This window comes from Vibrio sp. 10N.286.51.B11, from assembly GCF_041469245.1.
GTDB lineage: Bacteria > Pseudomonadota > Gammaproteobacteria > Enterobacterales > Vibrionaceae > Vibrio > Vibrio crassostreae_C.
Window position 1 is genome coordinate 173015 of record NZ_JBFRKI010000007.1, and the last position, 57671, is coordinate 230685.

51 protein-coding genes, 1 tRNA gene and 2 pseudogenes (2 of these 54 running past the window's edge) are annotated in these 57671 nt (G+C 42.9%); 10 read left to right on the top strand and 44 right to left on the bottom strand.

The window, feature by feature from the left end:
- From AB4154_RS03495 to AB4154_RS03550, 12 genes and pseudogenes are all read right to left on the bottom strand, one after another.
- Nucleotides 1-94: the 5' portion of a VOC family protein gene (locus tag AB4154_RS03495; protein WP_102333299.1), read on the bottom strand. It extends 314 nt beyond the left edge of the window; 94 of the gene's 408 nt are visible here — the first part of the coding sequence; the start codon lies at nucleotides 92-94; its stop codon lies beyond the left edge, outside the window.
- An 87-nt stretch (nucleotides 95-181) separates the two neighbouring features.
- Nucleotides 182-619, bottom strand: coding sequence for an NUDIX pyrophosphatase (locus AB4154_RS03500; RefSeq protein WP_102333298.1), 438 nt, complete (start codon nucleotides 617-619; stop codon nucleotides 182-184).
- Nucleotides 620-644: 25 nt separating this feature from the next.
- Nucleotides 645-1061, bottom strand: a complete 417-nt coding sequence (locus AB4154_RS03505; RefSeq protein WP_102333297.1) for an NUDIX hydrolase — start codon at nucleotides 1059-1061, stop codon at nucleotides 645-647.
- A gap of 139 nt (nucleotides 1062-1200) precedes the next feature.
- The gene (locus AB4154_RS03510; RefSeq protein WP_102333296.1) at nucleotides 1201-1758 is read right to left on the bottom strand and encodes a nucleotidyltransferase family protein; all 558 of its coding nucleotides are present in this window, start codon (nucleotides 1756-1758) and stop codon (nucleotides 1201-1203) included.
- An 18-nt stretch (nucleotides 1759-1776) separates the two neighbouring features.
- Nucleotides 1777-1926, bottom strand: a pseudogene (locus tag AB4154_RS03515) (GNAT family N-acetyltransferase); the annotation flags it as partial.
- 30 nt (nucleotides 1927-1956) lie between these two features.
- The gene (locus AB4154_RS03520; protein ID WP_372122194.1) at nucleotides 1957-2589 is read right to left on the bottom strand and encodes an RraA family protein; all 633 of its coding nucleotides are present in this window, start codon (nucleotides 2587-2589) and stop codon (nucleotides 1957-1959) included.
- Nucleotides 2590-2591: 2 nt separating this feature from the next.
- Nucleotides 2592-3005 carry a GFA family protein gene (locus AB4154_RS03525; RefSeq protein ID WP_050645193.1) on the bottom strand — a complete coding sequence of 138 codons (414 nt, stop codon included), beginning with the start codon at nucleotides 3003-3005 and terminating at the stop codon, nucleotides 2592-2594.
- A 434-nt stretch (nucleotides 3006-3439) separates the two neighbouring features.
- Nucleotides 3440-3778, bottom strand: coding sequence for a hypothetical protein (locus AB4154_RS03530; RefSeq protein WP_372122196.1), 339 nt, complete (start codon nucleotides 3776-3778; stop codon nucleotides 3440-3442).
- Nucleotides 3779-3938: 160 nt separating this feature from the next.
- A complete protein-coding gene (locus tag AB4154_RS03535; protein WP_372122198.1) occupies nucleotides 3939-4547 on the bottom strand; it encodes a sugar O-acetyltransferase in 609 nt (202 codons plus the stop codon).
- Nucleotides 4548-4643: 96 nt separating this feature from the next.
- Nucleotides 4644-5018 (bottom strand): VOC family protein, encoded by a 375-nt coding sequence (locus AB4154_RS03540; RefSeq protein ID WP_017083580.1) that lies wholly within the window; start codon nucleotides 5016-5018, stop codon nucleotides 4644-4646.
- Between the two features lie 65 nt (nucleotides 5019-5083).
- The gene (locus AB4154_RS03545) at nucleotides 5084-5782 is read right to left on the bottom strand and encodes a pseudouridine synthase (RefSeq protein ID WP_102333290.1); all 699 of its coding nucleotides are present in this window, start codon (nucleotides 5780-5782) and stop codon (nucleotides 5084-5086) included.
- Nucleotides 5782-5943, bottom strand: a complete 162-nt coding sequence (locus tag AB4154_RS03550) for a hypothetical protein (RefSeq protein WP_017059212.1) — start codon at nucleotides 5941-5943, stop codon at nucleotides 5782-5784. The genes AB4154_RS03545 and AB4154_RS03550 overlap by 1 nt, the downstream gene beginning before the upstream one ends.
- 209 nt (nucleotides 5944-6152) lie before the next feature.
- Between AB4154_RS03550 and AB4154_RS03555 the strand changes: the two genes are divergently transcribed.
- Nucleotides 6153-6554 (top strand): YkgJ family cysteine cluster protein, encoded by a 402-nt coding sequence (locus tag AB4154_RS03555; protein WP_017065706.1) that lies wholly within the window; start codon nucleotides 6153-6155, stop codon nucleotides 6552-6554.
- Nucleotides 6555-6607: 53 nt separating this feature from the next.
- On the opposite strand, the gene AB4154_RS03560 is transcribed toward AB4154_RS03555, so the two are convergent.
- From AB4154_RS03560 to AB4154_RS03605, 10 genes are all read right to left on the bottom strand, one after another.
- Nucleotides 6608-7009, bottom strand: a complete 402-nt coding sequence (locus AB4154_RS03560; RefSeq protein ID WP_017059210.1) for an NUDIX domain-containing protein — start codon at nucleotides 7007-7009, stop codon at nucleotides 6608-6610.
- A gap of 228 nt (nucleotides 7010-7237) precedes the next feature.
- Nucleotides 7238-7618 carry an STAS/SEC14 domain-containing protein gene (locus AB4154_RS03565; protein ID WP_102428721.1) on the bottom strand — a complete coding sequence of 127 codons (381 nt, stop codon included), beginning with the start codon at nucleotides 7616-7618 and terminating at the stop codon, nucleotides 7238-7240.
- A gap of 121 nt (nucleotides 7619-7739) precedes the next feature.
- Nucleotides 7740-8234 carry an HAD family hydrolase gene (locus AB4154_RS03570; protein ID WP_372122200.1) on the bottom strand — a complete coding sequence of 165 codons (495 nt, stop codon included), beginning with the start codon at nucleotides 8232-8234 and terminating at the stop codon, nucleotides 7740-7742.
- Between the two features lie 130 nt (nucleotides 8235-8364).
- Nucleotides 8365-8829 carry an ASCH domain-containing protein gene (locus AB4154_RS03575; protein ID WP_372122202.1) on the bottom strand — a complete coding sequence of 155 codons (465 nt, stop codon included), beginning with the start codon at nucleotides 8827-8829 and terminating at the stop codon, nucleotides 8365-8367.
- Nucleotides 8830-9091: 262 nt separating this feature from the next.
- Entirely contained in the window at nucleotides 9092-10147 is a 1056-nt protein-coding gene (gene glpQ / locus AB4154_RS03580) for a glycerophosphodiester phosphodiesterase (protein ID WP_372122204.1), read from the bottom strand.
- A gap of 77 nt (nucleotides 10148-10224) precedes the next feature.
- Nucleotides 10225-11598: a glycerol-3-phosphate transporter gene (glpT, locus tag AB4154_RS03585; RefSeq protein WP_029235174.1), complete on the bottom strand. Its 1374-nt coding sequence runs from the start codon at nucleotides 11596-11598 to the stop codon at nucleotides 10225-10227.
- A 506-nt stretch (nucleotides 11599-12104) separates the two neighbouring features.
- A complete protein-coding gene (locus AB4154_RS03590) occupies nucleotides 12105-12359 on the bottom strand; it encodes a DUF3297 family protein (RefSeq protein ID WP_017059204.1) in 255 nt (84 codons plus the stop codon).
- A gap of 242 nt (nucleotides 12360-12601) precedes the next feature.
- Nucleotides 12602-13036 (bottom strand): GNAT family N-acetyltransferase, encoded by a 435-nt coding sequence (locus AB4154_RS03595; RefSeq protein WP_017059203.1) that lies wholly within the window; start codon nucleotides 13034-13036, stop codon nucleotides 12602-12604.
- A gap of 66 nt (nucleotides 13037-13102) precedes the next feature.
- On the bottom strand, nucleotides 13103-13237 hold the full coding sequence (locus tag AB4154_RS03600; protein ID WP_017059202.1) for a hypothetical protein: 135 nt from the start codon (nucleotides 13235-13237) through the stop codon (nucleotides 13103-13105).
- A 23-nt stretch (nucleotides 13238-13260) separates the two neighbouring features.
- Nucleotides 13261-14391 (bottom strand): PcfJ domain-containing protein, encoded by a 1131-nt coding sequence (locus AB4154_RS03605; RefSeq protein ID WP_017059201.1) that lies wholly within the window; start codon nucleotides 14389-14391, stop codon nucleotides 13261-13263.
- Between the two features lie 235 nt (nucleotides 14392-14626).
- Between AB4154_RS03605 and AB4154_RS03610 the strand changes: the two genes are divergently transcribed.
- The 3 genes from AB4154_RS03610 to AB4154_RS03620 all read left to right on the top strand — a co-directional run bounded on the left by AB4154_RS03610 (nucleotide 14627) and on the right by AB4154_RS03620 (nucleotide 17654).
- A complete protein-coding gene (locus tag AB4154_RS03610) occupies nucleotides 14627-15049 on the top strand; it encodes a universal stress protein (protein WP_372122206.1) in 423 nt (140 codons plus the stop codon).
- Nucleotides 15050-15342: 293 nt separating this feature from the next.
- Nucleotides 15343-16914, top strand: a complete 1572-nt coding sequence (locus tag AB4154_RS03615; protein ID WP_372122207.1) for a cryptochrome/photolyase family protein — start codon at nucleotides 15343-15345, stop codon at nucleotides 16912-16914.
- Nucleotides 16914-17654, top strand: a complete 741-nt coding sequence (locus AB4154_RS03620) for an SDR family oxidoreductase (RefSeq protein WP_017070716.1) — start codon at nucleotides 16914-16916, stop codon at nucleotides 17652-17654. The genes AB4154_RS03615 and AB4154_RS03620 overlap by 1 nt, the downstream gene beginning before the upstream one ends.
- A 147-nt stretch (nucleotides 17655-17801) precedes the next feature.
- Here AB4154_RS03620 and AB4154_RS03625 read toward each other — a convergent pair whose 3' ends face one another.
- The 7 genes and pseudogenes from AB4154_RS03625 to AB4154_RS03655 all read right to left on the bottom strand — a co-directional run bounded on the left by AB4154_RS03625 (nucleotide 17802) and on the right by AB4154_RS03655 (nucleotide 25802).
- Nucleotides 17802-18686: a PA4780 family RIO1-like protein kinase gene (locus AB4154_RS03625; protein ID WP_029235559.1), complete on the bottom strand. Its 885-nt coding sequence runs from the start codon at nucleotides 18684-18686 to the stop codon at nucleotides 17802-17804.
- Nucleotides 18687-18846: 160 nt separating this feature from the next.
- Complete coding sequence (locus AB4154_RS03630; RefSeq protein WP_081324519.1) at nucleotides 18847-18981, bottom strand: DUF2256 domain-containing protein; 135 nt, start codon at nucleotides 18979-18981, stop codon at nucleotides 18847-18849.
- 325 nt (nucleotides 18982-19306) lie between these two features.
- A complete protein-coding gene (locus tag AB4154_RS03635; RefSeq protein WP_372122209.1) occupies nucleotides 19307-23023 on the bottom strand; it encodes an AAA family ATPase in 3717 nt (1238 codons plus the stop codon).
- 5 nt (nucleotides 23024-23028) lie between these two features.
- Complete coding sequence (gene sbcD / locus AB4154_RS03640; protein ID WP_372122211.1) at nucleotides 23029-24282, bottom strand: exonuclease subunit SbcD; 1254 nt, start codon at nucleotides 24280-24282, stop codon at nucleotides 23029-23031.
- 213 nt (nucleotides 24283-24495) lie between these two features.
- Nucleotides 24496-24653, bottom strand: a pseudogene (locus AB4154_RS03645) (porin family protein); the annotation flags it as partial.
- A 13-nt stretch (nucleotides 24654-24666) separates the two neighbouring features.
- A complete protein-coding gene (locus AB4154_RS03650) occupies nucleotides 24667-25263 on the bottom strand; it encodes a LysE/ArgO family amino acid transporter (protein ID WP_017059193.1) in 597 nt (198 codons plus the stop codon).
- Nucleotides 25264-25277: 14 nt separating this feature from the next.
- Nucleotides 25278-25802, bottom strand: a complete 525-nt coding sequence (locus AB4154_RS03655) for a GNAT family N-acetyltransferase (protein WP_017059192.1) — start codon at nucleotides 25800-25802, stop codon at nucleotides 25278-25280.
- Nucleotides 25803-26261: 459 nt separating this feature from the next.
- Here AB4154_RS03655 and AB4154_RS03660 point away from each other — a divergent pair, with 459 nt between their 5' ends.
- The gene (locus AB4154_RS03660; protein WP_372122213.1) at nucleotides 26262-27005 is read left to right on the top strand and encodes a class I SAM-dependent methyltransferase; all 744 of its coding nucleotides are present in this window, start codon (nucleotides 26262-26264) and stop codon (nucleotides 27003-27005) included.
- 129 nt (nucleotides 27006-27134) lie between these two features.
- Here the strand turns inward: AB4154_RS03660 and AB4154_RS03665 are convergent, their stop codons facing one another.
- The 4 genes from AB4154_RS03665 to AB4154_RS03680 form a co-directional block, all read right to left on the bottom strand.
- Complete coding sequence (locus AB4154_RS03665) at nucleotides 27135-29180, bottom strand: TonB-dependent receptor domain-containing protein (RefSeq protein ID WP_372122215.1); 2046 nt, start codon at nucleotides 29178-29180, stop codon at nucleotides 27135-27137.
- Nucleotides 29181-29361: 181 nt separating this feature from the next.
- Nucleotides 29362-30282 carry a LysR family transcriptional regulator gene (locus tag AB4154_RS03670; protein ID WP_372122217.1) on the bottom strand — a complete coding sequence of 307 codons (921 nt, stop codon included), beginning with the start codon at nucleotides 30280-30282 and terminating at the stop codon, nucleotides 29362-29364.
- A gap of 229 nt (nucleotides 30283-30511) precedes the next feature.
- Nucleotides 30512-32701: an immunoglobulin-like domain-containing protein gene (locus tag AB4154_RS03675; RefSeq protein WP_372122219.1), complete on the bottom strand. Its 2190-nt coding sequence runs from the start codon at nucleotides 32699-32701 to the stop codon at nucleotides 30512-30514.
- 487 nt (nucleotides 32702-33188) lie between these two features.
- The gene (locus AB4154_RS03680; RefSeq protein WP_017063978.1) at nucleotides 33189-34187 is read right to left on the bottom strand and encodes a hypothetical protein; all 999 of its coding nucleotides are present in this window, start codon (nucleotides 34185-34187) and stop codon (nucleotides 33189-33191) included.
- 239 nt (nucleotides 34188-34426) lie between these two features.
- Between AB4154_RS03680 and AB4154_RS03685 the strand changes: the two genes are divergently transcribed.
- Complete coding sequence (locus AB4154_RS03685) at nucleotides 34427-34666, top strand: PAS factor family protein (protein ID WP_004733935.1); 240 nt, start codon at nucleotides 34427-34429, stop codon at nucleotides 34664-34666.
- A 145-nt stretch (nucleotides 34667-34811) separates the two neighbouring features.
- On the opposite strand, the gene AB4154_RS03690 is transcribed toward AB4154_RS03685, so the two are convergent.
- The 4 genes from AB4154_RS03690 to AB4154_RS03705 form a co-directional block, all read right to left on the bottom strand.
- The gene (locus AB4154_RS03690; protein WP_372122376.1) at nucleotides 34812-36536 is read right to left on the bottom strand and encodes a methyl-accepting chemotaxis protein; all 1725 of its coding nucleotides are present in this window, start codon (nucleotides 36534-36536) and stop codon (nucleotides 34812-34814) included.
- Nucleotides 36537-37154: 618 nt separating this feature from the next.
- Nucleotides 37155-37571, bottom strand: coding sequence for a MarR family winged helix-turn-helix transcriptional regulator (locus tag AB4154_RS03695; RefSeq protein WP_017059185.1), 417 nt, complete (start codon nucleotides 37569-37571; stop codon nucleotides 37155-37157).
- On the bottom strand, nucleotides 37549-38544 hold the full coding sequence (dmeF, locus tag AB4154_RS03700) for a CDF family Co(II)/Ni(II) efflux transporter DmeF (RefSeq protein ID WP_372122221.1): 996 nt from the start codon (nucleotides 38542-38544) through the stop codon (nucleotides 37549-37551). Before dmeF ends, AB4154_RS03695 begins: the two co-directional genes overlap by 23 nt.
- Nucleotides 38545-38820: 276 nt before the next feature.
- Nucleotides 38821-39693, bottom strand: a complete 873-nt coding sequence (locus AB4154_RS03705) for a LysR family transcriptional regulator (protein ID WP_017059183.1) — start codon at nucleotides 39691-39693, stop codon at nucleotides 38821-38823.
- 214 nt (nucleotides 39694-39907) lie between these two features.
- Here AB4154_RS03705 and AB4154_RS03710 point away from each other — a divergent pair, with 214 nt between their 5' ends.
- Entirely contained in the window at nucleotides 39908-41167 is a 1260-nt protein-coding gene (locus tag AB4154_RS03710) for an adenylosuccinate synthase (RefSeq protein ID WP_017059182.1), read from the top strand.
- Nucleotides 41168-41312: 145 nt separating this feature from the next.
- Here AB4154_RS03710 and AB4154_RS03715 read toward each other — a convergent pair.
- A tRNA-Val gene (locus tag AB4154_RS03715) sits at nucleotides 41313-41388 on the bottom strand.
- Nucleotides 41389-41719: 331 nt separating this feature from the next.
- Here AB4154_RS03715 and AB4154_RS03720 point away from each other — a divergent pair.
- The 3 genes from AB4154_RS03720 to AB4154_RS03730 are packed head-to-tail and all read left to right on the top strand — an operon-like array spanning nucleotide 41720 to nucleotide 48057.
- Entirely contained in the window at nucleotides 41720-42295 is a 576-nt protein-coding gene (locus tag AB4154_RS03720; protein ID WP_102321030.1) for a hypothetical protein, read from the top strand.
- A 2-nt stretch (nucleotides 42296-42297) separates the two neighbouring features.
- Nucleotides 42298-44763 (top strand): hypothetical protein, encoded by a 2466-nt coding sequence (locus tag AB4154_RS03725; RefSeq protein ID WP_372122223.1) that lies wholly within the window; start codon nucleotides 42298-42300, stop codon nucleotides 44761-44763.
- A 9-nt stretch (nucleotides 44764-44772) separates the two neighbouring features.
- Nucleotides 44773-48057: a tyrosine-type recombinase/integrase gene (locus AB4154_RS03730; protein ID WP_372122225.1), complete on the top strand. Its 3285-nt coding sequence runs from the start codon at nucleotides 44773-44775 to the stop codon at nucleotides 48055-48057.
- A 6-nt stretch (nucleotides 48058-48063) separates the two neighbouring features.
- Here the strand turns inward: AB4154_RS03730 and AB4154_RS03735 are convergent, their stop codons facing one another.
- The 6 genes from AB4154_RS03735 to AB4154_RS03760 all read right to left on the bottom strand — a co-directional run.
- Entirely contained in the window at nucleotides 48064-48240 is a 177-nt protein-coding gene (locus AB4154_RS03735; protein ID WP_017071512.1) for an AlpA family transcriptional regulator, read from the bottom strand.
- 75 nt (nucleotides 48241-48315) lie between these two features.
- Entirely contained in the window at nucleotides 48316-50214 is a 1899-nt protein-coding gene (locus AB4154_RS03740; protein WP_372122227.1) for an NERD domain-containing protein, read from the bottom strand.
- Nucleotides 50211-51740, bottom strand: a complete 1530-nt coding sequence (locus AB4154_RS03745) for a hypothetical protein (RefSeq protein WP_108020475.1) — start codon at nucleotides 51738-51740, stop codon at nucleotides 50211-50213. Before AB4154_RS03745 ends, AB4154_RS03740 begins: the two co-directional genes overlap by 4 nt.
- On the bottom strand, nucleotides 51740-52903 hold the full coding sequence (locus AB4154_RS03750; protein WP_181360046.1) for an AAA family ATPase: 1164 nt from the start codon (nucleotides 52901-52903) through the stop codon (nucleotides 51740-51742). The genes AB4154_RS03745 and AB4154_RS03750 overlap by 1 nt, the downstream gene beginning before the upstream one ends.
- A complete protein-coding gene (drmB, locus tag AB4154_RS03755; RefSeq protein WP_372122229.1) occupies nucleotides 52896-54818 on the bottom strand; it encodes a DrmB family protein in 1923 nt (640 codons plus the stop codon). The genes AB4154_RS03750 and drmB overlap by 8 nt, the downstream gene beginning before the upstream one ends.
- On the bottom strand, nucleotides 54815-57671 hold the 3' portion of the coding sequence (locus tag AB4154_RS03760) for a helicase-related protein (RefSeq protein ID WP_108020472.1). It continues 278 nt past the right edge of the window; the window shows 2857 of its 3135 coding nt (coding positions 279-3135); its start codon lies off the right edge, out of view; it ends in the stop codon at nucleotides 54815-54817. Before AB4154_RS03760 ends, drmB begins: the two co-directional genes overlap by 4 nt.

The following is a 57671-nucleotide window of genomic DNA, read 5'->3' on the forward strand; positions in this document are numbered from 1 at the left end:
CGTATTTCACTTCAAACCCCAACACATCGACAAAGAAGGATTTGCTCACATTAATATCGAAACAATAAAGCTCTGGAACTACTCGTAATGTCATGATTTACCTATTCACTAAATAGCGAGAGATTAGTAAGAATCTAATCAGGATTTCCACTCTAATATAGAGTTAATTAATCTGTGTACTTTAGCTAGCTTTATAAAGCCTTTCGTTAATCTCCCAAAGCGCGTTTCTGTTTGAGTCATATGTTAGAAGTTCAATAGCTTCTTGGTAGTCGCACCAACGGTAATCTGTGTGTTCACTTGATAGTTCAGGATCTTCTGTGACTTTAACTGAGAAGGAATGCTCAGGAATGACGAATGGATGCTCAGTCCAATTGTAATTCCCTGCATAAAAGACTTTTGGAAGCATGCACATTGAATCAAGCTGCTGCCAGTTATCACCGACTAACTGAGTTTCTTCAGAAAGCTCTCGTTTTGCTGCTTCAAGAATTGATTCATCATTTTCGCCACCACCGGATATTGCCTGCCATACACTATTGTCACTTCTGCGTACGATTAAAAACCGAGGTTTGGTGTCGACTATTTGATAGGGAAAGACTAAAACTTGAAAAGGTGCTCTCATTGATATGCCCTCCAATCGTTCACGTTTACGGCGCTAACTTCCCAAGGATGACCGGGTCGCTCAACAGATTCGTCAGAGGAAGAAACAATGGCTCAGGTAACTCATCTAGCTTAAACCATTTCCATTGCTTACATTTATCAGGCTCTGTCACCTGTGGTTTGCCGCTAGCATCAGAAGCCACAACAAACAGCGTTATATAGTGCTTGTTCTCTTTCTCAAAAATATCATTGGTAAAAGAGAGCTTTTCAAATCCACTAACAACGAGGCCAGTCTCTTCGAGTGTTTCGCGTTTGGCACACTCTTCAATGCTCTCACCCCATTCAAGGTGTCCGCCCGGCGTTGCCCACGTATGAGCTCCGTGAGAACCAATTCGCTCTCCAAGTAACACTCGCCCTTCACGTAGAATAACCGCAGCGATACCTACTCTTACTTCCTGACTCACTTAAAACTCCTTAATTCTTACCAAAAGACAAACGAACAGCTAAGTGACTAACAATGCCGAGATTACGCTCAAACTTACCACTAGCGCCAAGCCGAGTTAAATACCAAATGTTGAGAATGATCTCGTAAAGCTCTGTCGATCACACCCAAGGAAACACTTTTACTTGCTGCCATCTAGCCTTATAACCAGCGGTCATTTTGTTGTAGTTCGCTTCTGTCATTGCTCGCTTATTCGGTTTAATCAGCATATCAAACGCGTCCTCTACACCGTATGGTGCAAACAACTTGATATCGCCTGAATCATCCAGAGTAAACCCGATAGCAAGCGCAGAAAGCCAAGACTTGATACCTTGTTCAACACGATCGTATGGTTGAATCAAGCAACCGAACTTCTTAGCGTAACGCTCATGGATGGTCGCTTGGTTCTTTACATCCACGTCGACACGATGACTTAACCGCGAACGAATGCGGTTTTTGAATTCGTCCTCAGTGAGGGCTGATGCATTATTGAAATAGACAATATCTAAGTCTTTAACTTGGTCTAGAAGCGGTTTGTTTTCGATATCATTCCAGATTATTTGAGTGATGGCGCCGCCTGCAATATAGAAGTTTGGCAAACCCACCTCACGACATACGTTGGCTGTTTCGATTAGCTCAGGAACTTGTTGAATGAGGTTCTTGAGTTTTTGTTTATTCATCATTCCCTTTTTATCTAATCACGAATCGTACATTGCCCAACGGAAATAAGGTCTTTGACCATCCATTCGCTCAACCTTTGCACCCAACCTTTTGTAGAAATCATGCGCTTTCTTATTGTGCGGACTTGCCGTCCATGAGATGTGAGAGGCGGATGATGACTTCGCTTGTTAACAGACAAGAATGCCGCGCATTGCGAATCAGCTTACAGTGCTCTCAGGTTTTTGTTTCGCAGACGTTATTGCTTGAGCTATTTTGGCCCTGTGGTTTATTTCCCACTCAGCGAGTGTTAATGACGCCTCTTTACTCGCTTTCTGTGAAGCCATTAAAAACACTTCGTCTTTTCTGGGTTTAGGAATAACGACAATACCCTCTACATCGGCAACAATGATATCTCCCGTAGAGACCTTTGCTCCGCCGCAAGTGATTGGAGCGCCCAATTCAGAATAGACCTCTTTCTTTCCCGGAACTGGATGAACACCTTTCGCAAAAACTGGAAACTTCATATCTGAAATTTCAGTCAAATCTCGAATGACACCATCAATAATAAAGCCTTTGATACCTCGACTCTTCGCGACTGCGCATACATTACCGCCGGCTACAGCATATTCGCTATCAACGCCATCTACTACAATGATCGAACCTTCTGGTGCTTCGTATATGGCTGAATGAAGCATTAAATTATCACCAGACGTTAACTGGACAGTAAACGCTTCTCCACAAATTCGCGGCATTCCCTGCCAAAGAGGACCAATACTAAAGTCAATAAAGTGATCGTTACTTAGTATATTTCCGTACTCGGTTGTCGCTAATTTAGAAAAATCTGTCTTCATATTTACTCTCCACTTTCAAAGTGGGCAAATACTTCTGCGCCAGTCATATTTTGTGTTTCATTTTTAAATTCGTAGTATTCGGGCTTTTCATCGATGAATATCTGATGAGTTAACTTGTAGTCATCCCCAGACATCAATAAACCGACAGGAAGATGATACTGATTATTTGGCACCAAAAAGTAAAACAAGTGAGTACCACATTTACCGCAGAACCCTCTCTCAGCCCAATCGGATGACTTATATCTCACTACATTTGATTCACCTGATATTTTGACGGAATCAGAGCAATCAATGACTAACATCGGACCGCCAGACCAATTTCTACACATACTACAATGACAAGCCCCCAATTCATTACTGGCGTACTCTACTTCCAACTCAACCGAGCCACATAGGCACTTTCCTTTACCTTTCATGAATCCTCCAATCTTTGCAATGTGTGTAAAATGAATAGCAGATAACGCTTTTTATACCGATGACTTAATAAGAAAGGCTATTTTTTGTTTCCCTTCTTCGACAGATACGCGGCATACTTTTTAGAGATCCATTTATGAATATGAAGCCCTGTTTTACGAAAAAGATACAAATCTATAGCAGCTAGAATCACCAAACCGATTACAGTTCCCATTATAAAACCTCCATGCACACTGAAATGCCACTCTACCAAATAGTTAAGAAAGGCACCGTGAACCTAAACAAACTATTAAGACTAGATATGAAAGTTGCTTTAACTCGGGGAAAATGACGAGGCATAACGCTTAGCTACGCTGTAAGTGGATGTATGCCATGTCTGAGCGAAGCGAGTTCGGCACGCGTTTACGAATCAGATTTAGGCGCCTCGTTATATGTTTTACTTACTAATATGCCAAGCCATTACGCCACTAGCAATAAGTAAAAATATTCCTATCAATCCGACATTAACTGCAAAACTTACTTTATTAGTTTCGTCTTGAAAGTCATTGGTTCGGGACACAAGTTCACGATGAATCATTAACGACAAAAAGTCTTGATCAGCTAGATTGTTACCATCAAATGTAATGCCTGCCAATACAACAAGTAAAACCCCGCTATATGCAATGTAGTCAACCAAGTCTATTGTGGATAGGTAATCAAAAAAATTGCGAGAAATTAGCAGAGCTACCGAGATCACAACAAGATAAGATAAAATCCCTTTGAGAAAACCCTTCATTGAAACTCCCTGTACATATAACAGCTATCAGACAGCAAAATTCTGCACTTAACTCCAGAATAATTTTGTCTAGTTTCTAAGATAGATAAGTAATATACAACCAAGCCATTGCATAGCAATGACTTATGTCACAGCTAATTTCAGGCGTGTGAAAAACCGCCTACTTTAGTTCATCTGGAATGCGGCGATCTTTGTGGTAATACTCTCGGTCGCGTTCGTTGATTTCGCGTACCACTTTGCATGGGTTGCCGACTGCGACGACATTGGCTGGGATGTCTTTGGTGACGATGCTGCCTGCGCCTATTACTGAGTTTTCACCAATGGTGACACCGGGAACTACGACTGTGTGCGCGCCAAGCCATACGTTGTTACCAATACGAACGGGAACATTGAACTGCGCTGCTTTTAGCCTGAGTTCTGGGCTGATGGGATGTGTGCCAGTGGCAATGGTCACGTTAGGCGCTATCATCACGTTGTCGCCGATGAATACGTCTGTGTCGTCGACCAGAGTCAGATTAAAGTTCACGTATACGTTGTTGCCTAGGTGCGTGTGACGCCCCCAGTTCGCATGTAATGGTGGTTCAATGTAGCAGCCCTCACCGACTTCGGCGAACAACTGCTTCATGATTTGTTGTCGTTTATCACCTTCGCTCGGGCGAGTATGGTTGAAATCGTATAGCACTTCTAAGCATTGAGTTTGCTCAGCAACCAAATCAACGTCGTCACAGTAGTAAACGTCTTGGCTGTGCATTTTAGCCTTTATATCCATGTTTGAACCTATTTGATCATTGCCTTATGTCGGCATAAATAAAGAAACAGATGGATAATTTGAAGTTTTCACTGGCCTTAATGCAAGTTGGATGAATTAACGCGGCCTGATGTTTTCAGCCACACGCCACAGCACACCACTTGGGTCAGTGATACAAAACTCAAGCATTCCCCAAGGCTGTTCAACAACCTCGGAAACGTTGACTTCAAATTCCGACACTACATTAGAGTTTTGAATGTGTTGATACCAACTTTTTACGTCTTCAACCAGCAAGTGCATCATGTAATTGTGACAGTGCGCAGGTTCATAAAAATTTTGCAGAAGGAACGCACAACTGCCGTGTCGTAGATAGGCGATATCGTGAAATTCAGACATCACTTCGAAGCCGATTGACTGGTAAAAACGCTTAGATAAATCGAAGTCTTTCGCGGGCACGAAAGACTTAATTTCTGAGACTTTGAGGTTTTCCATCCTAGATCCTTATAGTGCTGATATTCTGGTCCTGACACGCTTAACGCTTTAAGTGGTTACAGCGTTTATTCAGAGTCTTGCTGAAATGAGTCGACTTCGGCTTTAGTTAGATAACGCCACTGTCCTGCTTCAACATCCAAACGAACGTCACCAATCTGTTCACGGTGTAGGCCAACAACTCGATTCCCGACCGCAGCAAACATTCGTTTTACTTGATGAAACTTGCCTTCTGTAATGGTCAACAGCACTTCTTTACTGGTAATCACCTCGAGCTCTGCCGGACGCGTCGGCTTTTGTTCGCCCTGCAATTGAATGCCCGCTTTAAACTTATCAGCGACATCGTCTTTGATGTCTCGTGACAATGTCACGCGATACACCTTCTTACAAGACTTGGTTGGCAGCGTAATATTGAATGACCAGCGCCCATCATCGGTAATTAAGACTAAACCTGTGGTGTCGGCATCTAAGCGCCCTGCGATGTGCAGTTCTGATGCTTTGTCTATCTCGATGTAGTTAAACAATGAAGGATAAACTTCATCGACATTAGAACAGATAGTACCCGCAGGCTTGTGCATTAAGAGGTATCGAAATTCACGCAATTTAAGCGGCATGCCATTAAACAAGATGGCGTTGGTTTCATGAACCTGAGTCGATTCATCGGTGACTGTTTCACTGTTTACGTTCACCTCGCCATTATGGATGCGTTCAATCGCTTCAGGCTTGGTTAGGTCAGTGCTTTTACATAGGTATTTATCAAGGCGCATTAATCGTCGGCACCACATTTAGCACAAGGCTTGTAAGTTCGTTCACCTTGCTCGATAACCACATAGTCACCAACGCACTTGTCACATAAAGCGAGCTTTGGGTAAGCCTCTTTTTGTTTCTTTGCGTTAATGTTGCCTTCGGTGGTGTATACGGTTCTCATCCCGATGCCTTTGTTTGAATAACGTGAGAGGCGCAAATTGTATCACTGTTTACAGCTTTGATTGGAGTGGCGGTTCATAGATAAATTGATTTTAAGTACCGCTATTCCAAGATCCCTCCCCGTAACGGCTTAACCATGAACAACAAAATCAACGTGCCACGCCTATCAGTGGTAAAATGATAAAAGCTCACCAACTTATGAAGTCGATAATGAAAGATTGTAATCAATGCGGAAAATGCTGTATCAAATACGGAGATGGCGACCTTGCCGCGACTCAAGAAGAGATCGATTTGTGGGAGTTGTTCAACCCAGACATCTTTGAATATGTTCGAGGAAGCGAGATCTGGTTCGACCCTGAATCTGGTGAACGTTTAACTCGCTGCCCTTTTCTGGAGCTGGTTCCGACGAAAGACACCAAGGCTCAAGCCAAGTACACATGTAGCATTTACTTAGACCGACCAGAAGATTGCCGACACTACCCAAGCCTAATTAATGAGATGGTACGAGATGAGTGTGAAATGATTGAGGTGGTGGATTTACAAGACACGAAGAAAGCTCAAAGGAAACTCGACCTGTTGATGAAAGACAGCCGCCCTTCAAGCTATTCGTAAGCGATGATCTTTTGAAGATCAATCTTCAGTATTAGCTAGTAGCCGCTAAAACCTTAAGCCAAATACTGGTTCGCTTCTAACCAATCAAGCGCAACCAGTGCCGCCAATGAGCATACCGCTCTGTCGTTGCCATCCACAAACTTAAGCTCTTCAATTTCGGCATCCGGAGACAGTTCGCCAGTATAATCAGCAAGATAGCAAGTCAATTGCACCGATACGCCTTCCGCTTTGCCATCAGCTTGGCCTGTAAACGTCTCGACGTATTTGATGGAGTCAGGCACTAAATCAACTGAGATCTCTTCTTTGATTTCGCGAACCAGTGCTTGCTCATCACTTTCGCCAGCTTCACGCTTACCACCTGGTAGATAGAACAGTTCTTTGCCTTTTGATCTGACCATCAACAGCTTGCCGTCTTTGATGAATATCCAAGCCAGCTTATCAATTACCTTATGCATGTCGTTAGACCTTATTTCTGTTTTAGTTCTCGTTCTTACTGAATCAAGCCACACCATTAGTCGCGACCAAACAAAGCCTGGGTATGTTACACGCTGGAAGGAATATACTCTATTGAATCGAATAGGAAATATCATCGCCAAAACGAAAAATGACAGCGTTCGAGACAATTCTCGTCAACTGTCATCGGCGTTGTTTACGGATTGCTTTCTAGTTGTTCGTAGATAGAATCAATCGACTAGCCACTTAAGCGCAGAGTCATGGTCTTCGAATGACTTAATCTCACCGGACACAAACCAACTGCCGACTTTTGATGCCATTTCTTGCCAGCTTTTATCACCATAAATCGCGATTTTGTCTATCTTCGAATTGAGCTCTAATCCCAATTTGAAATCATCCCAAGCTGCACGTAACTCCCATCCTGTTAAGGTTGAGATATCGACCAGCATCTTGAGTTTAGATGAATCGAGTTCTTCTAGCGTGGTATTTAGAATTGGCATCATTGCCTGATAGTCATCGTGTGTGAGTTTGCCTTTCGCTTTGAACACAACGATGGTTTCACCGCTAACACGTTCAATTCCAACCGATATTCCGTGACGTTCGACACTCATAACCTAGCCCTCATAGTGGAAACTAGAGTTAGCTTAGAGGATTAAACAGCAAAGAGATGAGAGGTTTACGTCAAAACGGACAAGCGCTTTATCTGAACTTAATATCAGAGAGTTAATCGCGCTACTCCAACAGTTCGCTTAGGTTTTGAACTTGTACGATATTCGGATGCTCTGACTTAAGATCAACTCCTTCCGTATTCAACCACACCGCTTGCAAACCCGCTTCAAGTGCTGGGTAAATGTCTTTCTCTAGAGTGTCGCCTACCATGGTGATCTCTTGTGGTGAAACACCGAGCTTAGAAATAATGGCAGGATAGAACCCCGACTCGAACTTAGAAAAGCCAATGCTCGCCTTACAAAAGTAACCCAAGATATATTGAGACAGGCCAACACGCTCAAAGGCTCGAATGATGTCGTCTTTACTGGAATCACCAGCATTGGTAGCAACATAAACTAGATGAGTTTTCGACAACTCCCCCAGTAATGCACGAGCACCACTCACTTCTTGTACGGTTTCCCAGTCACACATCTTCCCTTGTGCGTCTGGCAAATCGACCATCAGCGTATTGCCCCAGTCGAATAAGACTATTTCTGTTAATTCGATTAGCTTTGTCATCTTGCCTCCTGCATACGATGAATTATCTAATGTTTAAGCGAGCCTATAAAAACTTCTCGGACGGTTAGGCTCATTATGGACAACCTTGTTACTGTTTATGGAGCACGATCTTCTAAACACAAAATACCCTTTATTGATAAACCACTTTGAAACGCTCCAACATAAGTAACATGTCTTCACTTGGTGAGATCTTGAGCTCTTCACATTCACGAGAGAAGAAGTTCCAGTGAGCTTCTTTCCACCATTCGAGTGTTTTGTCACCCTCGCCTTCGGCAGCAGCAAACTCCGCCGTCACTTCGTTATATTTGCACTGTGAGACTGAAGTGATCTCTACAATGCAAACTGGCTTGCCATCCCAGTCAGTGACGACTTGCAAGTGACCAACTACTGGTCTCGTCTCGCCTTCATGGCTGTACCAATATTCAAGGCTGCAAGACGCTTTTTTTTCACCCTTGAGAATTAACTGGGCGCAGAGGTTGGCGTTGTATTCATCAGCACAGTAATAGTCGGCACTAAAAGAGGTGTATTGCGAAGCAACGTCTGCTGGTAATGTGTTGAGGTAGCTATCAAGATAAGCTTTGCTTCTTTCTTCCATGATCTTTCCAAATTCAATATCAGGTTGAGCCGATAAACACTTATAGATTAAGCATCTGGCTGCATTGGGAGTAACCTATCAAGTCAGGTTATTGCTGTAAACCGAGTGAATATCAAAATGTGGGCTGAGAAAGAAGAATATAGGTAGGATTTCGAGGCCAGTACAAGGAGATCCAAAAAGTGAAAGAAGAACCAAAAGCACCTTTAGTCGGTGCTTTTGGCTCTTAGTATCTCGTTACTAATAGCTCGTAACTGACGGGGTATTAACGGTTCAAGAAGTCGACCGCTTTGTCTGGGAAGTCGGTAAACACACCATCAACTTTGACTTGGTTGTAGAAGACATCCAACATGCCATCAAAGTTATCAGCATAAGCTGGGATTCTTCCTGGGTCAGCACGGAACGTGTACGGGTGAACATCTAAGCCCGCGTCTTTTGCTGACTTCATTAACGGTTTAATAATGATGTTATCTTTGGTCGATGCATCGTCCACCAACATTGGCTTCCAAGGGCCTATTCCTTCCGCATAAGACGCCACTTTTTCCATGCCACCAGCTTCAAACATCCAGTCGTAACTGTACGGTGTTGCTTTGTCACCTTGGTACGTCATGGTTTCATTCCAATCTGTATAAGCCATCAACTGAACGAGCTTAAGATCCATTTCCATCGCTGGCATGAGCTCATCGTTAATGCGTTGAAGTTCATTGGCGTCAAAACACTGCAAATACACTTTGTCGTCTTTTGATAGGTAACCATATTGATGCAAGGTCGCAAGTACCGCTTTGGAGATGTCTTTGCCTTCGTGACGATGGAACCAAGGTGCTTTAATTTCAGGATAGATGCCGACGTCATAACCTAAGGTCTTATTTAGGCCTTGGATCAGCTCGATCTCTTCTGCAAAGGTAGCGACACGAAAATCAGACTGCCACATTGGGAAGCGCGTTGGGTACCCTGCCACTCTTTTACCTTGGTCATCGAGGTTAAAGCCTTCGGTCACTTTCAGGGATTTAATCTCAGCGAGCGTAAAATCAATCGCGTAGTAGCGGCCATCTGCGCGAGCGCGTGTTGGAAAGCGATCCGCGACATCGGTGACGCGGTCTAGATAATGATCATGCAAAACCACTAATTGGTCGTCTTTGGTCATCACGACATCTTGTTCGATGTAGTCGGGTTTCATTGCGTAAGCGAGCGCTTTAGCGGGTAAAGTGTGTTCAGGTAAATAACCAGAAGCGCCGCGATGCGCAATCACTAAAGGATCTGCTAATGCATTTGCAGATAAGCTTAGTGCTAATAAGGTCAGAGACAGTGACGTTGTTTTCATTATTGTTTCCCTTGATAAAACAGAAGCAGGATATACCTGCCTCTGTTGTTATTTATAGATGTGATTCAGTAAATACACTACTGAGCTAGCGCTTCTCTCTCTCGTTCGAGATCTTTTTGTTTATGGTGCGCACGCTCACCTAAGAAGGCGTAAAGCAGACAGATGATTGAAGCCACACAAGCGCCGACCAAAATAATGAAGCCGCCATCCCAGCCGTAATGGTCAACCATAAAGCCGAGTATTGCGTTCGCAGCAACCGCGCCACCTAAGTAACCAAACAAACCCGTTAGACCAGCCGCTGTACCCGCTGCTTTCTTAGGCGCAAGTTCCAGTGCATACAAACCGATCAGCATTACAGGACCATAGATAAGGAAACCAATCGCAACCAGTGCCAGCATATCAACCGTTGGGTTACCTGCTGGATTCAGCCAATATACCAACACAGCGACTGTCACTAGAACCATGAACAAGATACCTGCAGGTGCACGTCGGCCTTTGAATAACTTATCTGAAATCCAACCACACAATAAGGTGCCAGGGATACCTGCCCACTCATACAAGAAGTAAGCCCAAGATGATTTATCTACAGAGAAGTCTTTTGCTTCTTTTAAGTAAACTGGAGCCCAATCGAGTACGCCATAGCGGATAAGGTAAACAAACGCATTGGCAATAGCGATTGACCACAACAGTTTGTTAGAGAAAACGTACTTAAAGAAGATCTCTTTCGCCGTCATTTCTTTCTCATGAGACGTATCGTAGTCGTCTGGGTAATCGTCTTTATGTTCTTCAATCGGTGGTAAGCCGCAAGATTGAGGTGTATCTCTTACAGTAAACCAAACAAAGACAGCAACGAGAGTGGCAAAAAATGCAGGAACATAAAAAGCGGTTCGCCAATCGTCGTTAAAAGCCCACAGCCCCAACAAGAACATTGGGCCAATCAAACCGCCACCCACGTTGTGAGCAACGTTCCATACTGACACTATCTCACCACGTTCTTTTCGTGACCACCAGTGGACCATGGTTCGTCCACAAGCTGGCCAACCCATACCTTGGAACCAACCATTCAAGAACAGCAGGATAAACATCGCAGTGATGCTGCCTGTTGCCCAAGGCATAAAGCCAAAGCAGAACATCACCAGTGCCGACATTAACAAGCCACCGCTGAGGAAGTAACGAGGGTTAGAACGGTCAGAAACACTGCCCATTAAGAACTTAGATAAGCCGTAAGCGATAGATACCGCCGCTAATGCAACCCCTAGTTCTCCACGGCTAAAACCTTGTTCAATGAGATAAGGCATCGCCAAACTAAAGTTTTTACGGACTAAGTAGTACCCCGCATAGCCAACGAAGATGCCAAGAAACAGCTGCCATCGTAGTCGTGTGTAGGTGCTATCGATCTTATCTGATGACAAGCGATCGATATGCGCCATAGGTTTGAATATTCCAAACATAGGAACCTCATAATTATTGGGCGAAGGAAGAATTTAAATGCTCGAACGAAAAAATTTAGCGCTCATTCGAAATCAAGGGAATTGTATGTGCTTCAGGATTAATTTCTGTGATAGAGGTAGTTATTAACAAAAAAATAACTTTAAATACAGCATATTAGTTTCATTTAATTAGACTGCGCTTCATATTTTTGTTTGTATCTGTTTAATTAAACATCAGAACTTTCGAGTACGAATAAATCCAAAAAGAGCGAGCGAACATAAATCAACCAACAACAACTTTGTTATTACTGCGAATGCATAGTGAATAACAACAATTTTGGTTGAATCTGTGGAGTTATGAAGGTGGTTTGGGCTATTGGTTAAAGAAGTTCGCTAAAATCAATGCAAACAAAAAGGGTCTAGATTTCTCTAGACCCTTTTAGGTAATAACGCTTGGTGGCTTGATGTTGGCTAATTAAGCAAACATTAGCTAATTACTCGAAGTATTAGCTAGCCACACGACGTGATTATGCGTCGATGTAAAAAGCTTCTACAGTGCCTTTTAGAGTAATAAGCATTGGCTGACCAAAACGATCTAGCGCTTTTGGAGAAGGGATCTTAACCCAACCTTCGCTGATGCAGTATTCTTCAACATCAGTACGCTCTTTACCATTTAGACGAATGCCGATTGGGTATTCGAAACACTCAGCAACGTGGTGTGGGCTGCGTGGGTTGCCTGCAAGATGATCTGGTAAAGCTGGTCTTGAATTAGTATCGCTCATGTTCATTACCTGTATGTACGTAAATAAAAAAAGTGCGTCATTCTAGTCAATATAGGCTTTGTGCTCAACAACTGCTGCAATAAATCGTCTTGATCGTTTTAATCAACAGCTAGTTGTTTGATTTAAAGGCGATATCGGCATGAGTTTCAACGAAAATTTAACAGGCTTATGCATTATGGATGAAAGGGAGAAATTCATTACTCGAACGGCAGATAAACTAATATCAGGCTTTTATTCCGAGCTTATCGATTAAGCTCAATACTCATCACTTTATGGTTCGGTTCTGATTCGATATTTACGATTGACCAACCTAGCCCTTGGTAGAGACCCATGATATTGGTGTACGCGTAGAGTTGAGTTTGCACTGCAGAAGAAACCTGTCTGACACCACGATTAATCAGTTCACTGGCAATGCCTTGACCGCGCCATTGAGGGTCGACAAACACAGCGTTGATCCACACTACATCACGAACTTGGTGAGGTTCTTGAAAATAGGAATACGCCAAGCCACCAATGACCACATTATCGCGAAGTACTGTTATTACTGGAGGGAGTTGTACGTTTTCTTTATATGTATCTTTAAACTTGAAATCAGACCATTCACTTTGAAATAAGCCCTCTAACTCATGCCAATAAGGTGAGTTTTCATCGCAATTTCTAAAGATTACTTTCTGCATTTTTCCGTCCTTTTAAAGAGAGTAATTCGGCTATCCTAGCCTTGTTTAATCTAAGTGTAGGTAAAGCTACTCTTCTTCGTCGTAATCGTCTGCTGGGTCTTGATTAATTTCTTCGCCGCATCCTAGGCATTCACCTTGCAGATCCGTAGGCATCACAATAATCAAACCACAATGAGGGCAAAGATCGCCTTGTTGAAACATCCTGTATTCCTTCTACTTAATGGCTATTGCTTAGGATATTTTTGCTTACTCGCTTCTAGCCAGTCGTGAATCACTTGGCGAGCGGATTCCGACGGAGGTGCATTTCGTTTTCCGCAGATTTGGTCTATTTCAAAAGGAAATGCTTTGCTCGGGACGCGGCGTAAGCCTATGGTTAAACGCTGAGGCTTGAGCATGCGGAACACCACATAACGATCGCTCATGATTCGGTTGTGATACACGCCAATACAGTGCTTCTGCTCGATGCCTTCGTGTTCAAGGTCGTAATAATCCGTGAGCGGATGAATGTTGTCATTGCCAAGTAAAGGAACGGGATAAGGGATGTCTTTATCCATTGGGCAGTTACCCTCCAAGCGTCGTAATTGGCGTTGCTCCGTCCAGCGGTCATGCAGTTGCTCAAACATCGCAAAAGAGTTCTGACTGGTAATCGCGCGCAGTGGATCATCCATCTCCAAATCTTGCCCTAGCAATATCGCATCTTGGAACATCGCCATCTTCGACGGTGCGTTAAGTCTGCCCTCTTCCACCATTGCAATCCCTAGCCTGCTACCAGTTAGAAATGGATGAACTTGGTCCAAACGCAGGGCTGTGTATCCAACTTTTGAGTAATGCTTAAACTTAAGAACTCGTCTTTGCAGCGGTTCGAGAATACGAACAATGTGGTCGAGTTCATCACCAACATTGTAATGAAGCTCTAGCTTGTCGATGAATTTGAGTGTCGCCTTGCTGCCGTCTAAGCCCAACTTGGTAAGGATCTTCTTCTGCCCTAAGCGACTTAGTGCCAGTGCTTTCTTGTTGTCGACACTGTATTTCATGCAGATCAAAGCCAAAATAACAGGCCTTAATTCAAGCAATTGCGCGGCTTCATAAGTATTCGCAGCAAGCCACAACATCTGGTATTGGTATTCTGGAAAGTCGTCGGTGATTTCACGATAACGCGCAGGTAATGAATTTAGCCAACGACCATTCACGTCAAACTGTTCAACAAGGTTGAGGCTCAGCCCAATGCCTCCATCAAGCGGTCGTCTACCATCTTCAAACACATGAAAGCCGACGAGCTTTTGAGACCAGTCTCGGATCTCAATATCGTAGTCGAAACCTAATGTTCGAGTGGGAATGGTTAGTAGTGCTGTCATTGATGCCTCTTCGTTATTGGCGCATTGAACTATCAAGCCTATCTAACAGCATAAGCTAGCGCTTCAACCACTATATCAACCTTTTGTAAATTTCTTACCAATCAAAGCGATATAAATACGATAGTGCTTAGAAGAACATTGAATGATGATTTTACGGAATATGAGATCTCTTCGATATCATTTGCGTCAACAGAAACTATGCTTGTTACATAACTCACAACAAGAGGCTTTAATTATGGATTACCGACATATTCTGGTCGCACTTGAACTGTCTGACGACACCAAGATTCTCATTGATAGAGCGACCTTCTTCGCTGATAAACTGGAGGCTGGCATTTCATTTGTTTATATCGATGGTACGCATGGAGAAATTTATCCAGAGCTCGTTGATATTCAGGGAAATGACGGTGATTTACCCATCAATGAAGATGCCGTTAAGCATTTGAAAGAGTTTGAAGCCTACGCCAAACACCCAATCAAGCACATTTTCGTGGGAACGGGTGATTTGAACGATAAGCTCAAAAATGCCATCGAAGCAAACGGCGTTGACCTATTGCTGTGCGGCCATCACCATGATTTTTTGCATAAGCTCATCTCCCATTCTAAACAGATCATCGATACTTCCCCTATCGATATTCTCGTTGTTCCTATGGAATAGAAGCTCCAGTTCGACACTCAAAAATAACCGGCTTTGCCAACCTCTATCGGTATTATTGGTTGGCTTGATATCCTCTTCAACACACTCATCCTGACCGAAATCTCCTATTTCCCACTTAGAGTAGTCATTTGTGATCTTGTCAGCCTATCAACTCGTAAGCGTCTAATAATTAACAAATCACGTCATTTCGATTTGAATCAACGTACTGAAATGTACGACCCAGACCATGCCTTCATCAATCAATGGACAGGCGGTAACGCAGTCACAACAAGCCTCACAAACCAGGACGCATTATGAAATTTAAAACGGTACGACTTGTATTAGGTGACCAACTCAACATTGAGCATTCATGGTTTAGACAGGTTAACGATGACGTTATTTACATCATTGCTGAGCTAAAACAAGAAACAGATTATGTTGCCTCTCACGTTCAAAAAGTGGCCGCGTTTTTCTGTGCGATGGGTTACTTCGCTAACGAACTCAAAGAACAAGGTCATCAAGTACTCCACCTTACTCTTGACGACACAACGCAATTTGAAAACCTAGACACACTTTTAAAGCACTATGTACACGAATTCGGCGCAGAGAAATTCGAATATCAAAGGCCAGATGAATATCGCCTTTTAGAGCAGATGAACAAGCTCAAGCTCACCAATGCGACCAAAGGTTGTTGTGATACAGAACACTTCCTCTTTCCATTCGAAGAGATCGAACAACAGTTTCCGAAAGACAAACACATCATGATGGAGCACTTCTATCGCCGAATGAGAAAGCGTTTCGACATTTTTTTAGAAGACGGAAAGCCCGTTGGCGGCAAATGGAATTACGACGCGAACAATCGAAAGAAACTCAAGAAACAAGACATCGAAAACCTGCCTCAGCCGCTAATGTTTACCAATGACATAACCGACATTTTGCAGCGTATCGAGCACCACCAAGTGCAAACTATTGGTCAAGTCGGTAACCAGTTACTATGGCCGGTGAACCGCGCACAAAGCTTGTCTCTACTCGCTCATTTCTGCCAAGTCTGCTTGCCGTTATTTGGGCAGTTTCAAGATGCGATGACGACAGAGCACGACTCTAAATGGAGCTTGTATCATAGCCGTATCTCGTTCTCGCTGAACAGTAAACTGCTGAGCCCTAAAGAAGTGATTGATGCAGCACTGTCGGCCTACCAAGCATCCTGTCTTCGAGACAGCTCACCAGATAAGCCAAGCATCGATATTGCACAGGTCGAAGGATTTGTACGCCAAATACTGGGGTGGCGAGAGTACATACGCGCCGTCTATTGGGCAAACATGCCTGCTTACGCCAACAAAAACCATTACTCAGCACATAATAACCTGCCCCATTACTTTTGGGACGGACAAACCAAGATGAACTGCATGAAGCATGCGATTGACCAGTCTCTTGAGTTTGCTTACGCGCACCACATCCAAAGGTTAATGATCACTGGCAACTTCTGTTTAATCACGGGTATAGACCCTGACCAAGTCGACAGTTGGTACCTCGGTATTTACGTCGACGCGATTGAGTGGGTTGAAATGCCAAATACGCGAGGTATGGCACTGTTTGCGGATGGCGGGATCGTAGGAACCAAACCATACTCTGCCAGCGGTTCCTATATCAACCGCATGAGTGACTACTGCAAAGGCTGTCACTACAAGATAAAAGAACGCAGCGGCGAGCAATCTTGCCCTTTCAATAGCTTGTATTGGCGCTTTATGGACCAGCACCGCGATGCGTTAAACCGCAACCCACGTATGGGCATGTTATATCGCTCTTGGGACAACATGGATGAGCAATCACAACAAGCGATTCTCGATACTGCTGAACAACGAATCACAAACTTGGAGAACTTATAATGGTGGAGCAACTCAGATTACACATATTGGTGGTCGGTGGGAGCGGCGGTATTGGTTTCGCTGTGGTTAAACACCTATTATCTGAGCTCTCTCGGTTTGATTTTCTTGATGTGCATGTAGACGCGACTTACCACTCTCAACAGCCGGAACTAGAAAACAATCGCTTGACCTGGCACAAAGTCGACGCGACCAATGAAGCTGATATCAAGCGTTTGAGTTCTGAGTTTGAACAACTTGATTGGTTGATCAACTGCGTGGGTATGCTCCACACTCCAGATCTTGGACCGGAGAAAAACTTGTCGTCCATCGACCCTGATTTTTTCCTCAAAAACATCTCTGTGAACACCCTACCGAGCTTATTATTGGCAAAGCACTTCACGCCGATTCTTAGAGCGAGTGACAATCCAAAATTTGCTGTGGTATCCGCAAAAGTAGGTAGTATTTCAGACAACAGATTAGGCGGTTGGTATAGCTACCGCTCATCGAAAGCAGCCCTAAATATGTTCATCAAAACCATGTCGATCGAATGGCAACGCACCATTAAGAAAGGCACCGTGTTGGCTCTGCACCCGGGCACGACAGACACAGCTCTGTCGAAGCCTTTTCAGACCAATGTCCCTGAAGGTAAGTTGTTTGAGTCAAGCTATGTCGCCCATCAGTTGGTCGATATTATTCGCACTGCCACACCGGATAACAGTGGGCACTTCTACGCTTACGATGGTGAACAGTTAAATTGGTAGTTGATACGAGTGTCCGTCTTTCATTAGTGCTAAAAAAGAAAACCCAACAGAGTTGAAGCTCCATTGGGTTTTTATTTAGAAAGAACGCCTCTGTTTTAAAAGGCGTTTGGTTGATATCTAGCTAAAGATCAAAACTGATCATCACGATTATTCAGCCCAATTGAACTTAGTATCGTCAACACCTTCTTTCTCTTCTTTAGCTCGCTCGCGTCGATGTTGTTCTTCAATTCGCGCAGCGTCTATCTCTTGCATGATGGCTTCGATATCAGCCAAGTCGTCGGTTTCCGTAAACTCACCCGTCAGTTTGCTGTCTGGCTTCAAGTCGCCTTTCTCGTACAGCGCCCACATTTCCTTGGCATACTCGGTTTTTGCCAGTTCAGGAGCAAACTGAGCGTAATAGTCACGGATGTTATTGATGTCACGAGCCAGCATCCACTCAGCGTTGTTGTTAGCCGAAGCGTCAACCGCTTGTGGTAGGTCGATAATTACTGGACCGTACTCATCCACCAATACGTTGAACTCAGACAAGTCACCATGGATCAAACCAACACACAGCATTTTAACTACGTAAGTCATCATCACGGCGTGGTCTTCGATCGCTTGCTCTGCTGACATCACCACATCGTTCAAACGTGGTGCAACGTAACCCTCATCGTCAGTGACCAGCTCCATAAGCAGTACGCCATCAAAGCAACCATAAGGGACAGGCACACGAACACCCGCTTCTGCCAGTTTATATAAGGCATCCACTTCAGCACTTTGCCAAACCTTTTCTTGTTGTTCACGACCAAAGCCAGAGCCTTTTTCCATCGCTCGAGCGCGGCGGCTATTTCGGACTTTTCGGCCTTCACGATACGCGGTCGCTTTTTTGAAGCTGCGTTGGCTTATTTCCTTATATACCTTGGCACAACGGATCGTATCGCCGCAGCGCACAATGTACACCGATGCTTCTTTGCCACTCATGAGTTGGCTTGTCACCTCGTCGACTAAACCGTCGTCAACTAAAGGCTGTATTCTTTTAGGTATCTTCATGCCGCCTTTATACATCACTTATCTTACAGATAGAAATATTAACTTGAGAAATGAATGACGAAACGATTAAAGGATCATCAAAATTACGACAAAGGAAGGAAATATTGGAGTTAACGGGTTTAGATCATGAGGATTGACCTGATCTATTCAGATTATGGGACTAAGACTTATTACGACGACAACGTTCAGAACAGTAGATCACGTCATCCCAACAGCGCTGCCATTTTTTACGCCATGCGAAAGGCTTTTGGCAAACAGGACATATCTTAGTCGGTAAATGGGGTTTCTTGTGCATGGCCGTTCCCTTCTTGAAGCATCCACTTCCTGCGTTTACTAGAGATTCCCTATTACGCTCGTACCTCGCTTTAGGGAATGACGAAGGTAATGCGAACAAATCTAGATTCCCTATTACGTTCGTACCTCGCTTTAGAGAATGACGAAGGCAATACGAACAAAGCCTAGTTCTCTATGACGTTCGTTCCTGACTTTAAGGAGTGACTGCGTAGTGATTTGTGACTACTCCCGACTCCGTCATCCTCGAGAAGGAGGAACGACTGAGTCGGGGATCTGCTTCATCTAGCTCTGCTTCTATTTCTGCACTGATGGAATAGAGCTATACGCTAAGCGACAACCTTGTACTGCTTCTCCATCTCACTCACACCTAAACCAGAGTGTTTTGTCACTTTAAGCTGTACGGGTACTCGCTCTTTCAGTGCTTCAACGTGGCTAATGACACCGATCATCTTGCCTGATGCATTCAAGTTATCTAACGCGTTAAGGGCAATGTCCAATGTGTCACTATCCAACGTGCCGAAACCTTCATCTAAGAACAGAGAATCAATACTGGTTTTGTAGCTCACAAGATCAGATAGCGCTAATGCCAACGCCAAGCTCACCAAGAAGCTTTCGCCACCTGATAAAGTCTTTGTATCACGCATCACATCGCCCTGCCATGTGTCGAGCACTTGCAGTTCTAAACCATCGTCGGCTTTACGTTTAAGCTCGTAACGACCATGCAAACGTTGTAGCTGCTTGTTCGCAAGGTACACCAAGTTTTCCAATGTTAAACCTTGGGCAAACTTACGGAACTTGTCGCCGTTCTTAGAGCCAATAAGTGAGTTCAAACGAGAGATATCATCAAACTCGACTTGTTGCTCATCAATTTGCTTAAACAGATCTTGCTGATTACTGCGGTTCTGGCTATCCGTTTCAAGATTGGCAGAAATTGCACCGATCTTGGTCGCATGGCTTTGCTGTGCGTTTTGACACTCAGTAGTCGCTTCTTCAACTTGCTGTTGGTCTTGCTCTTGCCATGCTTTCGCATTTTCGTGATTTAGTAGATCCACTTGTGTCGCTTTGGCGGCGTTCAACCTAGCTTGCGCACTGACAATCGCTTCGTCTAAAGACTTCTTCAGGCTTTGAAGTTGAGTTCTAACCTCTTCATCTAACAACGCTGCTTCAAAATTAGCCTCATCTTCGAACGGGCTAGTTTTCAGCGCTTCTAACCAAGCATTCGACGCTTGTGTGTAGCTCGATTGCTTACTGACTAACTCGTCCGAGAAACCAGTGTGTTTGGTTTGCTCGGTTCGATGTTCAAGTTCGCTGCGGTTAAGCACTAACTGCGCGGCATCAAATGCATTTACTGCTTCAGTGACTCTTTGCTTCATCGCATTGCTGGTGGCTTGAATGTCTTTGTCACCAAACAACTCTGTTCTTTCAGCCGTTACACGAGTGAATTCTGACACTAAAGACTCACTCTGTTGCGTCAGTGTCGCGAGCTCTTTCTCAACACTGCTTAGCTTGTCGTCTAACGTTTTCAATTCGGCATTTTGAGTAATCAGTTGCTTCTCAATATCGGCCTGTTGCTGTTTGGTTTGCTGCCATGTGCTTGATGCTTGCGATTTCGCAGTAAACCAATCATCGATATGCTCAAGTTCAGGTGCTTCGATAGAAGTTTGAACAATGCTCTCTTTCAAAGCGTTCCATTGCTGGCCTTTCGCTTGAGCTATTTGAGTCACTTGCTCGTTTGCGACTTGGTTTTGCTTATTCAAATCAGCTAAGCGTTGCTCGGCCAACTCGAGATTAGACTGCGCCTTGTCAGCCATAACACTTACAGACAGGCGTTGTTTCTCAGCTTCAGCGTAATGCGCTTTAGCATCACCCAACGCTTTGAGTTGCTGCGCGCTCTGACTTAGTTGAAGTTCACACTGCTGAGCAAAGGTCGCGACTGTAGCTTCATTGCCTAAATCGTTAATCGTTAGCAGTGCCAGTTCAGGAGCCGTGCCAACGAAATCCGATAAGCTCTGTTGAAGCTTGCCGACAACGCCTTGCCAATTCAGCTGAGCTTGTTGAATATCCGCTTGCGCACGTTGAATGTCATCGTTAAGCGCCACAATCACAAGGGTAAGAGAATCTAACTGCTGACGATGCTCTTGGCCTTCTTTCTGAATCGCTGCTAATTCTTGTTCCTCAAGCTCTTTCTGGGCATTCAAATCCTTCGAACTTTGTGATTGTTCGATCGCATGGTCTGTTGAACCACACAATGGACAATCCATACCTGGCTTCAATGACGCTCGGTATTTCGCAAGGTCACCTTCTTGATCAATTAAGCGAACTAAACGTTCAAGTGAGGTCTTTTTTTCTTGGTATCGCAGAAGCAACACTTCACGCTCTTTCGAAAGCTTGTCGACCAACTGGGTGTTGGTTTGATGTGCCTGTGTTTTTGCGTGCAGCTGTTGTTGGGCATTTAGGAAACTACGATTGATCTCGAGTAATGAGTGCGTATTGCGATTCCAAAACTCCAACAGATCTTTTTGCGAATTCAACACTTGCTCGCTAGTGTTGCCTTGCAAGGCTTCCCACTGTTGCTTTGCACTACTCTCGAGAACAACCAATTCAGCTAAAGTTTTATCTTGCGTTGCTTTAGCATCTTGCGCGGATTTGATGATCGTTTGCTGTGCATCAACTGCAGACAAAGCTTGCTTCGCTGAATTCAACTGCTCTGAATGCTGGCGCTCTAGAGTACGAACTTGCTCGACCTTTGCTTGCCACTGACCTAGGTATTTTTCCAGATGTTGGTCAGCTTGATGCGTATTTAGATACTCAGTGCTGAGTTGATCTTGTTGCTTCAGTGCATCTGTTTTTTGGACTAAAACAACCTGTTGATTGCGCTGCTGCGTATGTTGCTCGTTAAGCGTATTCGCTGCATTAACGGCCGCAGTTTGTTTATCTTTGAGTACGACGATTTGGTTATCTAGCGGACGCACCAGATCGATGATCTTCTCTTGATCTTGTTGCTCGGTTTTTACCTGTTCGACAATCGCACTGCTTTGCGTCAGTTTAGTTTGCGCGTCTTGCTTTTCTGCATCACGAACGGCAAGTAACTTGGTGCTGTTATCTAGGTGAGCTTGAGTAGTGTTCACCTCTTGTTCGCAACGCCTTAAATCTTTGTGCATTGGGCGCAGCTTTTCAGCCGGCTCACTGTTTGCCAAGCGCTCTAATGAAGGTTGGTTACGGCCTAGTTCATCTTGAGCGGTTTTAAGATCGCGCTCACTGGTCGCAATAGTTCGCTCAGCTTTGGTCACGTCTTTCCACCAGCTTAGATGCGCTTGCCACTCTTTTAATTGCTCGGCTAAACGCTTCTGCTCGGCTTCTAGCGTTTCACGCTCTGCGGTCAGCTCTTGGACTTGCTCTTCAGACAGTAAGCTCACCCCTTCAGCTTTCGCTTTAAGGTAATTAAGCGACTCTTCACTCGACTTAAAATGATCGTAAATGCGCTCTGAGATCAGGCTATACACTTCGGTACCCGTCAGCTCTTCTAGTAGCTCTGCACGATCGTTGGCATTGGCATTTAAGAACGCCGCAAACTCACCCTGAGACAGCATGATCGATTTAGTAAAGCGTGAGAAATCGAGGCCCGTGACCTGCTCCACCAACTTGATCTTCTTAGTGAGCATGGTCTCTAACACTTTATCTGTGTCGGCATCTGCAAATTCACAGGTCGGCGTTTGCAGTGCGCCATCATGTTTGCCACGTGCGCGCTTTTGGTGGAAGTTAGAGCGGTACGTTTTACCCTGCACTTCAAATTCAAGCTCAGCAAAGCACTCGCCCGTACCACGAGTCATTAATTCATTATTACCTTTAGCAATGCTTTTCAAACGCGGTGTGCGATGGAAAAGTGCCAAGCAAATCGCATCAAGAATGGTGGTTTTACCCGCCCCAGTTGGACCAGTAATTGCGAACAGACCGTTTTCTGCAAACGGCGATTGGGTAAAATCGAGCTTCCAACGCCCTTTCAAAGAGTTCAGGTTTTCAAATTCTAGGCTTAAAATCTTCATACTGGTTACTCTTCTACTTTATTTGGTGTTTGAGCGCTTTCAGACACTTCAACCATCACTTGTTTAAACTTCACCGTCATTCGCTCTAAACGTGCTTTTTCAGAATCGGTTTCAAACTCTTCTAAGGCAATACGCTTCGTAAACACGTCCATCGGGCTCAGTTCAGATAAGGTCTCTGCCGACTCTTGCTCTAATGCTTGATTACGACGCTCTCTTGCTCGGCGCAGTTGAAGTACTTCCACATTCAATCCTTCGGTCAGTGCGCGCATACGTTCTTGTAGATCCGACAAGTAATCTTGCGCTTGCACTTCTATCGATAACCATACGCTTTGGTCGCTATCTAAACCTATGTATTGGTTAAGCTGAGATTCGATCTCGCTCAAGTCGCCTTTGATTTCAGCTAGAGGTTGGAATGTGGGAACAGGCAGTTGAGAAATGGTGCGCTCACCTTCAACAAACTCAACCACACACACTTGTTTTTGAGACTTAAGTTCATCAAAACTTAGTGGGATTGGAGAGCCTGAATAACGAATGTATTCACGCTTTGCCACCACTTGTGGGCGGTGGATATGACCAAGTGCAATATAGTCTGCGTCTGGGAAGCCATCAGCGGCAAAACCATCAAGGTTGCCGACATAGATATCACGTACCGAATCCGATTGTTGAACACCCATCGCAGTTAAGTGGCCGGTAGCGATGATCGGCATGTGCTCGCTGTTTGCAAACGTCGCGCGCTTAGCAACCGCCGCATCATAAACACTTTGATAATGCTGTTTGATTGCATCGCCGAGTTGCTTCTGACGCTCAACGCCAGTGACACCCGCCTGGCTCATCAACACATCGCGAGGGCGAATAAAAGGAATGGCACAAACCAGCGCTTCTACATCGCCGTTCTTACCTTTTAGTTCGACAACCTGAGTCGCATGATCTTCATTGGTGTTCGGAATTACGTCTGCGCCCATGTACTTCAGTAATTGCTGTGTCTCCTTCAACACAGACACCGAGTCATGGTTACCACCTAATAACACCAATTGGCAACCGATCTTGTTCGAATCGACCACAAACTTGTTATACATCTCACGAGCGTAACTCGGCGGTGTACTGGTATCGAAAATATCGCCAGCAACAATGATCGCGTCGATGTCGTGCTCTGTAACTTGCTCAAGTAACCATTGTAAAAACCGTTCATGTTCATTCTTGCGGCTTTTATTGTAGAAGTTTTGGCCAAGGTGCCAATCGGACGTGTGAAGAATCTTCATTGCTGCTCACTGGAAGTCTGTAATACCTTTAATCTACCAAAATAGTCGAGATAATTCCCTTTTATAAGCTTGTGAAAACCAACTAATTTCAGGCTTTGGACCAACTCCGCCCATAGCGTGACCAATCGTTATTTTTGACATAAAAAAACCGCTCAACGTTAGAGCGGTTTTAGGTGTCCATAGCTTTAGCTTTAAGCTATTTCACAGAGGTCGTCAAAAATTGTACGAAGCGCCCAGAGTTACTGTGCTAAACGCTACATCACGGCTTTCGGGCCGAAGAATTCGATATTTACTGCATCTGCTTGTGAGATTAAACGTAAGGTTAGGCTTTCTACTGGCGTGTATTCAACACCTATACCAAAATGGAAGCCTAATTACGCGCAGCTAGACAATCAAAGATATTGCAATAGATGCCATGATCACGCCAACGACAAATTCCAACACCTTCCACGCTCTCGGGTTCTTAAACATTGGAGCCAAGAAGCGAGCGCCATATCCAAGTGAAAAGAAGAACACGAATGACGCCGATACCGCCCCAGCGCCAAACAACATTTGATCCGGTTGATATTGAGTTGAGATAGACCCCAGCAATACCACAGTATCCAAATACACATGCGGGTTAAGCCAAGTGAACGCCAAACACATCGCAATCGCTTTGGTTAATGAGTCTTTAGTTTCTGCCGTGGCTTCTAAGGCGTGGTTTTCGGTAAATGCTGATCGGAAGCTTAAGAATGAATAGACACCCAAAAAGATAGCGCCACCATAACGGGCGAACTGCTCAATTTGTGGGAACTGCTTAACGATTGCGCCAAAGCCCGTCACGCCAAAGCTAATCAGTAAGGCGTCAGAAATGGCACATACAGCACAAACTGCCAATACGTGTTGGTTCTTAAGCCCTTGCTTTAAAACAAACGCATTTTGAGAGCCAATCGCAAGAATCAGCGAAAGGCCAAGGGAGAAACCTGCAAAGTAAGTCGACATCTAAGGCTAGTCTCTTAACGCAACTCAATACTCATAAACTGGCTGTGCGGGTCTAACACATAATCAGCAAAGGGTTCACAGTATCCGAAGCCAAACTTTTCATACAGGTTACGCGCAGCCTTAAAGTAGTCTTCTGAGCCGGTCTCTAAACTGATTGTTTGATACTGGCGGGCGGTTGCTGTATCCAATACGTGCTGTAAAAGTTGGCTGGCAACACCTGACTTTCGTGCAAACTGTGAGGTTCTCATCGATTTGAGTTCAGCGTGTTGGGTATTTAGCTCTTTAATGGCAACACACCCAAGTAGTTGGCTGTCTTTCCAAGCACTGAAAAAAGTAATCTCTGGTGACTTGAGCCCATCTAGATCCAGTGCATGAACGCTTTCGGCTGGCGAAGTGGCGTACATATCAGCGAGGTGCTCTTCAAGTAATTCAATGACTTCCCCACCCGACAAGTCATCCACCTTAATTTCTATTGAAGCACTGCTTTCCAATGCTGTTCTATTTTCCATTGAACCCTGTGCATTTATTGCTGATGTCATTGTTTCAACTCTCCTTGTTTAGTTCGCTTATTTAGCTTGAGTGATTTGGTTTTTATCAACAGCCCACTTTCCTGAATTGTTTCCTTTTCAAGAACTCGGTTTGAATCAGTAAAATTACTGATTAATCATAAAATTATAAATGTCACTCTGGGTTTACCTAGATACCATATTTTTCCTATCTCGTCTCGTGATAAAAGCGTTCCGCAAAGCCCGTATGGTCGCTGCATTGAGGGAGCAACACCTGTTTTAGTTAACGAATAAGTAGTCAGGGCAAAGTGAATAGCGATGACACGCGTACTGATGTTGTTGGCAGCTTAAACATCCCTTTAAACGGTCTCATTTAAAACGACCATAAGTTAGAAAATAAAACGCTTTCATTGATCGAATATTTGATTGCGATTTTCCAATTTCGGTATATGATGCGCCACCCTAATTTTTCAGCTTATGCTGCAGGCAAATATGTCCGCCAACGCACTCTATACCGACCTATCCGGTTACTATGATTTAATGTGTGTAGATATTGACTACCAAGCGCAAAGTAACTGCGTACGTAGACTCCATCAAATCTTTGGAAGTGAAGGAAAAACACACCTCGACTTAGCTTGTGGCACTGGCCCACACGTTCGTCATTTTATTGATTTCGGTTACCAAAGCGGTGGCCTAGATCTTAACAAGCCGATGTTAGATATCGCAGAAGTTCGCTGCCCGGAAGCCAAGTTCTCAGTACAAAACATGAGTAACTTTGAGGTCACGGAACCACTCGATCTTATCACTTGCTTCCTGTATTCCATCCATTACAACGATGGCCTTGAGAAACTTAAAGAGTGTATTGAAAGTGTGCATCGTGCGTTAAAGCCAGAAGGTATTTTCTGTTTTAACGTGGTTGATAAAGACAAGATCAGCAACGACCTGTTTGTTAGACACACAACAAACCAAGACAAAGACGATTTCACGTTCCGTTCTGGTTGGTATTACTCTGGTCAGGGTGATAAGCAAGCGCTAAAGCTTAGCATCGAAAAGACGACTGCTGGTGAAACTCAAGTGTGGAATGATGAACACCCAATGGTGGCATTCTCGTTTAAAGAGTTAATCGAGATATTGAAGCCCTACTTCGAGGTTAATATCTTCGAGCACGATTACGACAAGCTGATTCCTTGGGATACTCAGTCCGGTAATGCGCTGATCACATGTGTCAAAATCTAGATTAATAGATAAACGGCAAATTAAACCAAATCTATAGATCAAAAAAGAACCCACACTCGCCATTCTCCTTTTAGAGCATCAGCCAGTGTGGGGTCTTTTGTATCAAGCTATCAGTTACTGAACTCTAAATTAGAAGTCCGCTGTCATACCTACGTAGTAAGTGCGTGGCTCTTCAACATAGCCCATGCTCTCTAGCTCTTGTGATACAGCTTCGTCAGTTAAGTTCGTGATACCTGCACGTAGTCGTACTGAAGCATTCACGTTGTAGACAGCACCTAGGTTCAGCGTTGTGTATGCGTCTTGAGTTAGATCGCTTTCGATCTGACGTTCACCACGGTAACGCGCACTCACGAAAGTACTTAGATCGTAAGTTGGGCTCCAGTTCAGTTTAACTAAACCCGAATGCTTGTAACGCTCAAGTAATTCGTCACCAGTAGACTTATCTTCAGTGTCTAAGAATGTGTAATTACCAGACACACCCCATTCATCAGTAATTTGGAATTGGCCTGTAAGCTCAGCACCTTGAACTACAGCCTCTGATACGTTTGTATAAGTACGCTTACCATTCACATAGCCAGTTGAGCTTGAACTATCAGCGCAACCTTTACCCGATTCAAACACTCCGCCGTTCTCACAATAGGTTTCATCACGATCAATTAGGTCGTTGATTTCATTTCGGAATAAGGCACCTTCAACATTCCAACGAGGTTGGCTATAAATCGCAGCGATCTCATAGTTCAAGCTGGTTTCGGGCTTAAGATCTTCATTACCATGTAAATCACATACGCCTTTACAGCTATTAACTGTGTAGTCTGTCTGATTTTGAGTCAATGTTGGTGCTTTAAATGCTTTACCCACACCACCCTTGATGATCAGGTCATTCGTTGTTTGATGAACCAAGTACACACGTGGGCTGAACTCTTCACCGTACAGTTCATGCTTATCTAAACGACCACCAATGGTTGCCGTTAGTTGATCCGTCATTAACCATTGGTCTTGAACAAATAACGCACCTTGATAAGCTTCAGATGTACCATTGACTAAGTTTTCTTTGTTGGTTAATTCACTCAACTGGTAGTCCATACCAAACGTTACGGTGTGACTATCACCAAGATAAGTGGTCGCCGAAGCTTCAACAATTTGAGTCAGCTCTTCGATGTCACTGCTATAGTTAGTATCTGAGTCCGCAGCATCATTATCTGTCACATTTTCACGTGAATAACGTACTTGCGTGTCACCCCAGCTCCAAAAACCACTATGTGTGATCGCTTGGCTCTGACGTACAACACGTGTGTCAGACTCAATCACAGATGATACGTTTTCCGCAGATGACTCACGTTCATCATCACTGTAGCCAAAATCGAAATCGATGGTTTGGTTATCTGTCGCATTCCATGTCAGGCTTGCAAGTAAGCTTAACGTGTCACGTTCTTCTAGAGCTGTTACATCTGAACGATCGTAACCAAAGCTGTGTGTACCAGAATATGGTTGCCAAGCGTTACGGCTTGTCTGGTTAACAGAAAGGCGAGCAAACAACTCGTCTTCAATCAACGCACCAGATGTCGTGAAGCCCATCGAATACTCTTCCCCTCCATCACCATCAAGTGGAGATGAAGTGTCCATGCTCAGTGTAGAGCTCCAATCGTTTTCTGGAGCCTTAGTGATGATGTTGATTGTACCGCCCATACCATCTGAACCGTAAAGTGCAGACATTGGGCCACGGATTATTTCAACACGTTCGATCGAATCAGCAGGAATCGTTGATAGGTCAAAGTCGTTACCACGGATGATGGCACTTGCAGAGCTTAAACGACGACCGTTCACCATGATAAGAGTGTAATCTGAATCCATACCACGAATAGAGATCATCTGACGGCCAGCACGTGTGCTATCAAAATCAGACTCAACACTCGTTGATTCGGCAACGATGTCTGCCAAGGTAATACCAGGGCTGTCTTCAATGTCTTGCGCGGTGATAACCGACATTGAAGCTGGCGCTTGTTTTAGTGCCATCTCGGTACGAGTTGCCGTAACAACCATTTGCTCATCTGTTGCTTGCGCTTCTTCTTGCGCCAACACGTTAGCTGAAAGTGAGGTACAAATAACAGCGACTGCGATCGAAAGGGGTTTACGAACCAAAAGAGGTTTGCGAATCAAAAGAGATCTCTCAGACATGATATTCATTCTTATATGTGATTGGTAATGATAATAGTTTGCATTAAACAACCAACTACCACTCTTATCAACGAAAGTTTCATACCAAAAATCGATTCTCGTTATTCACCATTCAAATAATGAAAGAGATCTATACCCAACTCGATAGGTATTCGTAATTTTCATTCACCCTGCAGATGGATTATGTATAAAACTCTTTGAATATATTGCGAACCCAGCGACACATCGGGTCGTTATGAAAGCGCTTATGCCAGTATAAGTAGACGTCTTCTGATGGGTGGCGCAACGCTTTAGGCACGCGTTTACAAACAAGATCTCTTTGCGTAGCGGCTTGTTGAGCAAAAGGTGTCGGTAAATGAAAGATGATGTCGGTTGCTTCTGCCATATCCGGCGCGACGTTAAAATTGGAAAGCTGAATTGGAATGGACAGCTGGCGCTGCTTATCAATCAAGCCAAGATCTTTAAATCGACTTTCGATCGAGAGCTTCTTATCCCCTTGCAGTGAGATTTGACCAAGTTGGCTATTCAACAAGTCATCAACGGTGATCTCTTTGTCCGCCAAAGGATGGTTTTTACTCATCAACAAACGGTAATCGCGGCTAATCACGAACATTCGATACAAATTTTGCTCTGAACTTAATGGCTCATGAGTCGACAACACAAAATGCGCATCACCGGATAACAGAGGCTCAAAGTGTCGTTTAGGGATAGAATCGATATCAACAGTCATGTTCGGCGCTTGCTGGCGTATCTCCGCAACTACTTTCGGCAGCAAGTGCGCGACATTAGGTACTAAACCAAAGAAACGAACCGTACCGTCACTGCTTTGTGGTTCGAATACATCGCCATGTACCAGCTTTTCTAAACGTGTCAGAACCGAATTGAGATCTTGCTTAATGGCTTCTGCTTTTGGCGTTAACTCATAGCCATAAGCCGCTCGCACCAATAGATCATCATTGAAAACGGTACGCAGTTTTTGCAGAGATCGGCTCACCGTAGGTTGGCTCATATCCAGCGCCAACGCCGTATTGGACACATGCTTCTCTTCAAGAAGGTGTTTAAGAATAACGAGTAGATTGAGGTCGACTTGAGCAAGATTCATTATGCAAATATTAACAATATATAAAATTCAATGTGCGCATAGTGCTATTTCTTAACATGTAATACAATTGATAATCACTCCTATTTTGATCTAGAGCAATATGCAGAGCAGAGTTTAAGGTTAAGTGGGTTTTAAAGCTCTAAGTCAGAACTGTTTAAACATAAAAAAGAGAGGCACAATGGCCTCTCTTTGATCGTCTACTTTATATTGCTAGCGTTGAGCTATCAGACTACAGCTTTGTCCAAGCATCTTGCCAGTATTGGCTATCTGCTGGAGCGTAAGACGCGCTTGCACACCATGCCGTGTATGGCCAAGGCTTACATTCGTACAAGCCATTATCGCTGCCGACCACAATGTCACCCGCTGCGTAGTTTGTGCCCGCTTCATATGGAGGGTAATCACCTGGAGGAGGTGTTGTTCCGCCACCGTCTTTAACAGCGAACGAATCGTTTACCATCACCATTTCACCGTCAGATGCTTTACCGACTACTTCAAGTGCATATTGCCCTTCCGCTACATCGTATAAGTCGATGGTAATAGCACGGCTGTCCGTTACGTTAACCTTAGTTTGCTCAACCACAGTACCTTCACTGTTGATCACCATAGCGGTAACATCTAATGCTTCATTTGATGTCAGTGTCAGATCTAAACGCACGTTGCCGTTATCTGGCGCATATTGTGATTGAAGTCCTGAAACCGAAAGCTCTAAGTCATCGCCCGGATCTGGGTTACCACCACATGAAGAGTCTGAAACTTTTCTCCAAACGCCCCACTCACCTGTTGTTCCTGGCTCTTCGCCGCGAGTGTACCAACCTGCTCCCCACGTTGAACCGTCATGAGATACTTGGTCACCTTCAACATAAACGGTGTCGGCATCCCATGCAGCAGCACAGTTAGAACCATCAGTTACAGACACTTTACGGTCAACGGTTACGGTTTGGTTCGCGCTGTCTGTCACGCTATACACAAGTGTGTAGTTGCCGATTTCATTTACATCGACACTGCCAGTGTGTGTAATAGTGCTTGTCAGGTCGCCATCTTCAGCATCATTCGCCGTCACGCCTGCCATAGCATCAAATGCAGTACCCAACACAACTGTTGTGTCAGATACGCCATTAAATACTGGCTTCTGGCTGTAAACCTCTACCGTTCTCGCTTTAGTGGTTTCGTTGTTATCGCTGTCTTTCACTCGGTAAGTCAAAACGTAAGTGCCAATAACACTGGTTTCAACGTAACCTTCAACATCGATTGATGACGTTAGATCGCCGTCTTCTTTGTCTGTTGCCGTCACGCCATCCATAGGATCAAACGTTGTGCCGTGAAGAACACGCGTATTTTCGACACCTTTAAGAACGGGCTCGCCCTCGACTGGTGGTGGCGTTACCTGACCGTGTACAAACGGGCCGTAGTCTTTAATGAACTGCTCGTTGTATTGTTGGCCGTTTTTGTTGGTGCCCATGTCCCAGTTGATAGACCAAGTCATCACACCACGTAGCGGTTGACCTTGCGCCGTTAGGCTATCAAATGCGTCGTATAAATCTTGTGGCTCTTGTACAAAACCGGTTGCTGCAGCATCGATGCTTGAAGGAATACCAAACACGAGCTTGTCATGTGGGATTTTGTGGAAGCCACGCGTTCCGTTGATAAGAGAATCAGAAATGTAGTAGATGAATTCTTCTTTTAACGCATCGTTGTTTTGAGCAATCCAACCCACGCCTTCAACCCAGATACCATCGCCACCTTGGTTGTAAAATTGTGGGTTAATCCAGTCGTAGTAGCCTTCTAGATTATCGATATAAGGAACGTACTTACCGCCTGTCGTTAGATACGGGAACTCAGGCGCCATTGTAATAAGGAAGTTTTTACCTTCTGCGCGGTAGTGATCTTTCACTAGCTTAAGTGCATCCGGAATCACGGTTTGGTTGTTTGCGGCGGTTACGGCTGCTTGTTCAAGGTCAATATCTAGGCCATCGAAGCCGTAACGCTCGGTAAGACGGATAATCTCATCAGCAAAGGCTCTTTCATCACCGGTTTCTAGCTCTACGTGTGCATCAGCACCACCCAAAGCCAACAGTACAGAGCGACCTTGCTTGTTGAGCTCAGAGATTTGGTCAATAAATTGTTCTTCTGAAAGCCCAATGGTTGGGTCCAGTTTAAAAGTTGGGATTCGACCATCAGCCACATCGTAAACCTTCATGAATGACACATTCACGATGTTGTACATTGGGTTCACTTCATCCAACGTCACACATGGCGCATTACCACCTTGGTAGCCGCCACCGTCACACCAGTTATGCCAATAGCCAACCACGACGCCAGAGTCTGGATTCGTCATATCTGAACCATTCGCATAAACAGCGCCAGACATAGCCGCCATGCCGACCGATACTGCTAATTGTAGAGCTTTACGTTTCAACATTAGTCCCACTTCCTTACTTAACAGCTGTGCCAATCACAACCGAACCAATTCATTGTAATCATGAATATTTATAGAGAAGTAATGGAATTTATAGGAAAAGATGACCTTTGATTTAACTTGTGATTTTAAGTCACAGATTGAATATCAGAATCAATATGATTTTGACTTTTCATTCAAATTGAAATGCTAAAAACTGTTATTTTCGGCTGAATGCATTGACCATATAAATATTTAATCAACCTTAATTCACTAAGATAATTAACCAAAAATATAAAAAATCACCGATAGGAAAAAATAAACTTTAAATCGGCAAAAATCATCCCAAATACGCCGTAATTACTGACCTCAGACCAGATACCATTGCGAGTGATATCACTAAAACAGCCTGGATATAGCCAGAATACATGTGCTATCGATACGCACGTATAACGGAATATAGGAGCAAGAATTTGTAGAATTTTGAATGTATACGTCGGGAGTTTTTCAGTTAACCGTCAGTGCCAGATGAATAATATGCATCCAATAGTGAAATAAAATTCACCTTATCAAGTTCATTAAGTTGATTAATTCCAGCCGCTGCTTTTCTTCCTCCGCCAGTCGCAAAACTTGAGCAAATTTCGTCTGCACCCGTTCTATTTGATAATGGCGCACGTAAGCTCACCGTGTAAGACTCGCCGTCTTGGTTTTTCGTTAATACTGCTTGCGCTCGGTTTGGATCTTGATTAACGATTTCATTACCAAATACGCCACTGATGCGCCTTGCCCAAGTCTCGCCTGGTAGTTCAAACACACGTGCGACTTCACTTTCATAAACAGGAGCAAGGTTTGATAACTGCTGGCAATCATTTTGATAAGCAGCTCGCAGTCGATAAAACACCGAGTCTTTATCATCCAAAAGATCAAACGGGTTCGGGTATTGATAAAGGGTTTCGTAGAGCTCAGCTGGCGTGAAATGCAAATCACTGAGTGACGAACCGTAACCGTTGTAGTTAATCAAGGTACCTAGCTCTTCTAGAAACTCTTTTTGAGATTGAGCGAATCCATTTTCATCCGCTAGCCGCGCCGCCACCGTTTTTAGATTGTCGCCAAAGGCAGCTGCGATTGCCCAAGCCACATGCGCACCATTCAGCTTCTGGTTAATCAGCAAGCTCGTGCAGCTCTCTGGCGCGGTATCAATCAGAGTATCTAAATGACTAGAAGTTGGGACATCCCCTGTTCGGTGGTGATCGCAATAAAATACATTGATGTTTGCGTCTAGCAGTGAGTGCAGTGCAGGCAGGTTTTTCTCCATCGATACATCTAAAACGGTAACGGAAGAAACATCACCTTGCTTACCCGGCTCCATAGTTTGAGTAACAACTTGAGAGACCAACTTAATATCACGCTTAACACCAGTAATGAGCACGCTCTCTCTTGGCTCACTTAATCGCAGCTGTAACAACGCGATTATGCCATCTGCGTCTCCGTTGAATACGTCGTAGTGCATGTTGTTCCTCTTCCTATAGATTTAACCGTTTGCCAGAAACGCGCCAATTCGTTTGTGTGTTCGATAGTCTGTCATTATTTTAGTTATATTTCACAGATACTTAAGTCTATTTTGGAATGCCTTATTCTCATTAGATTGAAAAGATAAACACATTAATAATATTGTATGACTTATGTCACAGTAAAAGAATACGAAAAGATTATAAAATAAGCGCCTCCCACTTAATGATAAAGAGACGAATGAACACTACCACCACTCTTGTTTATGACACTTTGAAAAGCCTTGCTGCTCACGCTCCTGAGCAACATGCCGAGATTCGCCAGCGTTTATATGAGCAGTTGAGCCTGCCATTTAACAAGCAGCTCTCGTTATACGCTAATGTGCTTGGTCCTATCAGCTCAGGTAAGTTAGCGGGATGCGACAATATTGATAAAGCGGTTGAACTGGCACTGGATGTGCTGGAAGGCCGAAATAAGTAGTCCCCCCTTTAATACGTAATATAACGGCCCAGATCTTCCCCCAGATCGGGCCGTTTTTTTATTCTCGTCATTTATCTATTTGAATTTCAGGCACAAAAAAGGCGTAGATGATCCACGCCTTTTGTTTTAGTAAGTTCTATGTTGTTTATGAAGTCTTGAACTGCGCGACCGCTTGGTCCATATCGTTCGCTTGCTCTGCTACCTTGTCCACTTCAACTAAGCAATGCTGCGCCGAAGCGTTATTGTCGTTCGAGATAGTGTTCAGCTCAGTAATTGAGTCACTCACTTGCGCCATTACTGCGCCCTGCTCTTCAATCGCTGAAGCAATACGTTCTGAATTACCTTGGATGCTTTCCATGTCGCTCAAGATAAGTTGCAAGCTCGCATCCAGCTCTTCCGAATCTTTCAGCGTTAGTTGACCTTGTTGATTACACTCGCCAATCTCTGCCATCGACGCCTGCATCTGGCTTTGAATTGCACTCACCACTGAAGTTATCTCTGTGGTCGATTGATGCGTTCTGCTTGCTAGTGCGCGTACTTCATCGGCAACTACCGCAAAGCCACGACCTTGTTCACCCGCACGTGCTGCTTCAATTGCTGCGTTCAATGCCAATAGGTTAGTTTGTTCTGCAATGCCTTGGATGATGTTTACTGCATCGCCGATCTGGTCAACATGATGGTTCAGTGAACTGATCGAATCTTGGCTGCTTGAAAGACGTTCAGACAACTGGGTGATGTTGCTGATGGTTTCAACCACCACTTCACGGCCTTTATCGGCATTCACTTTCGCTTGATGTACACCTTCAGCGGCAACCGATGTGCTTTCAGAGATCTCGCCAATGGTGAGTACCATCTCTTGAACTGACGTTGTCATTGTAGATGTGTGATTTGCTTGAACTTCAAACTGTTTGATTACTGACTCTAGCTCATCATGCATGTTCGATGTGCTTTGTGTCAGTTGCAGTGACTTAGATTGAGAGGCAGCGATAAGCCCTTCCAGTTGATCCAACAGTTGGTTGAAGTATTGGCCTAGCGTGCTGAGTTCGTCTTTACCATCTAAGTGAGAGCGAATAGACACGTCGTTTGAGTTAACGATATTACGGATAACCGAAAGCAGTGACTCAATTTTGCCAATGATAGAACGGACGATTAACCAGCTGAACAGAATGATCGACACAAGTAGTGTGACGCAAAGGATGTTGTTGATCAGCGATAGCTTGTCCATCTCTTGCTGCGTTTGTTGGTCTAGCACCGCGGAGAACTCTTTAAATTGAGTTTCGATAGCATGAGAACCCGAGCGAGCTTGCCCAAGCAGACCTTCGTTGTGCTTCAAGCCAATCACTCGCTTTTGCTCAACCACTTGGCGAGCAGCGTCAATCAAAGCAGCTGAGCTACTCATATTTGAAGTTATAGAAAGAACACTCGGGTCAAACTCCCCCTTCTCAATTAAGTCATTGAACAGGTAAAGCTCGATTTTTTGTTCCGCACTGGCTGTCGCGCTGATGTTATCGAGCAAAACATGAAACTCGCCTAGCATACCTTTGTCACGTGATAGCCCATAGACTTCGCTCGCTTTAACTAAGTTAACAAAGCTGGTGTGGTAGGTTTCGATGTCTTCACGTAGGTGTGTGCTGTTGGCTAAACCTAAATCACTGAGCACTGTATCTAGCTCAGATTCAGACGCTAAGAATTTTTTGTAGTTTACGTCGAACTTGTCGAGGTATTTCATATCGCTACGCAGTAAAAAATCTTTCTCGTTACGGCGAAGGTTGAGCAAACGCACTTCAAGCTCTTTGGTAATTTGTTTGGCTTCGCTCATTTGAGCGGTGGTGTCTGCAAATTGTGATGTGGTAAACAGCAGTGAAATCATGCCGAAGATGGAGAACATCCCCAACGAATAGAGCTTTTTCTTTATGTTCATATACGTGGCTCGTCTTTACTAAATTAACTATGAGTATCCAAATAAATCGCATCAAAGAATGGATATCCAACTTGCGCGACCTGATTATTGTTATATTTTTTGTATCAGTAATGAGCACTAAATCTAGCGACTGTTCAGCCCACCAGCAGTGACATTCTCAATGGTATTCAAACAGAGAATGAATCTTTTCACTAAAGATAAAAGCATCAATAACACAAATTGAATACATGTACATTAGTTGAATGATAAAAGTGAGAGACAGCTATTTGACGGAACATAAATGGCCTGAATGTCATGGTATACAAGGCATTGAATTAAAAGACTTTGACGCACATTTGGATGCATTATTTATGATGACATTTTTTTGGCTCTCCAGAAGAGCACGAGCGAAGCGCAATATTGGAGGTTTTGACTTGGTTTTTAAACAGTGAATCCGTCTATTGATGATTGTACAGTAGAGCGTAAACGGCGAAAAAAATGGACCTACTCAATTCGAGTCAGGTCCATCTTTTGATTTTCTAGTCAATCGCTTTGCAGCTAAAGAGTTAGGTGCGAATTCAAGGCTGGCTAAAACGCTTTTACCATCTTGGTTAGGCACTTCAATAACACCGCTTTCTCGTCTTCTTCGATATCTTGCGTCAGCTCATTAACCAAATTCAAGTGAAGCTGATTGTGGTGAACGTGTATCTTCTGCCCTTCATCCGTCAAGGCAACCACAATCGCACGACGATCTGTTGGGTGTTCATGGCGCTCAATCAATTCAGCTTTAACCAACTTTTCTATTTGAACAGTAAGTGTACCCGTGGTAATACCCAACTTTTCAGCGAGCTCTTTCATTCTTAACGCACCATGCATACCAAGTACTTCAATGGTGTGTACTTGAGCCAGGGAATAACCCGTCTCTTTGACAACAGACTGCTCCCACGAAGACATTTTATCGTAGAACTCAGTCAGTATTTGGTTAAGTTGTTCTATATTTCGCATGGTCGTTTGAATGCACTTCAAGAGTAAGATGATTAATCTTATCAAACTTGGCGAGCATTTGTTTATATTCAGAGACGGTTTTATCACTGTTTGATTCAAGAGTAATCGCTGCTGAATAGTGATGCCCACTCACCTTCCACATATGGAAATCGGTGACCGACGCATAAGGCGTTAAGGTTTTGGTCACTGAGTCACGATAATCTTGGTCGATATTCTCATCCAGCAGGATTGGGCTGGTTTGTTTCATAAGGTTCATCGTCCACTTAGCAATCACGAATGCGCCAACCATTCCCATTGCTGCATCTAACCAGTTCCAACCGTAAAACTTACCAAATAGCAGCGCAACAATCGCAAGCAGCGAAGTTAGAGTATCCGCCAACACATGCATGTAGGCTGCGCGTAGGTTGTGATCATGATGGTGTCCGTGATGCTCGCCATGTTTATGACCATGGTCGCTGTCGTGCTCATGGCTATGTGAATGACCGTGATTCTTACTATGATTGTGGCCATGCTCGTGTCCGTGATCATGATGGTGATCGCCAAGTAAAAACATACTCACCACATTCACAGTTAAACCAATACAAGCAACGATGATCGCTTCATTGAACTGAATCGCTTGTGGGTTAAAAAAACGATGTACTGATTCCACCAGCATCAACAATGCCACAATCCCCAATGCAATCGCGCTGGTGTAGCCCCCTAACACGCTGACTTTGCCAGTACCGAAAGAGAAACGTTCGCTCTCGGCATGTTTCTTCGCATAACGGTATGCAAATAAGGTGATACCAAACGCTGCGGCGTGCGTCCCCATGTGCCAACCATCGGCAAGCAATGCCATCGAGCCGTAAATAGTACCTGCAACAATTTCGACAACCATGGTAACGACGGTCAATAACAGGACATAGAACGTGCGTTTCTCACCTTGACTGTTATGTGAAGAAAAGTTGTGTTGGTGACGTGTTGGAAAACTCAAAATGGCGTCCTTAGCTTGTGTTTGTGGTTAGATGATCGTTGCAAATAAAAGCCCTTTGATTGGCAAGTAATTTGACAATCAAACTAATAATTTGAAATTTAGTTTGATTGTCAAACTTTGTCAACGATGAATTTTGAAACTCTGATTTGCGGGACGAATAGTTGATGGTGAGCGCTAGTTTGTTCCAAAGATTATTGATTCAGTAAAAACGAGGCTTTCCAGGGACAAAAAAGCCCACTCGAGGTGGGCTGATTGAGTCAAACTCAATGATTGTATTTATTTGTTTTGCAATGAAATAATCTCATCATTCACCCAACCTAACAGCTGCTTGGTTGCTTTCGACAAGACTTGGTTCTGCCGAACAATATAACCAAGACTGGTGCTCGAGAAGTTGGTCAATGGTGTCACTTTCGAATGCAGGTGCTGCTTGGTTGATACCGCAAACTCCGGGACAATAGCCACACCAAATCCCGCTTCTGCCCAGTCGATTTGAGCATCGACACTCCCTACTTCCATCACCCTATAATTAGGTAGATTAAGGCTTGGTAAACCTTCATCAATAAAGTCACGCGTTCTCGTATCATGACCTAGTAGAATCAAAGTGAGCTCTGCATCAGAGTCTCGGATATCAAACCCATCGCCAAGCGCACACCAAGAAAGCTCTTGCAGCTTAGTGAAATACAAAGACTCGTTGTGCTGCTCTTTGGCGATAACAAAACCAATATCCGCTTGAGCATTTTTAACTAAATTCGATGCCTGAGATGACGTGGTATTCAAGAGCGTAAGGTCAATACCGGGATACTGCGCTTTGAACTTCTGGAACGGACGAATTAGCAAAAATCGAGAAATGATGTCACTTACGGCAATGGTTAACGTCCCTATTTTAAGGTCGTTAATGGCATTGAGATCGGCCTGACAAATCTGCAGTTCGAGTAGCGTTCTTTGGCTTGTTTCCAATAGCCGTTCACCCGCTTGAGTCAATTGAAAAGGGCTTCTCTCTATCAACTTTATGCGTGTTTGTTGTTCCAGTTGTTTTAGGTGCAAACTCACATTGGGTTGTGTCATGTGCAGTGCATTGGCCGCTTTCCCAAAATGCTTGTACTCCGCAAGCGTCACAAACGTCTTCAACAAATTAATATCGAGCATCATGTCCTCTCTCTCGTGTCACTAATATCATTCCCTAAAAGTAAAGAATGCCCCATCGTCATTCCCTACAGTGAGGAACGAACGTGATAGGGAATCTCGTTTGTAGCTTAAGACTTTAAGGATATATGAAATCCTTATCAAGATAATAAAGATAATTAATTTCTCTTATCCACCTTGTAGGCCTAACATGATTCCTCAATCAGTTAGGAGAAAAATTATGCCATCTATCGTTGTTGTGGGCGCAAACTGGGGTGATGAAGGCAAAGGCCGCATCGTCGATTTTTTAGCAGACCAAGCTTCTGCTAGCATTCGTTTCCAAGGCGGAAACAATGCAGGTCATACTGTGGTAAATGACTTCGGTACATTCAAACTGCACCAACTACCTAGTGGTATTTTTAATCCTAATTGTACGGCGGTTCTTGGCCCTGGCATGGTGATCAGCCCTGCTGCGCTAACTGAAGAGATTGCAGAAGTTCAAGAGGCTGGCATCAAAGTGAAAATGGCGATCTCAGATCGTGCGACACTGTGTCTCCCTTTACATGCTCTTGAAGATACGCTTGAAGAAGAGCGTTTGGGCGATGGCGCTTACGGCTCTACACGTCAAGGCATTGCACCAGCGTACGGCGATCGTGTAATGAAGAAAGGCATTCTTGTCGGTTGGCTGAATCAACCTGAAATTTTAGAGCAGCGTATTCAATTCCTACTTGATTGGAAGATGCCTCAGCTTAAAGCGCTCTACCCTCAATGTGACTTCTCCCAGACTGCTTCTGAAATGACAGAATGGCTACTTGAAGTAACTAAAGCGTGGCGCCCGTTCATCTGCAACGTAACTGAGCCGCTTAAAGCGCTGCAATCACAAGACGCAAACCTACTGTTTGAAGCTCAGTTAGGCGCAGGTCGCGACCTTGTCTACGGTGAATACCCTTGGACAACATCTTCGAATGTAACCGCAGCTTATGCTGGCATTGGTAGCGGTTTACCTGCACTTCGTCCTGAACGTGTTATCGCTGTTGCTAAATCATTCAGCTCGTCTGTTGGTACTGGCACGCTAGTAACTGCAATGGAAGAACAAGACAGCTTCCGCGAAAGCTCTAACGAATACGGCGCAACTACGGGTCGACCACGTGATATGGGTTACTTTGATGCAGTGGCAACTCGCAACGGTGTTGACCTGCAAGCTGCAACGGAAATCGCACTGACTAAGATTGATTGCCTGTCTGGTTTGTCTGAACTTAAAATCTGTACCGCTTACTCAGGTGAACATACTGAGAACCCGATTTGGCCACAAACGGCTGAGCTAAAGCCCGTATATGAAGATATGGCTGGCTGGGATGAAGACATCACGGGTTGCCGCACGTTTGAGAGCCTTCCTCAAGCAGCGCAAGATTACGTTACTCGTATCGAAGAGCTGATGGGTGTGCCAATCGTGATGGTATCGGTAGGTCCAGAGCGCGAGCAAATGATCATTCGCGCTTAGTTTAGAAGACGACAAGATCTACATCAAAGCCCACATTCAGTGGACTTTTTTGATTGTTCATAAAGAACGAGATAACACAAGGAATTACAGGCACAAAAAAGCCCACGCTAGGTGGGCTTTTTTGTTTGTTCATGAAGAACGAATTTGGTGCCGCTACTGGACTCGAACCAGTGACACCTTGCATGTCATGCAAGTACTCTAACCAACTGAGCTAAGCGGGCGATGTTCTAATTTCTTATTACTACCATTGTGACAAACTCAATAGTTATGCAATAAAAACAAATAAGGAATGGTGCGTCCGAGTGAACTCGAATCACCGACCCCCGCCATGTCAAGACAGTAGCTGTGTAAATAGAAAATCTACATGAACATCCTAAATTCATGCTGTCCACCGAAAAAACAGACACTTAACCTAGAATATTTTAAATCAGTGACTTAGGTTTTGTTATGACGAAATGTTTTATGTATGAATTTGGGCACACTCTTGTCACATCCATATACTACAATTAGTTAGGTTTAAAAATTTCAATTTGCGACTACGAGATCTAACATTTGAGCGACTTTATATCTAGACTTGAGAAATACGACGCTACCCTGCTCTACAACGTAGAGCTCTCTCACGTTAATCTTTGTGACATATCTATCGACCCTGATCTCGCAGAAATCATCGCGGAGTCAAATCCCGTTTCAGCCTTAAAGTCAAAGTCGATTGCATCAAAAAGTACCCAGGCTATGAGCAACCTAGTCGCTTTGCAATCTCCAATTTGGGTCTATAAAAAACGAAATCATTACTATCTCGTATCGGGTCTTTTAACTCACTTTCTACTTATAAATACGATTAATTCCGAACAGTCACTCACTAGAAAAACACCCGTTATCTTGCTCACTAAAAAGCCTCAAAATGACATTAAACGGCTCATATTTTTGTCCGATTTAACCACCCAATTATTAAAAAAGCTGTTTATCACAAAGGAAAAAACTGTGAAATTTTTCTTAGAAAACTGGTTCCCTAATGATGAGGCAAAAGGTAGCTATCTAACAAACAAAGAGTGGCAAGTAATTTTTCCAGAGCTAAAAACTAAGAAAGAACTAGCCGCCATATTGAATACCTCAAATCGAGATTTATGACCATGAGAGAGTTCATTTCTAGGCAAAATTTATTAGATGAACAATTGAATTTGAGCGATGATGAATTCGAAAGACTTTATGATTTTCTCACTTTAATTGAATGCCCCGTTTCATTCAGAGCGCTCAACGAAGTACTAAGTAACCTACTCGAAATAGCACAACAATATCCACACTTTTTCGAAACCGTTTTTCTCATTTCAAAAAACGATTTAGTAAGTTTTATTAAGGCAATTTCTGATTCAAAAATCTCTAATAAGGACGACTTTTCAAACCATCACTTTGAGCGAGGTTGGTGCCAAACCCACGTCATTTTTGCTTTGCTTGCACAATACAAAATGTTCTTTTCAACTTCTAATCGTGCTGTTTTTACTCTCATCTTTCTATCGCACTTCTTTGAACATATGGAAACGATTTTCAAGATTGAAAGAGAAGAGGAAGTGACTAGTGCTTTTCGTAATCTAAACCGAAATAAAACATTTAACTTACCCAACTTCGCTGGGGTAACAACCAATGAAATTGCTGACCGATTCGACACCTTGCGTAAAACCAATACATACGAAGGATCGATTAACAACCAACTAAGGCAACTCTGCAACTTCTTCAATCTAAATTGGAAAAATAGGACTAAAAAGAAATCGTCAACACGTGCGGTATTGAGACAGCGATTCAACAACAAACAACTCGAGCGTGTTATAGGTGCTAGCAATGATACCTATACAAGTATCGCAAATACTCGAATTGACAACACTAAATCGGGTATTGAACAAACCGAAGCCTTTCCTTCGATGAGCTTCGTAAAGAAAGAGTCCACAATAGACAGAAAACCGGAACATGAAATTCCAGCAATTAAGCAGATTAATGAGAACTCATCCCGTCAAACACAAATAACAAACATCTCCAAAAGTATTCAGCGCGCCCACAATTCAACTTCTCTTGATAAAACCATACTGCAGATTCACGACCTCTCTTTTCTACTTTTTCAACTAAATAAGAAAAAGAACTATCGTAAACTTATCGGAGTTGTTGAGACGAATGTGATCTGCAAGTTGCTTACTGCTTCACTTTACCTATCGAGACCGATAGCAGATGTTTGCTCTTTAAAGATTCTCGATAAACACTCTGAAGATGGTGAGGGCTTTGTGCGGATTTATAACACTTGGCACTTTAAGGCTGCATTTGTTGATAGTCTCACAGTCGCCGAATACTCTAGCTCAAGTGAGTTAATAAAAATCAGTGACTATTCACTCACACAAGTACCCGAGTTTCTAGTTTCTATATTGGATTTCAATCAACGAAATGCAGGTCCGTTGTTTAATAAAATATCTAAAAGCAGGTATCGTGAGAGCTGTGCAACATTCTTGAAGAACCTATCAGAAACGCACGCCGTCAGAATCAGTCTTAAATCAATTCAATACTTCAGTCTTAACTTTAACGAAGCCAACCAATTAATCGACTCTGTTATTTTCGATTTCGCTTTCAATCATACCACCTACAAAACACGAGCTAGTCGCCACTATACTCAATATTCATTTATGGAAATGAGCTCAAGTATCTTTTATTTCTGGCAAGCTATCGTTGATAGAGTAACCTCTTTAGGGTTTATCCCCAGTATTAAAGTAGGAAGTGTGAAACTCATTGATTATCTAATTACTTGTGACTGCAGTGTTGTTGGTTCTAGGTTTTTACCTTCTAAAGCGTTCTTTCAAAAGCGTTACGCATCTCTTCAAAAAAAGCTGGCTGGGTATAACCAGCTCGAAATACAGTCTTCGTATGACAAATTAATCCAATATCATAATGATTACGTATTTTACGTAAGCTCAATGCTGCTAGCAATGACAGGTTACCGCGCTGTTTATAACCCTCTCCCTTCTTTAAACTTAAGATTGAGTCGTTATAAAATGCTAATGATCAGCGATAAAGATGACATAGACTTCACCCACGCCCGCATTATTCCACTCGCTGAAAATCTGGATAAACAAATCAAGCATTATCAAAACCACCTCAAACAGCTAACTAACATTCTTCATGTAGTAAAGCCTGAAACAGCATTCCACGCCAAGAAGCAAACAGAAGAGTTGATTCAGTCATTATCCATTAAGCAATCTGAAGCAACAAACTGGTTCTCAGAGATTAAAAACTCAAAAATATACCCCGGTGTACTTTTCTATTTCATGGAAAACCGCCACGGTATACATATGAGGAATGTACACCCAGCTTGGTTAAGTGAACAAGAAAATACAGACTATCCTCTCAATGCAACTCGACACTACTTGAGAACCTTTTTAACCAAGAGCAACCTGCCACCAGAATCGATAGCCTTCACTATGGGACATTGGTCCACTGGTGAAGCTCCTCTTGGACGTTATTCAACCTTCGACTTCAACGAAGCATGCAGGGCCGTCAGTCCAATAATCCAAGGTATGGCCAATGATCTGAATTTAACTCCAATTCGCTCGCTGTTGGCCTAAGGAACCTGTATGCCACCTTCAATAGACCTTAAAAGATTAATTGCAGAGGCTTCAGTAGTATTTAAACAAGATATTGAGAATATATTTGTCCTCGATACAGAAAAGGCAGCAAAAAAGTTAATAGAGAAACTACACGCCCTAATCACTAAATTACTTGTGGTCACTTATGATAAAGAAGCAAAATCTGACGCCATCACAATAAAATCACTCAATGTGCTCCAGTCAAAACTCGATTCGAATATAGATGTCCAATCCCTGCAGCGGAAAATATTACAACTCTATTTGGTACTGTTAGAGCGAGAGTTCCAGGTCACTTCTCCCCCTTTAGGCTCATTTACTGAAATTCGTAGGGATAAGCCTATAGTTACGCCAGGAAATATTTTCAAAGCCTCGTTAGCTGACAAACTCTATTCTCAACTTGAAGCAGAGATCAAGAAACCCACATTATCATTGTCTTCAGAACAGTCATTAGGGAGGCTTGCTTTATGGCTATTGTTAAAAGAAGGATGTGTCAATATAAAGGATATATCAGCTCTAATCACCAACAGCCAAGACCTATATCGAACTGAACAACTAAGTTATTTTTCTGGAAAGCAGCAATATTTTCTGTCACCAGTCGCTGAAGCCCTTCTAGTTTTACACCGAATTTCATTCATCAATATGAAACATTACAATCAGTCTAGGCTATTGATTAAAAAGGCGAGATTGTATCAATATGAGTACAGCCTCACAGCTCCTGCTCTTGTCCCTAAGTTAACTTCACAACGAAGCTTAGCAGGATTAACATCATCAAAAATCATGTGTTGTATCAATGATTACTGTCATCATACTGCAGCTATACCTAAACAATATTCTTTGAATCTTTCTGATATTCGCCAATGTCATCGAATCGAAACGGTGCTAACTCAGAGTCCTATCGATTTTAGGATCCAATCTAGCCTACTACAATCGACACCGTTAACTCGTTCAACAATGAAACGCGTATTCCTCGATAAGACTGATGTCTTCAGAAAACCACCAGCGAGATTAACAAACCAGGCCGCAACGGTTAGACAAAGCACCGCATGGAAAAAGAACCATACCTCTTACAATAATATTACTGAGCTAAGTAGCGATGAGTTAGTGCGCATATTGCATGGCTTCTTGGACCTATTGAAGACATCGAAAAACACTAGAAAGGAACAAGCCCATCAAGGGCGGCTAATCAGGAGGGGGCTTTATGAATGGCTTGAAGCCGAAAATAACGCTAGTAAATATCCAGTAGTTTGGGTTCTAGTCAGTTGGATGTATCAATTGCTTTATCGGGGTGACATAGGGAAGAAAGTACTCACTTTTAGTACCATTCGCGATTATGTGAGAACCTTTGCAATCCCATTCATAGCAGAATTCAATTACTGTAACCTATTCACAATGGATGCTCTAGAGTGGGCAGAAAAGTTGAATATCGTTGCGGAGGGAATCAACTCAACTAAAAGGAAATCTTTCGTCCTCTACTTTGCTGATTTTGTCGTGAGTTCTCAAATTGTGCCCGAACTATGCTTCTCTGATTTAGATATAACAACATCTAAATCAAATGTCAGTGCTAACTTAATCACAATGCACGAAGCCGATGCTGTAACATCATTTCTCAACAAAGATAGTTTAGAAGCTGAACTTGCTCTTGTTGTATTTTTACTTGGATTTTACGGTGGCTTGCGTAGAGGCGAAATTGGAGGGCTACAACTTAATGACTTTCATTTGAACGACCACGGCTACCTTCAAGTACATATCAGACTCAATAAGTATCGGTCCTTAAAAACTGGAAACAGTGCTCGCAACTTACCACTAGATTGCTTGATGCCCATTCACTGGCAAAAGAAGCTCATATCATTTATCGACAAATCTAAACTTAGCTCTCAAAAGACAAATGCTTTAATTTTTCAGGATCCTAAAAGACTAAAAAACGCATTTACATTACTTACTGTCGTCTTAAAAGAGATCACCCAAGACGATAAACTTAGGTTTCATCACCTACGGCACAGCTTTGCAAATTGGAATTGGTTATTAATCAATTTCAATCGCTACCCTACTAATAACCTCCCTCTGCCATTGCAGCACAATTTCTTCTCGGCAGATAGGCAAAACCAGCTATTTCATCGCTTGGGTATATGCACTAATACAAGGAAAAAGGCATTTGTACTATCACGTTTACTTGGACATGGCACCATTGAAACGACATTCAGCTCTTATATACACCTAGCCGCCCTTCATATTTACTTATTAAATAGGAGGCGAAATGAGTCTCCCCTTCACTTATTGCAGTATAGTATTGATTACACAGTAAAACTCGATAACAAGAGTATGAGGCCAATCCGAAATGGCAAACCGCTGGCTCTTTATCACGACGCATTGCCAATGACTATGGTTGGAAAATCCAAGCCCGACCTTGAACGATCTCTTGAGCTACTTATTAACAAAGAAGAGAGAAAACCTTCGTCGAACAGTGTTCCCATTGCTGACGTTTTTAAATGCATTTCCCTATTAAGTTATGGTTACTCTATAAAACAAGCCGCAGAATTAACAAAGATATCTGCACAGCTCATAACTCGGATTGCACTTAGGCTGGAATCACATGGCGAGATTTACACGAGAAGATCCAAAAACACCCTTCCTGAGTTTTGCGGCATAAACAGGCTAAATCAATATCAAATAGATCAACTCAACTTTTTTATGCAGCAATTTGATAAATCGTTGCAATCAGAGGCGCTACGTAATGCCAAGATCAACCTATCCCAAGTAACCAAAGCGCTTCACCATTGTGTAGGGGCTAAAGGACACTTAGTTCGAACGCATGATATAAAGACCGTCGCATTCTTACTCAAAACCATGAAAGTGATTGGCATTAAGGATGAGCACGTAAGAATTAAATGGCATTTTTCTCATAAACTAGCGTCCGATGAAATAACGATTGATAAAGTCATTTCTCATTACCGATATTGGGAACAGTTAGTACAAAGCCGAGTTGGCTTTAATGCCACAACTATTGAAGCAGTTATCCCACATAGATATGATCGGTTATCTCAAAAAATGACAGCAATTGGTGTCGATATACACCGTTCGGATGAAGCTAAGTTTCTTGGCTATCATGCAAAAGGAAACATTAGCATCCACCTGCTTCAGACCAAAAAAGAGAACCGTGATTCACTCACAAGAGAATTTAGGAAACTGGTGCCTATGAGCCCACAGCGAAGCAGGTCATACATTACCTTTCTTCAATTACTGGATGTTTATTTGGATGTGTTCCCTTTCGACTAGCTGCAATCATCGCTGCTTTACACACTCTTTCATCCACTCTTCTACATCACTGTCGACCCAAGCAACGGCCCTCTCCCCTATAGGTACGGGCTTAGGAAATGAGCCCTCACTCATCTTTCGATAAATAGAAGACCTACTTAAAGCGGTCTTTGTCATGACTTCCTTTATTTTCAGAAATCTCATTAGCAGGTCTCATATTTCCTTTAGCTATCGCTAGCAGCTATTAGCAACTGCGCACTCTTGTAGGCAATAACAGCTTTAGCTATCTAAAATTAATTTCGATATTTCGTTTAACTCAGTATTGCTAAATGGCGACTGAAAGCAGGTCCACCCTGCCGATACAAATTCATCTATATCTTTAGGCTCTGTGTCATCTCCAAAGATACAAAGCTTAGATTGAGGCCAGGCAAGTTCAACTTCAGACACTACTTTGTCAGTTAATACGAGTTCGTAGCCACAGATCGGCACAGGTACATTTAACTTTATGAACGCCGCACACTCTTCTAAAAGAAATGTTAAGTCCAGAACTTCTTGCCAATCGGCCATATCTATTGATTCAGAAATATCATCTAATGAGCTTATTGCTTTCGGTTCGCTGAATGACAAGGGAATAGGACTCTCTCCTGTCGACCATACAACGAATAAATGTTCAGATGCTCGTGTCATTGCGACATAAGCCTTAGAGGTGTTATCCAAACATTTCTTCTTAAAATCCACCAAGACGATCACTTTGTTTTCTAATCCCTTAAAGTGATTAAGCTCTGAAAAGCTTATCCCTGGCAGCGGCATGTTCTTTACATTGAAATCATCTAGTTGAACAATATTTCTTAGTACGGTATCTGAAGTTCTAGAGGCGCAGCTATCAAAGAAAGGGTTACTAGAAAGGATAGTTATGTCGGAATGACGATAACCTGCTTTTAAAGCGTTAGATATTACGAACTCAACTTGTTTTATTTCGTCTTGTTCGGTATCAGAAGAAAATATTTCGACGTCAGGACCTTGAATCTTCTTCGTTGCAATCCTATCAGAATCTAATAGGTTAGAGAGGAAGTTTAATGTGGTTCTAGAGTATCGATAAGCAACATCTAATGACAAATGAACATCACAAGAGTTTTTCAGATATTCCATCACTGACTCGTCCGGGCTTTCAAAGAACTCGCTTTGATTGATCAGGTCTTGAAATAAGACCCATCTACCTTTCTGAAAGCCACCTTTAATATAAGGCTCCAGTTTACATAGTTTATTTGATTGATACAGATCTTGAGCTTCATCTACAATCACCACATCATATTGACTAATAAAAGACCTACGTGAATCAACCTGCAGACTATCAATAGTCGCAACAACTATATTTGAAGTGTTCAAGTCTGATTTTAGGCGTCCTTTCAACCATCTAGACTCACACAACACTAGTATCTTTTCGTCGGGGTGAACAAATTCCCTAGATATTAGTTTAATTAAGTAAGTCTTACCTGTTCCAGCTGCGCCTTCACATATAACACGCTGTTTATTTTCAAAGGCAGTCACTACTTGTTTTTGCATTGCGTTCAAATGATCAATGCACGCAGAAACCTTCGCTGCTCTTTGATTTAAAATAGAATCAGGTCTTAAAAGATTCGCTATCTCTAAAATTTCATGGGCAGATAGATTTACGGGCGAATCCACTTTTTTGACCCAGTATTCAATAAATTTATTTAACCAAGAGCTGAAACCTTTAAGTATATTCTTACATCCAAACATAAAAGCGTCATACTCTAACGAACTTGTTAACCCTAATGTATTTGGAAGTAGAACACCGTAGCCAACAGGAACGCATTCTAATGAAATACCTTTTTCATTCAATGAGTCTAGCATTGAAAATAGGGCAGTTCGTGATTGATTAAATGGGTTTTCAATTGAGTAATTTCTTTGCCTCGACCTCGAATACCATCTACCTTCATTTTGATAAACTCGCCCGCCCTTGACCTCAAAAACGAAAATGCCTCGGCTACAAACTAGAACAAAATCTAACTCACCCATACGTTTTTCACTGTGTGACATCAGGTGAAGAGAGTTAAAACAGATGGCCTCTGACATTTCGACGCCACGAAACGCATCAAAAATTAACAGCTCGGCATAGCTGCCATTGTTATATGGCTGAGACGGATTTAATCTCATAGTTTATTCAATTGATTCGCGAATTTCTTACGAGCTTTAGCAAGAGCCTTTTCGTCTTCATAAAGTTTCAAAATGACATTGAAGTCAACATCTTCAAAGGCTCTTTGCGCAACCATTTTAGCTGCAAACTCAGACTCATTTGACGGTAAGATTTCAATCAATTTCTCTGGATGCTCTGGAACATAAATATGTTCTCCAACTGACACGATTTGCTTGAGGTTGTTCGACACTAGATCAAACTTATGAGATAGTACACTTTTGAGTTCAGGCGTTTGTGAATCATCTAAAATATCTACTAATGTTGGTACTAGCGAGAACTCTTGTTTAATCCTTTCACTCGTTTGATTCGTGACAGTTAAGAAATACTCATACATACGTTCAATAACAAAACATTCTAACCCTTGAATTTGTCTGACACTCTTTGGAACTTCGTAAAACTTATCTCGCATACCATAAGCCATCGCGATATTTACGTACCCTTCTCCACTAATAGTGTGTATGGGTTGTGTAAAGAGCTTTTCCGTTTCATCAAGCAATGAGAACATTGTTACAACCTGATCTATAAACTGACTGACCCGATCTACTTTGCGGAAAGCTTCCATTTGCTCAGAATTCGTACTTTCCACTTTACCTTTCAGCGTATCGCTAAGGCGAGTTTTGAGGCCTCGTAAAAATTCAGTAGCTTTAGGTTCTCCGAGATCTAAATCGAAAAAGGGAATAAGCTTATCTAACACTTTCTCGTTTGCGCCGCAGCTAATCAACAAGTCAAAGAATTCGTCCTGAATACGATGTTTTGAGCTATCTTCTTCAGAATCACGAAATAGATATAGTTTGGTCAACTTTATAGCTAAAGGAGACGCAGAATCACTTTCGTTTGCTCCTACATTTGAAAGTACTTTAAAGGCATCATTGGCTACTTTGCCGTTCTTAGCCATTACATATGTCAGAGCGAGAGCTGCACCGTATCCACTCATTTTATAGAGTAAGTTTTGATCAAACCCTAGCGGCCTCAGAGCACCGTTAGTTTCTAATGCATCTTCAACACCAACTAGCTCGCTTAGCTCCTCTAGTTGCAGAAATTTATCAAAGTCACCTTTTTTGAAGCTTATTCTATTGAGTAATTCATCGGATACGCGCCCCGTTGACCTTGTCAAATAATCAAAGTGTTCATGAGCATCCTGATCCTCAAAGATTACCTCCCTAATACAGTAGGTTGGCAAAATTCTATCTAAATACAGCCACGTTGAAGATTCTGACGGTTCTAGGTTAGCTCCATCTAAGGAGACAATTACAATAGCACTCTTTGCATATGGATCTTCTTTCCTCGACGCTTGTACACCATGAGCTGGTATCTTAGCTTTCGCTGTGGGTTTCCTGTGTAACGGTATAACGTTTGAGTGAAGAAACAACTCATCTGGTATATAATGACCTATCGGAAAAACGCTAGCTGGCGTAATAAAGCCAAAAGCAAAAAACTGAGCAAGGTTATCTACACAAATAGGAATATAAAATTGTTGCTTAGCCATTAGATTGTATCTCTTTCTAAAATGTTGGGATCAGACGGAAGCAACGCTTCAACTGGTTGGTTTGGGTACTGAGCACTTTGCATCAAGAAAAGTTCATCTTTAGCTCTAGACGTCATAACGTACAACCGCTTTCTCATTGCATCTTTATCTTCGCCGATGATTTTAAGTCCATCCAAAATGACATAAACTGTATCAAATTCAATCCCTTTAACAGATTTATCACATAAAACAACAATACCACCTTTTGAAAAGTCGATATTAACATTGCCTTGTTTTTGATTGCTGGAGTAACTGGATACTATTGGTTTTTCGTTATCCCTCTTGACGTCAATTTGATCGAACTTTTTAACGTAATCAGCTCTCTTAGTTTCGCTGGCGACAATAACACCAATTAGCTTTCCACTGTCTCTATCTGCAGCTCTTAGAATAGTCTCTACACAGGCATTTACCGTTGAATAGTTCATAAGCGTCGGTTTTAATAGCGATGAGCGCTCGGGCAACTTAGGCAATGGGCTCGCTCTATCTGTATAGAAGTGCTGACAAAGCTTGGCAATTGGCCCCGTATTCCGGAAGTTCTCCTCAAGCTCAATTACGCTACCTGGAGATAACCCCAATACCTCCTCCAAATCTCTTCGACTCGAATTATCTTCTGTAATCTGTTGGTTCTGATCACCAACAATGAAAAAGTTCTCAAAACCTAACTCCATTACTGATTCATAATATCCTGTTGGTAAGTCTTGTCCCTCATCTACGATCAGATCTTGGATTGGAACCTTCCCGTAATGAGATGCAAAGATATTTTTGAGTTGATAATAGTCTGGGTTCACTTCCCTTTTCTTTTTTTCCTTAGCAGTAGGTGGCCTCTCTGGCATATACTGCTCAGTCAGTTCGTACTGTGTTTTATATAACCAACTCATCGCGGTTGTTAAGTCACACTCAGCTAGTTGAGATGTATGCGCTGCTAGCACATGATTGAACGTCAACACTTTAGGCGCTCTGCCTTTTCCTTGGTATTTTTTCATGCGATGCAGTGCGACTACAGACTTACCTGTACCCGGCGCACCCACTACCAAATGCTGTCCCTCTAACGGTAACCTCAACACTCTTTGTTGCTGTTTGGTAAGGTTATGTGACTGAGGTAATTCATTGACTCGTTTACTCACTGGCATTCTCCCGAATAAATTCTACCAAGGAAGGGATTCCATATTCCCTATCACCTTTAATCAACACCCGGTCCAAGAAGACATTGCCGTATGAACAACTGGTGTCGGGAACTAAAGTACAACCGTGACAGGCCGCTCTATTGAGGCCATCTCTCCCCTGCCCACCATGATCTGAACACACTGGGTCTAACGTACACCAATGCGCTCTTTTTATTGCACTATCTAAAATAGTTAGAAAGGACTTTGGCTCAGCCAATTCCATTAACCCACCAAGAGAGCCGCTTTTGTCAGCCACTGCGGTATAAATCAAAAAACCATGCATACCTTCTTCTTTTGAAGAATAAACTCGTTCACATAACGACGATGCCGGGTAACCACATTTATCTTCCAGCTCTCTTATGATCAAATGCGACAACGTATGAAGTAAAACAAATTCAGGAGTGAGCTCATCAACCATAAGTTGGCTCTCAGACTGTTCATAATGGTTAGCTAGTTCACTAATCCTTCGTGCAACCCCATCATGATATGACCAAGCTCTTAACCATTTTAAGCTCAATGTAACGAAGATTCCCTCTCCATAAAGATTGATCGCTGGTAGCCAATCAGTGTCACCAACAATATTAGGCTGTACTGTTTGAGGTTGAAATTTGTCTTTGTCTTCCTGAGCTTTCGATTTCTTTGAGGCATCTGTTTCAGGATCTAAATCTCTTTGTGAGCGAAGGAAACCGCTAAATACTTGTACCTTTCTAAGACGCTCCACTTTAACCAAGTCGTTAACGATTAGGCTTATTGGAAGTAATTCATCGGATAAACTAGACCGCAGATCCTCATAAAACTCTGTTAGATGTCTTGTTTTAAAGTCTGCCGATGGAGAAAAAGACTGTTCCGTAATTAATGCATCATACTCTTCTTCTTTCATTTGACCCGGTGTACCAATGAGCTCTTGAGTATCATGCTCATTGACACCAAACTCATAGACATATAATGCTTTGTGTATTTCTTCAACGGCTATGTTTAGCTTTCTTGCTAATTGATCCGTTCGACGTTTTCTCAAAAAATCACTTGGCGCATTTAATACATCATCAAGATCATCTGAATACGTTGAAATATCACCAAAAGTCTGGTCGCAGTCATTGCTATTTGATTCCGGAGGGATAACTAACCCATCAAGGTTAATTGGTGAATATACACTTGGATGGTTAATTTCAACAACTTCCCCTTTGCGCTTGAATTCTGCTGACTCGTCGACAATCTTTTCAAAAATCCAAGGCTGCGGCTTCATTGGTTTAAGCCCTGCCTGAGTTGGTTCAAAAAAGACTGAACTACCACAACAAGAACAAGATACCTTCTGACGTCCACTTACAAATTCGATTCTTAAATGATCTTTATGATGGGAGTTATAGCAAACCGCAGCCTTACCTTCAGGTGGAACTATTCTTTTTAGCTCGCGATTAAAAGGGTAATGACAAAGATAACTCCAATTGACATCATCTAAGTTACCAAAGTTGTCTACTACACAATATGTCCCCTGACTCATCACCCCATTACATTTGATACAACGTGGCTTAGTCGATGATTTATGGGGACTATTATCCCAGGGAGCTAGATCAAGTTGACCACAGCCCATACATTGCAAATAGCTAGGAAATAGAACAGCAGGTATCGCTCTACTCGCGTCGTCTTCATTATCTTCGTTACCGGTAGGTGGTAAATAAAGACGTTGAGGAATTTCCAAGCAGCGTTGAATACGACTAACATTTTTCAACTCATTTTGGGGAGTCGGATTACCACTAGCAAACCAATAACGAGTATCAACAATGACACCAGTGTAATCATTTTCCAGACGAGCGATGCTGCCAACACCTTGCTGGGAAGCAATGTGAGATAATCTAATAGCCGTCAATTTAGTGTTCATTTTTTTAGCCCTCGAACTGTATTAACAAGAGTGCTGTCTTCTACATTTCGCATCGATGTTTGTGTATCCCAAAGAGCCTTTTTTTCAACATCATGTGTTTTTATTAATGAGTCCACGGCCCGATCTTTGCTATTAAAATGAAGCTGCCTTCTTTTTTGTTTGCTTTCTTTAGCATGTTGAGACCACTCCTCAACCAGTTCTTCTAACATATCTAGCGTTGTGTTCAGTTTGATAGCTTGGTCTTGTCGCTGTAAGTCAGTATCAAAAGGCCCTTCTATGGCATTGCGTATGCGCCCTTTCAACATTTGCACAAGCAGGCTCACATCTTGGTTTTTGGCATCGAACAGATCTGCACTGCCATTAGCAACCAACCCAATACCAGACATTCTTAATGCAATAATTAGAGACGCATGTAATGCCTTCTTGAGTGCTTGATAAGTGAAAGGAGTAAGGCTTGTTGGTTCAACATAGCGATAAAATGACTCATGATAAGAACGGAAGTTTTCATAGTGAGATAAGCTGCTAGTCTGTGATTTGTAATAGTTTACAAATACAACACCAGGTATTTCGCCACGACCAACACGACTGCTTGCCTGAATATATTCAGACGTAGTCAAGGGCTGACCGTTTATGACCATTACCGCCAAACGCTCTACATCTAACCCAACTGATATCATATTAGTTGCCAAAGCGACATCTACAACATTAGAGCTTCGATACGGCTCTTCAAGCTCGGCAAACGTCTGATTGTTCTTCTCGGCGCCCTGAAGAGAAGTCAGCGACTTTACATTTAGCAGACGACTTACTTCCTGTTTGCGAGATTTGTGCTCGTCTTCTGTTAGTTCCTGCGTATATTCAAAAAGCTTCTGCTGTATTGAACGAGTAATTGGCCCTTTAAATGAAGCGTCACTCGCCGAAACCCCTTTCAAACTTCCGTGGTAAACCAACTGAGTCCACCAAGCATCTTTATATTCTGGCTTACCAACAAAATGTACCGCTGGCGCAATAGCAATTAAACTGGACAATGGCTCTAGAGAATCTCTTTTCGATTTACTAAATGCCATATAGCCCACGTACAAACGTCCTGGCTTCTCTGTTATCGGGACCGTTCTAGCAAAATATGAATCATCATGTTCTAGCCCGGCAGGAGGAAAGACTGCTGAGGATTTACCGTAAAGTTGCTTAACTTGCTCACTCGCATTCCTAATCGTTGCTGTTGATGCGATGTACTTCGGATAAATACCACGCTTTATCAACGCCGTTTCAATACCGACTTCGTACAGGCCTACTATTGATCCTAAAGCACCCGATATCAGATGAAGTTCGTCTTGTATGATCAGTTCCGGAGGTCGTTTCCCTTTACCTCCAAAAAATACTTCCGCCCTACCATCCCAGGCAAGCATGGCAAACTTATCTACAGTAGCAAGTAGAAGAGTTGGCGGGTTGTCGTATAAGGATTCGTCGACCGTTTTGCACGGCAGTATGCTATTGTTACTGGAACCAAATTCACAAGCTTCATTTGTACACTTGATGTCGAACCGTGTTTCGTGTGCTAGGTAGTTCTTTTCAGAAAATTTGCTTTTACACCAAGGGCAAGATGTCATCCCTAACTTTTCAAAATTTTGGTTGTTAAGAACCTGTTGAGCTTGATAGTAGGTATTTGGAGTACTTTTACTTCCAACCCATAGGCCCAATGTAAAAGGAGTGGTGCCTAATAACTTCTCGGACTTCCTTCTTAGTAATTCAAGAGCACATACTACTTTTGCGGCACGGACAAATTGCTGTCCCGTTAGCAGGGTCAACGTATAACGCATGATGGCTACCGTACTGTCTTGGCTTTGAGGATAAACCAAACGACGGTAGACAAAAACCATAGCCATTACACCCAAGTAGGCTTCTGTTTTACCACCACCAGTCGGAAACCATATCAAATCAACGACATCTCGATTGATATCTCCTTCATCAATTGATGATTTCATGGCCATCAATACAAACGCAAGCTGAAACGGTCTCCAATTAAACTTATCAAAATCCGGTGAATCTTGACCTGCAGTCATTTGCTTGAGCATTGCTGCGTTCATAAATGAAAACGCAAGTTGAGCCTGTTTATTCCCTTTTAAAAATTCAATCCCTTCAACAATTCGCGCGTAGGCAATTTTCGCTCTATTAACGATACTATTTGCTACCTCACGCTCATGAGATTCCATAGCATCCATCATCGACTGCTGCATGCTCAACCAATCGCCATACCCATTGGCAAAGTTTGTTAAATAATCAAAAACACTCTTGTTTTTGTGGCAGGTAGATAGGATTTTAAAATTGAGGTGGTTGGTTTCAGAACCCGCAGTATTCGCTGTAACACTAGGCACCTCTACTTTTGGCATGAAGGTAGTTTCAATTACACGGTGTCCGTTTTGAACTGACCAATCGACGCCGACAGCATGCCCAATCGCGTAATTTTTAACAGTTTTATATCTTAGCTCCAGTTCCTTTTCCTCATCAGTCAACAGAGAAAAGTCTTTCTGAGGATAACTACTAACTTTCCCCTCTATAACTGTGCACCTTAGTTTCACATCAAAAATCGTCTTACTCGCCATCTTTGACGTTTCTTTTTCAGTCTCTGCAATAGTCTGTTGATTGGCTAGGGTTAGTGTGACTATGTACCCAGCTTTAAAGGGACGCCAAGTTTGATATAGCTTTGCTCTATGACCGTCTTCAGATCCAAAAATATTTGTTGAAACATTAGTATACGAACCATTATCAGGGGCAAGCGCTTCAAAAAAGTTTTTCTCTAATGAGTAAACTTCTTTCCTCCAATTTTCACTCTTACGACCACGAGTCTGAGAATCTCTT

Bases quoted from the DNA above. Each gene is read 5' to 3' on its own strand.
- glpT (WP_029235174.1), bottom strand. From the start codon at position 11,598: ATGTTTGGAATATTCAAACCTATGGCGCATATCGATCGCTTGTCATCA.
- AB4154_RS03660 (WP_372122213.1), top strand. From the start codon at position 26,262: ATGTCCGCCAACGCACTCTATACCGACCTATCCGGTTACTATGATTTA.
- AB4154_RS03690 (WP_372122376.1), bottom strand. From the start codon at position 36,536: ATGATTTCACTGCTGTTTACCACATCACAATTTGCAGACACCACCGCT.
- AB4154_RS03685 (WP_004733935.1), top strand. From the start codon at position 34,427: ATGAACACTACCACCACTCTTGTTTATGACACTTTGAAAAGCCTTGCT.
- AB4154_RS03510 (WP_102333296.1), bottom strand. From the start codon at position 1,758: ATGAATAAACAAAAACTCAAGAACCTCATTCAACAAGTTCCTGAGCTA.
- AB4154_RS03595 (WP_017059203.1), bottom strand. From the start codon at position 13,036: ATGCAGAAAGTAATCTTTAGAAATTGCGATGAAAACTCACCTTATTGG.
- AB4154_RS03545 (WP_102333290.1), bottom strand. From the start codon at position 5,782: ATGCGCCTTGATAAATACCTATGTAAAAGCACTGACCTAACCAAGCCT.
- AB4154_RS03625 (WP_029235559.1), bottom strand. From the start codon at position 18,686: ATGAAGATACCTAAAAGAATACAGCCTTTAGTTGACGACGGTTTAGTC.
- glpQ (WP_372122204.1), bottom strand. From the start codon at position 10,147: ATGAAAACAACGTCACTGTCTCTGACCTTATTAGCACTAAGCTTATCT.
- AB4154_RS03630 (WP_081324519.1), bottom strand. From the start codon at position 18,981: ATGCACAAGAAACCCCATTTACCGACTAAGATATGTCCTGTTTGCCAA.
- AB4154_RS03620 (WP_017070716.1), top strand. From the start codon at position 16,914: ATGGTGGAGCAACTCAGATTACACATATTGGTGGTCGGTGGGAGCGGC.
- AB4154_RS03540 (WP_017083580.1), bottom strand. From the start codon at position 5,018: ATGGAAAACCTCAAAGTCTCAGAAATTAAGTCTTTCGTGCCCGCGAAA.
- AB4154_RS03600 (WP_017059202.1), bottom strand. From the start codon at position 13,237: ATGTTTCAACAAGGCGATCTTTGCCCTCATTGTGGTTTGATTATTGTG.
- AB4154_RS03665 (WP_372122215.1), bottom strand. From the start codon at position 29,180: ATGTCTGAGAGATCTCTTTTGATTCGCAAACCTCTTTTGGTTCGTAAA.
- AB4154_RS03590 (WP_017059204.1), bottom strand. From the start codon at position 12,359: ATGAGCGATACTAATTCAAGACCAGCTTTACCAGATCATCTTGCAGGC.
- AB4154_RS03565 (WP_102428721.1), bottom strand. From the start codon at position 7,618: ATGAGTGTCGAACGTCACGGAATATCGGTTGGAATTGAACGTGTTAGC.
- drmB (WP_372122229.1), bottom strand. From the start codon at position 54,818: ATGAACACTAAATTGACGGCTATTAGATTATCTCACATTGCTTCCCAG.
- AB4154_RS03610 (WP_372122206.1), top strand. From the start codon at position 14,627: ATGGATTACCGACATATTCTGGTCGCACTTGAACTGTCTGACGACACC.
- AB4154_RS03500 (WP_102333298.1), bottom strand. From the start codon at position 619: ATGAGAGCACCTTTTCAAGTTTTAGTCTTTCCCTATCAAATAGTCGAC.
- sbcD (WP_372122211.1), bottom strand. From the start codon at position 24,282: ATGAAGATTCTTCACACGTCCGATTGGCACCTTGGCCAAAACTTCTAC.
- AB4154_RS03560 (WP_017059210.1), bottom strand. From the start codon at position 7,009: ATGCATAAGGTAATTGATAAGCTGGCTTGGATATTCATCAAAGACGGC.
- AB4154_RS03605 (WP_017059201.1), bottom strand. From the start codon at position 14,391: ATGACAGCACTACTAACCATTCCCACTCGAACATTAGGTTTCGACTAC.
- AB4154_RS03615 (WP_372122207.1), top strand. From the start codon at position 15,343: ATGAAATTTAAAACGGTACGACTTGTATTAGGTGACCAACTCAACATT.
- AB4154_RS03740 (WP_372122227.1), bottom strand. From the start codon at position 50,214: ATGAGATTAAATCCGTCTCAGCCATATAACAATGGCAGCTATGCCGAG.
- AB4154_RS03655 (WP_017059192.1), bottom strand. From the start codon at position 25,802: ATGACATCAGCAATAAATGCACAGGGTTCAATGGAAAATAGAACAGCA.
- AB4154_RS03530 (WP_372122196.1), bottom strand. From the start codon at position 3,778: ATGAAGGGTTTTCTCAAAGGGATTTTATCTTATCTTGTTGTGATCTCG.
- AB4154_RS03575 (WP_372122202.1), bottom strand. From the start codon at position 8,829: ATGGAAGAAAGAAGCAAAGCTTATCTTGATAGCTACCTCAACACATTA.
- AB4154_RS03670 (WP_372122217.1), bottom strand. From the start codon at position 30,282: ATGAATCTTGCTCAAGTCGACCTCAATCTACTCGTTATTCTTAAACAC.
- AB4154_RS03535 (WP_372122198.1), bottom strand. From the start codon at position 4,547: ATGGATATAAAGGCTAAAATGCACAGCCAAGACGTTTACTACTGTGAC.
- AB4154_RS03695 (WP_017059185.1), bottom strand. From the start codon at position 37,571: ATGCGAAATATAGAACAACTTAACCAAATACTGACTGAGTTCTACGAT.
- AB4154_RS03650 (WP_017059193.1), bottom strand. From the start codon at position 25,263: ATGTCGACTTACTTTGCAGGTTTCTCCCTTGGCCTTTCGCTGATTCTT.
- AB4154_RS03570 (WP_372122200.1), bottom strand. From the start codon at position 8,234: ATGACAAAGCTAATCGAATTAACAGAAATAGTCTTATTCGACTGGGGC.
- AB4154_RS03555 (WP_017065706.1), top strand. From the start codon at position 6,153: ATGAAAGATTGTAATCAATGCGGAAAATGCTGTATCAAATACGGAGAT.
- AB4154_RS03675 (WP_372122219.1), bottom strand. From the start codon at position 32,701: ATGTTGAAACGTAAAGCTCTACAATTAGCAGTATCGGTCGGCATGGCG.
- AB4154_RS03745 (WP_108020475.1), bottom strand. From the start codon at position 51,740: ATGGCTAAGCAACAATTTTATATTCCTATTTGTGTAGATAACCTTGCT.
- AB4154_RS03520 (WP_372122194.1), bottom strand. From the start codon at position 2,589: ATGAAGACAGATTTTTCTAAATTAGCGACAACCGAGTACGGAAATATA.
- AB4154_RS03680 (WP_017063978.1), bottom strand. From the start codon at position 34,187: ATGCACTACGACGTATTCAACGGAGACGCAGATGGCATAATCGCGTTG.
- AB4154_RS03635 (WP_372122209.1), bottom strand. From the start codon at position 23,023: ATGAAGATTTTAAGCCTAGAATTTGAAAACCTGAACTCTTTGAAAGGG.
- AB4154_RS03725 (WP_372122223.1), top strand. From the start codon at position 42,298: ATGAGAGAGTTCATTTCTAGGCAAAATTTATTAGATGAACAATTGAAT.
- AB4154_RS03705 (WP_017059183.1), bottom strand. From the start codon at position 39,693: ATGATGCTCGATATTAATTTGTTGAAGACGTTTGTGACGCTTGCGGAG.
- AB4154_RS03735 (WP_017071512.1), bottom strand. From the start codon at position 48,240: ATGAGATTTCTGAAAATAAAGGAAGTCATGACAAAGACCGCTTTAAGT.
- AB4154_RS03525 (WP_050645193.1), bottom strand. From the start codon at position 3,005: ATGAAAGGTAAAGGAAAGTGCCTATGTGGCTCGGTTGAGTTGGAAGTA.
- AB4154_RS03710 (WP_017059182.1), top strand. From the start codon at position 39,908: ATGCCATCTATCGTTGTTGTGGGCGCAAACTGGGGTGATGAAGGCAAA.
- AB4154_RS03550 (WP_017059212.1), bottom strand. From the start codon at position 5,943: ATGAGAACCGTATACACCACCGAAGGCAACATTAACGCAAAGAAACAA.
- AB4154_RS03730 (WP_372122225.1), top strand. From the start codon at position 44,773: ATGCCACCTTCAATAGACCTTAAAAGATTAATTGCAGAGGCTTCAGTA.